At 64.0% G+C, this 56,145-nt stretch carries 54 protein-coding genes (2 of these 54 cut by a window edge); 36 read left to right on the plus strand and 18 right to left on the minus strand.

Annotated features, from left to right (window positions below; all coding sequences use genetic code 11):
• The 4 genes from rimO to OUZ30_RS07085 form a co-directional block, all read left to right on the plus strand.
• Nucleotides 1–87, plus strand: partial view of a 30S ribosomal protein S12 methylthiotransferase RimO gene (gene rimO, locus OUZ30_RS07070; protein ID WP_266181524.1) — the 3' end only. 1,233 nt of this gene lie to the left of the window's left edge; only the last 87 of its 1,320 coding nucleotides appear in the window; its start codon lies beyond the left edge, outside the window; its stop codon occupies nt 85–87.
• Between the two features lie 22 nt (nt 88–109).
• Nucleotides 110–913: a DUF3025 domain-containing protein gene (locus tag OUZ30_RS07075; RefSeq protein WP_266181525.1), complete on the plus strand. Its 804-nt coding sequence runs from the start codon at nt 110–112 to the stop codon at nt 911–913.
• A 140-nt stretch (nt 914–1,053) separates the two neighbouring features.
• Nucleotides 1,054–2,043, plus strand: a complete 990-nt coding sequence (phnD, locus tag OUZ30_RS07080) for a phosphate/phosphite/phosphonate ABC transporter substrate-binding protein (protein ID WP_266181526.1) — start codon at nt 1,054–1,056, stop codon at nt 2,041–2,043.
• A 103-nt stretch (nt 2,044–2,146) separates the two neighbouring features.
• Nucleotides 2,147–2,668, plus strand: coding sequence for a hypothetical protein (locus tag OUZ30_RS07085; RefSeq protein WP_266181527.1), 522 nt, complete (start codon nt 2,147–2,149; stop codon nt 2,666–2,668).
• On the opposite strand, the gene greB is transcribed toward OUZ30_RS07085, so the two are convergent.
• Together greB and OUZ30_RS07095 are read right to left on the minus strand one after the other, a co-directional pair.
• Nucleotides 2,662–3,159 (minus strand): transcription elongation factor GreB, encoded by a 498-nt coding sequence (gene greB, locus OUZ30_RS07090; protein WP_266181528.1) that lies wholly within the window; start codon nt 3,157–3,159, stop codon nt 2,662–2,664. The two genes, OUZ30_RS07085 and greB, sit on opposite strands and share 7 nt — an antisense overlap.
• Nucleotides 3,156–4,415, minus strand: a complete 1,260-nt coding sequence (locus tag OUZ30_RS07095) for a tetratricopeptide repeat protein (RefSeq protein ID WP_266181529.1) — start codon at nt 4,413–4,415, stop codon at nt 3,156–3,158. Before OUZ30_RS07095 ends, greB begins: the two co-directional genes overlap by 4 nt.
• A gap of 274 nt (nt 4,416–4,689) precedes the next feature.
• On the opposite strand from OUZ30_RS07095, the gene OUZ30_RS07100 reads away from it, so the two are divergent.
• Nucleotides 4,690–6,183 carry a transglycosylase SLT domain-containing protein gene (locus OUZ30_RS07100; RefSeq protein ID WP_266181530.1) on the plus strand — a complete coding sequence of 498 codons (1,494 nt, stop codon included), beginning with the start codon at nt 4,690–4,692 and terminating at the stop codon, nt 6,181–6,183.
• 89 nt (nt 6,184–6,272) lie between these two features.
• Here OUZ30_RS07100 and OUZ30_RS07105 read toward each other — a convergent pair whose 3' ends face one another.
• On the minus strand, nt 6,273–6,707 hold the full coding sequence (locus tag OUZ30_RS07105) for a hypothetical protein (RefSeq protein ID WP_266148610.1): 435 nt from the start codon (nt 6,705–6,707) through the stop codon (nt 6,273–6,275).
• Nucleotides 6,708–6,854: 147 nt separating this feature from the next.
• Nucleotides 6,855–7,700 carry an archaetidylserine decarboxylase gene (asd, locus tag OUZ30_RS07110; RefSeq protein ID WP_266181531.1) on the minus strand — a complete coding sequence of 282 codons (846 nt, stop codon included), beginning with the start codon at nt 7,698–7,700 and terminating at the stop codon, nt 6,855–6,857.
• Between the two features lie 887 nt (nt 7,701–8,587).
• Between asd and prmB the strand changes: the two genes are divergently transcribed.
• The 9 genes from prmB to OUZ30_RS07155 all read left to right on the plus strand — a co-directional run bounded on the left by prmB (nt 8,588) and on the right by OUZ30_RS07155 (nt 17,778).
• Nucleotides 8,588–9,514 carry a 50S ribosomal protein L3 N(5)-glutamine methyltransferase gene (gene prmB, locus OUZ30_RS07115; RefSeq protein ID WP_266181532.1) on the plus strand — a complete coding sequence of 309 codons (927 nt, stop codon included), beginning with the start codon at nt 8,588–8,590 and terminating at the stop codon, nt 9,512–9,514.
• 9 nt (nt 9,515–9,523) lie between these two features.
• Nucleotides 9,524–10,090 carry a GNAT family N-acetyltransferase gene (locus OUZ30_RS07120; RefSeq protein WP_266181533.1) on the plus strand — a complete coding sequence of 189 codons (567 nt, stop codon included), beginning with the start codon at nt 9,524–9,526 and terminating at the stop codon, nt 10,088–10,090.
• 35 nt (nt 10,091–10,125) lie between these two features.
• Entirely contained in the window at nt 10,126–11,214 is a 1,089-nt protein-coding gene (aroC, locus tag OUZ30_RS07125) for a chorismate synthase (protein ID WP_266181535.1), read from the plus strand.
• A 59-nt stretch (nt 11,215–11,273) separates the two neighbouring features.
• Nucleotides 11,274–12,293, plus strand: a complete 1,020-nt coding sequence (locus OUZ30_RS07130; protein WP_266181536.1) for a 2-hydroxyacid dehydrogenase — start codon at nt 11,274–11,276, stop codon at nt 12,291–12,293.
• Between the two features lie 120 nt (nt 12,294–12,413).
• Nucleotides 12,414–13,442, plus strand: a complete 1,029-nt coding sequence (locus OUZ30_RS07135; RefSeq protein WP_266181537.1) for an aspartate-semialdehyde dehydrogenase — start codon at nt 12,414–12,416, stop codon at nt 13,440–13,442.
• The gene (locus tag OUZ30_RS07140) at nt 13,442–13,729 is read left to right on the plus strand and encodes a hypothetical protein (RefSeq protein ID WP_266181539.1); all 288 of its coding nucleotides are present in this window, start codon (nt 13,442–13,444) and stop codon (nt 13,727–13,729) included. Before OUZ30_RS07135 ends, OUZ30_RS07140 begins: the two co-directional genes overlap by 1 nt.
• Nucleotides 13,730–13,912: 183 nt before the next feature.
• Entirely contained in the window at nt 13,913–16,282 is a 2,370-nt protein-coding gene (locus OUZ30_RS07145; protein ID WP_266181540.1) for a motility hub landmark protein FimV, read from the plus strand.
• 108 nt (nt 16,283–16,390) lie between these two features.
• Nucleotides 16,391–17,158, plus strand: a complete 768-nt coding sequence (gene truA / locus OUZ30_RS07150; protein WP_266181541.1) for a tRNA pseudouridine(38-40) synthase TruA — start codon at nt 16,391–16,393, stop codon at nt 17,156–17,158.
• Complete coding sequence (locus tag OUZ30_RS07155) at nt 17,155–17,778, plus strand: phosphoribosylanthranilate isomerase (protein ID WP_266181542.1); 624 nt, start codon at nt 17,155–17,157, stop codon at nt 17,776–17,778. The genes truA and OUZ30_RS07155 overlap by 4 nt, the downstream gene beginning before the upstream one ends.
• A gap of 30 nt (nt 17,779–17,808) precedes the next feature.
• Here OUZ30_RS07155 and OUZ30_RS07160 read toward each other — a convergent pair whose 3' ends face one another.
• The gene (locus tag OUZ30_RS07160) at nt 17,809–18,699 is read right to left on the minus strand and encodes a LysR family transcriptional regulator (RefSeq protein WP_266181543.1); all 891 of its coding nucleotides are present in this window, start codon (nt 18,697–18,699) and stop codon (nt 17,809–17,811) included.
• Nucleotides 18,700–18,819: 120 nt separating this feature from the next.
• Here OUZ30_RS07160 and trpB point away from each other — a divergent pair, with 120 nt between their 5' ends.
• Genes trpB through accD form a run of 3 tightly spaced genes read left to right on the plus strand, consistent with a single transcriptional unit; the run spans nt 18,820 to nt 21,753 of the window.
• Nucleotides 18,820–20,031 (plus strand): tryptophan synthase subunit beta, encoded by a 1,212-nt coding sequence (gene trpB / locus OUZ30_RS07165; protein WP_266181544.1) that lies wholly within the window; start codon nt 18,820–18,822, stop codon nt 20,029–20,031.
• On the plus strand, nt 20,028–20,828 hold the full coding sequence (gene trpA / locus OUZ30_RS07170) for a tryptophan synthase subunit alpha (protein WP_266181545.1): 801 nt from the start codon (nt 20,028–20,030) through the stop codon (nt 20,826–20,828). Before trpB ends, trpA begins: the two co-directional genes overlap by 4 nt.
• A 52-nt stretch (nt 20,829–20,880) precedes the next feature.
• Nucleotides 20,881–21,753: an acetyl-CoA carboxylase, carboxyltransferase subunit beta gene (gene accD / locus OUZ30_RS07175; protein WP_266181546.1), complete on the plus strand. Its 873-nt coding sequence runs from the start codon at nt 20,881–20,883 to the stop codon at nt 21,751–21,753.
• 581 nt (nt 21,754–22,334) lie between these two features.
• Here the strand turns inward: accD and OUZ30_RS07180 are convergent.
• Nucleotides 22,335–22,907, minus strand: coding sequence for a phosphatase PAP2 family protein (locus OUZ30_RS07180; protein WP_266181548.1), 573 nt, complete (start codon nt 22,905–22,907; stop codon nt 22,335–22,337).
• Nucleotides 22,876–24,036: a glycosyltransferase family 4 protein gene (locus OUZ30_RS07185; protein ID WP_266181549.1), complete on the minus strand. Its 1,161-nt coding sequence runs from the start codon at nt 24,034–24,036 to the stop codon at nt 22,876–22,878. The genes OUZ30_RS07180 and OUZ30_RS07185 overlap by 32 nt, the downstream gene beginning before the upstream one ends.
• A gap of 166 nt (nt 24,037–24,202) precedes the next feature.
• Between OUZ30_RS07185 and OUZ30_RS07190 the strand changes: the two genes are divergently transcribed.
• Complete coding sequence (locus OUZ30_RS07190; RefSeq protein ID WP_266181550.1) at nt 24,203–24,637, plus strand: DUF4399 domain-containing protein; 435 nt, start codon at nt 24,203–24,205, stop codon at nt 24,635–24,637.
• A gap of 63 nt (nt 24,638–24,700) precedes the next feature.
• Here OUZ30_RS07190 and OUZ30_RS07195 read toward each other — a convergent pair whose 3' ends face one another.
• On the minus strand, nt 24,701–25,486 hold the full coding sequence (locus OUZ30_RS07195; protein ID WP_266181551.1) for a transporter: 786 nt from the start codon (nt 25,484–25,486) through the stop codon (nt 24,701–24,703).
• Between the two features lie 31 nt (nt 25,487–25,517).
• Here OUZ30_RS07195 and gltX point away from each other — a divergent pair, with 31 nt between their 5' ends.
• The 6 genes from gltX to OUZ30_RS07225 all read left to right on the plus strand — a co-directional run bounded on the left by gltX (nt 25,518) and on the right by OUZ30_RS07225 (nt 29,724).
• On the plus strand, nt 25,518–26,918 hold the full coding sequence (gltX, locus tag OUZ30_RS07200) for a glutamate--tRNA ligase (RefSeq protein ID WP_266181553.1): 1,401 nt from the start codon (nt 25,518–25,520) through the stop codon (nt 26,916–26,918).
• 208 nt (nt 26,919–27,126) lie between these two features.
• A complete protein-coding gene (locus tag OUZ30_RS07205; RefSeq protein WP_345781040.1) occupies nt 27,127–27,378 on the plus strand; it encodes a hypothetical protein in 252 nt (83 codons plus the stop codon).
• 26 nt (nt 27,379–27,404) lie between these two features.
• A complete protein-coding gene (locus OUZ30_RS07210; RefSeq protein ID WP_266181555.1) occupies nt 27,405–27,914 on the plus strand; it encodes a transcriptional repressor in 510 nt (169 codons plus the stop codon).
• A 109-nt stretch (nt 27,915–28,023) separates the two neighbouring features.
• Entirely contained in the window at nt 28,024–28,449 is a 426-nt protein-coding gene (locus OUZ30_RS07215; RefSeq protein WP_266181556.1) for a MerC domain-containing protein, read from the plus strand.
• Between the two features lie 60 nt (nt 28,450–28,509).
• Entirely contained in the window at nt 28,510–29,493 is a 984-nt protein-coding gene (locus OUZ30_RS07220) for a cation diffusion facilitator family transporter (protein ID WP_266181557.1), read from the plus strand.
• A 69-nt stretch (nt 29,494–29,562) separates the two neighbouring features.
• The gene (locus OUZ30_RS07225; protein WP_201316151.1) at nt 29,563–29,724 is read left to right on the plus strand and encodes a 30S ribosomal protein THX; all 162 of its coding nucleotides are present in this window, start codon (nt 29,563–29,565) and stop codon (nt 29,722–29,724) included.
• Nucleotides 29,725–29,800: 76 nt separating this feature from the next.
• Here the strand turns inward: OUZ30_RS07225 and hutI are convergent, their stop codons facing one another.
• Genes hutI through OUZ30_RS07240 form a run of 3 tightly spaced genes read right to left on the minus strand, consistent with a single transcriptional unit; the run spans nt 29,801 to nt 34,139 of the window.
• Nucleotides 29,801–31,036: an imidazolonepropionase gene (hutI, locus tag OUZ30_RS07230; RefSeq protein ID WP_266181558.1), complete on the minus strand. Its 1,236-nt coding sequence runs from the start codon at nt 31,034–31,036 to the stop codon at nt 29,801–29,803.
• 5 nt (nt 31,037–31,041) lie between these two features.
• Nucleotides 31,042–32,568, minus strand: coding sequence for a chloride channel protein (locus OUZ30_RS07235; protein ID WP_425601480.1), 1,527 nt, complete (start codon nt 32,566–32,568; stop codon nt 31,042–31,044).
• Nucleotides 32,565–34,139: a bifunctional GNAT family N-acetyltransferase/carbon-nitrogen hydrolase family protein gene (locus OUZ30_RS07240; RefSeq protein ID WP_266181559.1), complete on the minus strand. Its 1,575-nt coding sequence runs from the start codon at nt 34,137–34,139 to the stop codon at nt 32,565–32,567. The genes OUZ30_RS07235 and OUZ30_RS07240 overlap by 4 nt, the downstream gene beginning before the upstream one ends.
• An 82-nt stretch (nt 34,140–34,221) precedes the next feature.
• On the opposite strand from OUZ30_RS07240, the gene OUZ30_RS07245 reads away from it, so the two are divergent.
• Complete coding sequence (locus tag OUZ30_RS07245) at nt 34,222–35,595, plus strand: formimidoylglutamate deiminase (protein ID WP_266181560.1); 1,374 nt, start codon at nt 34,222–34,224, stop codon at nt 35,593–35,595.
• A gap of 133 nt (nt 35,596–35,728) precedes the next feature.
• Entirely contained in the window at nt 35,729–35,899 is a 171-nt protein-coding gene (locus OUZ30_RS07250) for a hypothetical protein (protein ID WP_266181562.1), read from the plus strand.
• Nucleotides 35,900–35,908: 9 nt separating this feature from the next.
• Here the strand turns inward: OUZ30_RS07250 and OUZ30_RS07255 are convergent, their stop codons facing one another.
• Complete coding sequence (locus OUZ30_RS07255; RefSeq protein WP_266181563.1) at nt 35,909–36,826, minus strand: LysR family transcriptional regulator; 918 nt, start codon at nt 36,824–36,826, stop codon at nt 35,909–35,911.
• 101 nt (nt 36,827–36,927) lie between these two features.
• Here OUZ30_RS07255 and OUZ30_RS07260 point away from each other — a divergent pair, with 101 nt between their 5' ends.
• The gene (locus OUZ30_RS07260) at nt 36,928–38,043 is read left to right on the plus strand and encodes an aldo/keto reductase (protein WP_266181564.1); all 1,116 of its coding nucleotides are present in this window, start codon (nt 36,928–36,930) and stop codon (nt 38,041–38,043) included.
• A 96-nt stretch (nt 38,044–38,139) separates the two neighbouring features.
• Here OUZ30_RS07260 and OUZ30_RS07265 read toward each other — a convergent pair whose 3' ends face one another.
• Nucleotides 38,140–38,628 (minus strand): Spy/CpxP family protein refolding chaperone, encoded by a 489-nt coding sequence (locus OUZ30_RS07265; RefSeq protein WP_266181565.1) that lies wholly within the window; start codon nt 38,626–38,628, stop codon nt 38,140–38,142.
• Nucleotides 38,629–38,778: 150 nt separating this feature from the next.
• Between OUZ30_RS07265 and OUZ30_RS07270 the strand changes: the two genes are divergently transcribed.
• The 5 genes from OUZ30_RS07270 (at nt 38,779) to OUZ30_RS07290 (ending at nt 46,061) form a co-directional block, all read left to right on the plus strand.
• Nucleotides 38,779–39,465: a response regulator transcription factor gene (locus OUZ30_RS07270; RefSeq protein ID WP_266181566.1), complete on the plus strand. Its 687-nt coding sequence runs from the start codon at nt 38,779–38,781 to the stop codon at nt 39,463–39,465.
• Nucleotides 39,462–40,832, plus strand: a complete 1,371-nt coding sequence (locus OUZ30_RS07275; RefSeq protein WP_266181567.1) for a HAMP domain-containing sensor histidine kinase — start codon at nt 39,462–39,464, stop codon at nt 40,830–40,832. Before OUZ30_RS07270 ends, OUZ30_RS07275 begins: the two co-directional genes overlap by 4 nt.
• An 88-nt stretch (nt 40,833–40,920) precedes the next feature.
• Entirely contained in the window at nt 40,921–41,907 is a 987-nt protein-coding gene (locus OUZ30_RS07280; protein ID WP_266181569.1) for a multidrug resistance efflux transporter family protein, read from the plus strand.
• A 66-nt stretch (nt 41,908–41,973) separates the two neighbouring features.
• A complete protein-coding gene (locus tag OUZ30_RS07285; protein WP_266181570.1) occupies nt 41,974–45,033 on the plus strand; it encodes a glycoside hydrolase domain-containing protein in 3,060 nt (1,019 codons plus the stop codon).
• Between the two features lie 20 nt (nt 45,034–45,053).
• Nucleotides 45,054–46,061, plus strand: coding sequence for an alpha/beta hydrolase (locus OUZ30_RS07290; RefSeq protein ID WP_266181571.1), 1,008 nt, complete (start codon nt 45,054–45,056; stop codon nt 46,059–46,061).
• 23 nt (nt 46,062–46,084) lie between these two features.
• Here the strand turns inward: OUZ30_RS07290 and OUZ30_RS07295 are convergent, their stop codons facing one another.
• Nucleotides 46,085–47,794: a sensor domain-containing diguanylate cyclase gene (locus OUZ30_RS07295; protein ID WP_266181572.1), complete on the minus strand. Its 1,710-nt coding sequence runs from the start codon at nt 47,792–47,794 to the stop codon at nt 46,085–46,087.
• A gap of 231 nt (nt 47,795–48,025) precedes the next feature.
• On the opposite strand from OUZ30_RS07295, the gene OUZ30_RS07300 reads away from it, so the two are divergent.
• Entirely contained in the window at nt 48,026–49,324 is a 1,299-nt protein-coding gene (locus OUZ30_RS07300) for an MFS transporter (protein WP_266181573.1), read from the plus strand.
• An 86-nt stretch (nt 49,325–49,410) separates the two neighbouring features.
• Here OUZ30_RS07300 and OUZ30_RS07305 read toward each other — a convergent pair whose 3' ends face one another.
• Entirely contained in the window at nt 49,411–50,685 is a 1,275-nt protein-coding gene (locus OUZ30_RS07305; protein WP_266181574.1) for an alkaline phosphatase family protein, read from the minus strand.
• A gap of 49 nt (nt 50,686–50,734) precedes the next feature.
• Between OUZ30_RS07305 and OUZ30_RS07310 the strand changes: the two genes are divergently transcribed.
• Nucleotides 50,735–51,076: a hypothetical protein gene (locus tag OUZ30_RS07310; protein WP_266181575.1), complete on the plus strand. Its 342-nt coding sequence runs from the start codon at nt 50,735–50,737 to the stop codon at nt 51,074–51,076.
• Nucleotides 51,077–51,097: 21 nt separating this feature from the next.
• Here the strand turns inward: OUZ30_RS07310 and OUZ30_RS07315 are convergent, their stop codons facing one another.
• From OUZ30_RS07315 to OUZ30_RS07325, 3 genes are all read right to left on the minus strand, one after another.
• Nucleotides 51,098–51,625 (minus strand): methylated-DNA--[protein]-cysteine S-methyltransferase, encoded by a 528-nt coding sequence (locus tag OUZ30_RS07315; RefSeq protein ID WP_425601481.1) that lies wholly within the window; start codon nt 51,623–51,625, stop codon nt 51,098–51,100.
• Nucleotides 51,625–53,127 carry a DNA-3-methyladenine glycosylase 2 family protein gene (locus tag OUZ30_RS07320; protein WP_266181576.1) on the minus strand — a complete coding sequence of 501 codons (1,503 nt, stop codon included), beginning with the start codon at nt 53,125–53,127 and terminating at the stop codon, nt 51,625–51,627. The genes OUZ30_RS07315 and OUZ30_RS07320 overlap by 1 nt, the downstream gene beginning before the upstream one ends.
• Nucleotides 53,128–53,202: 75 nt before the next feature.
• Nucleotides 53,203–53,580: a hypothetical protein gene (locus OUZ30_RS07325; protein WP_266181577.1), complete on the minus strand. Its 378-nt coding sequence runs from the start codon at nt 53,578–53,580 to the stop codon at nt 53,203–53,205.
• Nucleotides 53,581–54,014: 434 nt separating this feature from the next.
• On the opposite strand from OUZ30_RS07325, the gene hutU reads away from it, so the two are divergent.
• Both hutU and OUZ30_RS07335 read left to right on the plus strand, forming a co-directional pair.
• Complete coding sequence (hutU, locus tag OUZ30_RS07330) at nt 54,015–55,685, plus strand: urocanate hydratase (RefSeq protein ID WP_266181578.1); 1,671 nt, start codon at nt 54,015–54,017, stop codon at nt 55,683–55,685.
• Nucleotides 55,686–55,824: 139 nt separating this feature from the next.
• On the plus strand, nt 55,825–56,145 hold the 5' portion of the coding sequence (locus OUZ30_RS07335) for an MAPEG family protein (protein ID WP_266181579.1). 69 nt of this gene lie beyond the right edge of the window; 321 of the gene's 390 nt are visible here — the first part of the coding sequence; the start codon lies at nt 55,825–55,827; the stop codon falls past the right edge of the window.

Below are 56,145 nucleotides of genomic sequence, written 5' to 3' on the forward strand. Positions count from 1 at the left end.
GGCCAGTCGCTCAAGCCCGGTCAGTTCGTCGACGTGGTGGTGGAAGACGCCGACGAGCACGACCTGCACGCGCGCCTGGTCGGCTAAGCCTTGATGCGATGAGGGCGTGATGCGATACGTCGCGCCTGCTCGCGGAAGCATCGATCCCACGGCATTTATGCGCCTGCCGTTGGCGGACTGGCAGGCGCCCGCCGAATGGCTGCTGGGTGAGCACTGGCCGTCCATCGACGTGCTCAACGCCGCCCGTTCCGCCGCGATGCACGAACGCTTCGTGGCGCAGACGCTGAGCTTGCTCAATGATGGCCAGCATTACGAGCAACGCATTGCCACGCACGGCGAGATCGCCACGCGTGAATGCAACTGGCATGACCTGTTCAACGCCGTCATCTGGTTGCGTCATGCGGCGCTCAAGCGTGCACTCAACGCCCAGCAAGTCACTGAGATCGCCGAAATGGGAACCAAGCTGCGTTCGCGGCCGCAATACGCCATGACGCATTTTGATGAGGCCGGCGTGATCGTGGTCCTGCGCGATCGACGCTTGCTCAAGCTGTGGGACGCGCACGACTGGCACGGGTTGTTTTGGCGCGAACGTGCGGCATGGCTCGATGGTCGCGCCTCGGTCGAGGTCTTTGGCCACGCCTTGCTGGAGCACGCGCTGACGCCGGACAAGCTGCTGGTGGGCAAGGCCCTGGTGTTCCTCGGCGGAGCCGACGGTGGCAAGGCGGCTGCGGTCTGTGCGGACGCCATCGCCGCGGGGAAGCTGCTTCGCGACCCGCTGGAACTGCGGCCGTTGCCGCTTTCAGGCCTTCCGGGCTGGCATCCGGACAATGGCAACGAGGCCTTTCACCGGGCTGCTGCCTGCTACCAGCCGCGTCGTGCGGGACGTGAATACCCGCGGCCAGGCTGTCTTTAGCTCAAGAACTTACGAAATATAAAATTGCGGTGGCGCGGCGATCGCGCTACAACGCCACTAGCGGCAAAACCGCTTTGGAGCAGGCAATGGACATGGCTTGTCGGGCGCGCTCGGGGAAGGGATGGGGTGGATCATGCAGGATGAGCCTGCTGATCTGCCTGCTTGCTCTTGGCTGGCCGTTGCATGCCGAAGGTGGCGCCCCGATCAAGATGCCGGTCGCCATTCGGTTCGGCATCCTGCCGGTCGGCAATGCCGCTGAATCACGCGAGCAATGGCAGCCACTACTGCAGGATCTCGAAAAAAGACTGGGGCGTCCGGTCAATATCGTATCGGTCAGCAGCTATGCGGGACTGTCCGGCGCGATCAAGGATCAACGCGTGGACATTGCGTTTCTATCGGGCCGGTTGGCCACTGAAGCGATCGAGCATCAGCACATGAGCGTGATCGCCCAGTTCGTGCGCGGCGATGGCGGCAAAGGCGACGTTGCCATACTCGTCGTGCGTGCGGATGGTCCCATCAATGACCTCAAGGACCTGCTCGCCAGGCCGGGACACTGGCGTTACGCGCGCGGCGAGATGCTCTCCGTCGCGGGTTATGTCGCGCCGGAGGCTGAGGTGTTCGCTTCGCGGGGGCTCAACTCGGACACTTTTTTCGCTGGCGTGCGCGTGGGCAATCATCAAAATAATGCATTGGCCGTGGCCAATGGCGAAGTCGATGTTGCGACCAATGACAGTCCCGACCTCGACCTGTTCCGCCAGGATTTTCCCGATGAGGCTTCGCAACTGAAGGCGATCTGGCGATCGAGGCCGCTCCCTTCCGAGGTGCTGGTCGTCCGTGATGCGATGCCCGCACCCATTCGCAACGCATTGATCGGGTTCATGAGTGGCTACGGGCATTCCCCCGGTGCTGCAGGCGAGCGTGAACGCGCCAATCTCGCACGCATTCCGGCTTTGACGGGCTTCGCGCCGGCGGATAACAGGGTACTGCAACCTTTTGTCGATATGGAGTTCTTATTGATACGGGAACAGGCCCAGCATGGCCAATGGGTCAATGAACACGCGCGGGAAGCGCGCTTGACCCAGATCGACGCGGACTATCAGAAAGCCCTGCGCGATCTGCTACGGCACTGAGCCGGCATGTAGCTGGCGGGCGCTAAGGGATGATCCGAGGCGTTCAACGACGGTGTCGCACTTTCGGGTACGCCGGTCTGATTTCAATCTGATGGAGATATCGATGTCCGCTTTTGATCGTGTTCTACGCGCGTGCTGCCTGGGTTTGGTAGTGGTCGCGCTTGGCCTCAGTTCGGTGGCCCATGCGCAGATGGCGCCATCGGGCTTGCCCGATGCAGACAAGCAGCAAATCAAGAATTACACGTTAAATGAAGACATCTTCAACCGCCTGGTCGCCGCGACGAAAGAGGCTCGTGCCGAAGGTATTGCACCCAGGGGGGCGCCAGATCCGAGCAAGGTGCACAGCCTGGACGATCTTGCAGCGCAGGCGATGGCGGGGGATCAGCGCATTCCAGCACTGGTGAAGAAGTATGGTTTTACACCACGCGAGTTCATGCTCGCCAACATCGCGCTGACGAACGCCATCCTCGCCGTGCAGGCGCGCAGTGATCCAGCGCTGGCGAACAACCTCAATCCGGTGTGGGTCAATCCGGGCAATATCCGCTTCATCGACACCCATCAGGCCGAAGTTACGGCCTTGATGCAGGGTGGCGCTGACCACCCGGCCAATGGCCAGGCTCAGTAGTCCACCGCCACGATGACGAAGCGGGTCGGCCCGCCGGGCAGTTCCGCTTCAAATTCATCGTCGAGCCGTTTTTTCAGCGCGGCGCGTGCGAGCGGCGAATCGATGCTGATCCAGCCCAGTTTGGCGTCAGTCTCATCCGGGCCCACGATGCGATAGCGAAGGCTCTCGCCGGACGCGGCGTTTTCCAGTTCGATACTGGCGCCGAAGAACACCGCCTCGCGATTGGCCGGCGCGCCCTCGGCGACCTTGAGCGAAGGAATGCGCTTGCTCAGGTAGCGCACGCGCCGATCGATCTCCCCGAGTTGCTTCTTGCGGTAGGTGTACTCCGCATTCTCCGAGCGGTCGCCCTCGGCGGCGGCGGCCGCCAGCGCCTTCACCACTTCCGGGCGCAGCGTATGCCAGAGATGATCGAGCTCGGCCTTGAGTCTTTCGAAGCCTTCCCGCGTGATGATCGCGGTGGATGTGGGCGAGGGTGGGCGCCAGCGGCTCATGCGGATCTGGTGTGCTCGTGCAGTTGTTGCGACAACGCGTCAAACTCGCCGCGCAAGGGGTGATCTGGCCAGGTGGCCACCAGTCTACCAAGCAACACGGCCGCTTCGGCTTGCCGGTCCGGCATGGCGGTCAACAGGCGCGCTGCCAGCAATCCGTAGTGTGGGGCCTCGGGCGAACGCGGCCACCGCGCAAGAAAACCGCGAGACAGTCGCAGCGCAAGGCGATTCATGCCGGATCGCGCGGCGAGCTCCGCCAGCGGTCCCGCGGTGGTGGGATCATCCGGTACGAAGTGGCTATCTAGCTCCATGCATTCCTGCGCAATGCCCAGCGCGCGGCGTGATTCGCCATTCGCCATCAAGGCAGCGATCCAGATCTGGCCGTGCACCAGCAAGGCATCGCGCAAGCCTTCCTGGCGCAGCAGATCGCGGTAGGCCTGGTGCAGCGACGGTGGCGCACCGCGATGCTGCAGACGTGCCGCCAGCATGCCGAGCGCGGCGCGGCGGTCGCTGGATGCGATGGCCTGAACGTCATGCAGCAATTGCGCGTCCTCGTTCTGGCCGTTCTCCGCGGCCAGTGTTTCCGCTTCTGGCATCAGGCCGAAGCGTTCGTGGTGGGTGTGGATCATCGCGCCCATCAGGTGCAGGTTGAGGATGATCAGATAGGTATAGGCGAACGCGAACAGCGGCAGCGACAACAGTCGAGGCAACAAGCTTGTGGCTGCCGATGCACCCACGATCAAGGCGCCGGTCGCAAGATTCAGCCCCACCGGAATCAGATAGGCCGCGCCGAATCGGCGCATCACCTCCCACCAGGTCACCGGGCTCAAGGCCAATTCAATGCTGCCGTCGAAAGCCAGCGACATGTCGATGGCGGGCAGGGTGATGGCGAACAGGATCATCAGTGGCCACACCGCGGGCGGATAGAGCACGCCGCTGAGAACGCATAGCGCCACGGCGAACAGATGTACTGCCGTCAGGCCGCGTCCCGCTGCAGGATTCTCGTCGACACCGATATTCGTCGGATCGGCATAGCCGTTGGCCGTGTGCAGCATGCAGGTGGCCGCATAGCGCCAGGTGGCGGTCCACAAGGCAAACGTGGCGAACACGCCGATAAACGCCGGCAGGATCACCGCGTAATGCGCCAAGGCCAAGGCGGTGCACGTGGCCAGGCCCGCTCCGCGCAGTGGATAGCCGAAGCCCGCGATGAAGCGTTCAAAAAAAGGCGTGTCAGGCGAGACCGTAGCGACGCGGGTCATGGATGGCAGTCGCTCAACGCTCGCCCCCAAAGACGCTACATGGCACAACGGGCATGAGGCAGACGCTGGTGCATTCGTAGCGGCCGATCAAGGTGTCATGCATGGCGTTCCGTCCGGTGGTTGCGTGGTCATTGTAGCCAAGTGGACGCAGGGGCTCGGTGGCCTTCACGTTTTCGTCGCAGCGTTGGCTGTCGATGCAAATAGCGTCTGCGAGTTGAGTCATTGACCCCGTGCGCAGTAATGTCGGCCCTTCGATCCGACAGTGAAGTCGTCCATGTTCCCCCGTGCCTTCCCCCATACCCTGCGCCTGGCTCCCCTGGCCGGCGCCGTCTTGTTGCTTACTGCATGTGCCTCAACCGGCAAAGGCCCCACGCCGCAAGCCAATCAGCTCTACGCGCAGCTCGACCAGGCCAGCAAGGGTTATGAAACCGCCCTGGCGCAGGCGCGGCAGGGTAATGCGGCCGCAGCGCAGCAGACGCTGGATGCATCGCTCGATCAGCTGAAGGCTGCCGCCGCGCATTGCGACAAGACGCCTGGCTGCGATCCGCAGCGTTTCTTCTCGGCGTTTGATCGACTGCTCCGTTTGAAGGATGGCAATTTCTCCGTGGGCGACGACATGGACGCCATGAATGACGAAGCGCCGGAGGGAAGCGTCGCTGCCAAGTCGGGCGCGGCCAGCCTGCCCGAGGCACAACGCAGCGTCACCTTGCTGCGCGGACAGCCGCTTTCCCAGTTGATCGCGATGAACGGCCCGGTAAAAGCAGCGCTGGAAATGTGGCTGACCCAGTGGCGTCCCAACTTGATGGATGCCTATGTCAACTACCAGTTCCTGCGTCACCAGATGTGGCCGCCCTACGAGCGGGCGGATCTGCCGGAGGCGCTGCTGTTCGGCATTCTCGCCAAGGAATCGGGCGGCAAGGTGCACGCCGTGTCGCGCTCCGGCGCGGCGGGGCCGTTGCAGTTCATGTATGCGACGGGCATGCGTTTTGGGTTGGGCATGGAAGACGGATTCGACACCCGCTTCGATCCCGCCGAAGCGGCCCGTGCCAATGCCGATTACCTCAATGAGCAGCTCGGGGTGTTCAACAACAATCTTGAGCTGACCATTGCCGCGTATAACGGCGGCGAAGGTCGCATGAAACGCCTGGTCGGCGACGACACCTCGGTCAGCCTGTACGACCCGCGCATCTACAACCAGCTTTCGCAGGAGACGCGCGACTACGTGCCCTCCGTGCTCGCAGCGGCGTGGCTGTTCCTGCATCCGGAAAGTTACAACCTGCGCTTCCCCCGCGTGGACGGTGTCGCCGGCAGCGTCACGCTCAAGCGGCCGACGTCGCTGACCGAGTTGACGGTTTGCCTGGGCTCGGCCGGCGGCATGAGTGATGGATGGTTCCGCACCTTGCGCAACCTCAACCCGCGCCTGGATCCGCAGGTGGCGCAGCCTGCGGGCACGCGCGTCGTGGTTCCCAGGGTTCTGGAAAAGCCGTTCGAAGCGCGTTGCACCGATGGCCCCTGGCCGATCCTGGCCAATGACCTGCATACGGCCGTGCTGCCCGTCGTGCCGTCCACGCCGGCACCCCCGGCACCGGTGGCGCGATCGTCGAGCACAACCCGGACGCGCGGCTACGTGGTCAGGCGGGGCGATACCCTGACCAGCATCGTGAACAAGCTGGGTTGCTCCTCGATCGAGGAGGTGACCGATATCAACGACCTCAAGCATCACCAGCTCAAGCCGGGGCAGACCCTGAAGCTGCCGACCTGTCGATGAGCAGGCTTCGGCAAGCGTCATGATCTTGTTCGGACAAAGAAAAACGCCGCCCCTGGGGCGGCGTTTTTCGTTCCACGGAGCATGACCGGTCAGGCGGCGGCAGGTGCCTGCATCCACTTCTCGACGGTGTCGGCGCGGTGGTCTTCCTTCAACTCGCGTAGCACGCGCATCAGCTGGCGGTGATGCGGTTGCAGGTTGGGGTACGGCGTGTCCTTGGTCTCGTGATAGGCCGCGGCGAGCCACAGGGCGATACCACGCATGGCCACTTCCGGATTGTCGGAGCGGGCTCGCGCAAAGCCGATATCGGTGCCTTGGCCCCAGGGCAGGTAGCGTTCTTCTGGCGGCGTCCCATAGAGATGCGGAAAGTCGCTGCGTGCTGCCTGCCCAATTTCACGCAGCGCCATGGTGCCGAGTCGAGAGCGGCTGCGCTTGGGTAGTTCGTTGATGCTGTGCTCAATCTCGCGAAATTGCCGGCCCAGCTGCCGGCCGCGGTTCATCGCAATAAGTCGGGTCACGATGCGCACGGGCTGTCCTCGGTCTGACCACGGTTGGCGCGCACACGGCGCTGTCGAGCCGGGATGTTAATCGCGCTCACGATGGCATTGCGCCAAAAAGGTCACAAAACGACGCGGTGCGTCAGCATCCCGTCAAGATTTTGACGCGATGGCCGGTCAGCCCTGGAGCTGGACGCCCAGCCGCTGGCCTACCTTCACTGGCTCTTGCGACGCGAGTCCGTCGAGTTCCGCCATGCCTTCCGGGAACAGCAGGATCACCGTGGAGCCCATGTTGAAGCGGGCCATTTCGGCAAAGCGCTCCAGCGCAATCTTCTGGCCCGTGAATGACTTGCGTCGAATCGAGGAGGCATAGGGCGGGATCACCAGGCCGTCCCACACGGTGGCCACGCTGGACACCAGGACGGCCCCCACCATGACCACGACGAAGGGACCATGCTCACCCTCGAAGTGACAAACCAGTCGCTCGTTGCGCGCGAACAGGCGCGGAATCGCCTCCACCGCGAACGGTGCCACGCTGAAGATGCGGCCGGGCACGTGCACGGTTTCCTTCAGCGTGCCGGCAAGCGGCATGTGCACGCGGTGGTAGTCGCGCGGCGACAGATAGATGGTGGCAAATCGACCGTTGCGGTACGGCACGGCGCTGGCCTCGTCGCCCAGCAGTTCTGCCGCGGTGTACTCCTGGCCCTTGGCCTGGAAGATACGGCCGTCGACGACCTTGCCCAGTTGGCTGATCTTGCCGTCGGCCGGCGAGAGCAGGGCGGTCGGGCTGGCGTCCGCGCGACGCGCATCGGGCCGCAGCTTCCGCGTAAAGAACGCATTGAAGTGCTGGTAGGCCAGTGCATCGGGCTGCGCTGCCTCGGCCATATTGACCTGGTAATTGCGCACGACAGTGCTGATCAGGAAGTCCTTCCACGGCTTGAACGTCCAGCGCGTGGCCCAGTAGACCACCCGCGACAGGGCGCGATGGGGAAGGAGGTATTGCAGGAGTACGTTGAAGGTCATCCCGCAAGTATGAACGATGCGCGCAATTATTACGCCTCGGGCTCGCGTCTGCTCCTTCTCGCCGTTGGGGAGCAGGTTGGGATGAGGGGTGGGTGCTCGCGACTGCGCGACAACTGAGCGCTATCGCCAGGGTGCCGCTTACGCAGCGGGCGTTTCGATCGCCTGCCGGCGCTCGAGTCACTTTTCTTTTGCTGGCCCAAAAGAAAAGTAACCCAAAGAAAACGGCCTCTAGAGCTGGTAGCACTCCGTCAGATAGAAGCGTTGGAAGGTTCCCGTGACTAGGGAACTGACTGCCCACGGCGCGACACCGCGGCTACCCCGCAACGCGCCAAGGCGATGAGGACTTAAGGCAGGCTCGGCCGACGGTCGAGACGCTGGCGGTATCCCAATACTCAGATGGCCATCCGATCATCGACGCCTTAAGCCCTCTACGCCATGGCGCGTTGCGGTGTAGCCGCTGTGTGTCGGCCGTGGGCCGCCACTATTTCGGCTGGCCACGCCCGTCAGGCTCGTATCCCGCGCCATGCTATGAGCTCTTTAGGCCACTACTTTGGGTTACTTTTCTTTTGGGCCAGCAAAAGAAAAGTGACCCGGACCGCGGCAGCGGTTCGGAACGCCCGCTGCGTAAGCGGCACGCTGGCCACATCGCTCGATCAACGCGTGATGGCAAGCCCCGCCCCTCATCCCAGCCTTCTCCTCGAGGGGGACAAGGAGCAGAAGGGAGCGACTCCGCGATCGAGCAGGCCGTCGGAACGCCTGTGTTGCGTCAGTGGCGAACAGGCCGTGACCCGACAACCAAGCGCACCAGGCTAGGCCCGCACCGGGCCACAGCGGCCCCCGGCCCCGCACCGGCTATACTTTGCGACCCCCAAAGACCAATAACCGCCGTGACCCACGAACTCGCCTCCATCATCGACTTCATCCGTTACGGCGCCAGCCGCTTCTCGGCGGCCGGGCTCACTTTCGGTCATAGCCATGACAACCCCATCGACGAGGCCACCCATTTGGTGCTCGCCAGCCTGCACCTGCCGCCGGATATCCCGCCGGCCTATGGCGCGGGCAGGCTGACCACCGAAGAGCGCGAGCGCGTGCTGGCCTTGATCGAGCGTCGCGTCACCGAGCGTCTGCCGGTGGCTTACCTGGTCGGCGAAACCTGGTTCGCCGGCTTGAAGTTCAAGAGCGATCGCCGCGCCCTGGTGCCGCGTTCGCCGATCGCCGAGTTGATCGAGTCGGGCTTCGCGCCGTGGCTGGATCACCGTCATGTCGAGCGGGCGCTGGACTTGTGCACTGGCTCGGGCTGCATCGGCATTGCGATGGCCGAGTACAACCCGGATTGGCAGGTCGATATCGTCGACATCAGTGACGATGCGCTGTCGCTGGCGCGCGAGAACATCGTGTTCCAGCACGTCGAAGGTCGCGTCGAGGCCGTCAAGTCCGACCTGTTCAACGGGCTGAAGGGGCGCCGCTACGACCTTATTGTCTCCAATCCGCCTTATGTCACCGAAGACGAGTACGCGGCGCTGCCAGGTGAGTACAGCCATGAGCCCAAGCTTGGCCTGACCTCGGGTGACGATGGTTTGGATATCTGCGTGCGCATGCTCAACGAGGCGGCCGATTACCTCACTGAGGATGGTTTGCTGATTGTCGAAGTGGGCGAGAGCGAGCACGCGCTGGCGGCCTTGCTGCCGGAAGTCCCGTTCGTATGGATCGAATTCAAGGTGGGTGCGATGGGCGTGTTTGCGCTGGAGCGGCGCGATCTCATCGAGCATGCCGCAGCCATTCGTGAGGCGGCGGCCGCTCGCCAGGGCCGCTGATTCATTACGGTGGAACTGGGCACATCCCGTCTTCGCATCGACGCCTTGCACCTCGAAGACGCAGATGCCCTGTTTCGCTATCGCGCCGATCCGCAGGTGGCGCGTTACCAGGGCTGGCGGCCGGATTCGCTGGCGGACGCCCTGGGCTTCATCGGAATCCAGGTCGGCCTGGCTTCACCCTCGCCGGGATGCTGGTTCCAGCGCGCCATCCGGTTGCGCGATGACGGTTTGCTGATCGGTGATCTCGGCCTGCACCTTTCCGAGGGCCGCCAAGTCGAGTTCGGGATCAGTGTTTCGCCAGCGCACCAGGGGCAGGGCTATGCCCGCGAGGCCATGGCTGCCGTGCTCGCCTACGTGTTTGGCAGGTTGCATGCGCATCGCGTGCACGCGTCCGTCGACCCGCGCAATCTGGCTAGCATGGCGCTGTTGCGCGCACTGGGATTGCGCCAGGAGGCCCATTTTCGCGAGTGCTTGAGGATTCGCGGTGAGTGGGTGGACGATGTCGTGTTCGCCCTGCTGGCAAGCGAGTGGCAGGGCGCGCGGCCCGAAGGCGCATCCTCGAGCGCATCGCGCTAAGCTGTGCGGGTTTCCGTCCAGACGTCCAGAGCCTCGTGTCCAGCAATTCCTTCGGCAAACTCTTTACCGTCACCACCTTCGGCGAGAGCCACGGACCGGCCATTGGCTGCGTGATCGATGGTTGCCCGCCGGGCCTGGCCATTGCGCCTGAGGAATTCCGCGCCGATCTCGATCGTCGCGCCACCGGCAAGAGTCGGCATACCTCGCAGCGACGCGAAGCCGACGAGGTGGAAATCCTTTCCGGCGTGTTCGAGGGTCGCACGACCGGCACGCCGATCGCGCTGCTGATCCGCAACACCGATCAGCGCAGCAAGGACTACGGCGATATCGCCGAGACGTTCCGCCCCGGGCACGCCGATTACACCTATTGGCAGAAGTACGGCATCCGCGATCCGCGCGGTGGCGGGCGTTCATCCGCGCGCGAGACCACCATGCGCGTGGCCGCCGGCGTGATCGCGAAGAAGTGGCTGGCCGAGCGTCATGGCGTGCGTGTGCGCGGCTACATGGCGCAAATCGGCGAGATCACCCCGGGCACCTTCGATTGGGACGTGGTCGAGCAGAATGCCTTCTTCTGGCCTGATGCCCATGAGGTATCGGCGCTGGAGTCTTATATGGATGCCTTGCGCAAGTCCGGCGATTCGGTGGGCGCCCGCGTAAATGTGGTGGCTGAAGGCGTGCCACCAGGCTGGGGCGAACCGATCTACGGCAAGCTGGATGGTGACCTGGCCGCCGCGTTGATGTCGATCAATGCGGTGAAAGGCGTGGAGATCGGCGATGGCTTCGCGGTAGTCACGCAGCACGGCAGCCAGCATCGCGATGAAATGGCCTTGGACGGCTTTACGTCCAATCATGCTGGCGGCATCCTGGGTGGCATCAGCACCGGTCAGGCGGTGATCGCATCCATGGCGCTCAAGCCGACCTCCAGCATTCTCATTCCTGGGCGTAGCGTGAACCTGGCCGGCGAGCCGGTCGAGGTGGTTACCAAGGGGCGTCACGACCCTTGTGTCGGTATCCGCGCCACGCCGATTGCCGAGGCGATGGTGGCGCTGGTGCTGATGGATCACGCTCTGCGTCATCGCGCGCAATGTGGTGACGTGGGTGAGGTAAGTCCCCGCATCCCCTAAGTTACGTGGGCGTACGGCCTTGATGGCTCGCCCCATGCAGAGAGCTTGAAGTAACGCTGATGATCGCCAAACCGAAAGTCTGGGTCGCGCGCCCCCTGTTTCCCGATGTGCTGGCGCGTCTGGCCGAATATGTCGACGTGCAGGCCGAGGCAGTGGAGCGAAAGCACAGCGCAGCGGAACTGCGGGAGAAGCTGGCCCATGTCGATGGCGCCTTGATTGGGCTGTCGGATCGGATCGACGCTGCGGCGCTCGAGGGCAACCATCGGCTCAAGGTGGTGGCCAATCTTGGCGTCGGCTTCAACAACCTCGATCTCGATGCGATGACCAGGGCCGGCGTGCTCGGCTGCAACACGCCCGACGTGCTGACCGAGAGCGTGGCCGACTACGCCTGGGCCCTGATGCTGGCGGCGGCCCGTCGCGTGGGTGCGGCAGAACGCTGGCTGCGGGCAGGGCAGTGGGCGGGCAGTCAGATGCGCTTCGATGACTGGCTGGGCGTCGATGTGCACGGCCGGACACTGGGCATTCTTGGCATGGGTCGCATCGGCCGGGCCATTGCACGGCGGGCCGTCGGCTTCGACATGCGGGTGATCTATCACAACCGCTCGCGGCTGCCCGAGCCGGTCGAGCGCGAATACGGTGCCACCCTGGTGGCCAAGCCCGAACTGCTGCGCCAGGCGGACCACCTGGTACTGGTGCTACCTTTTACGGCCGCGAACCGGCACGCGATCGGCGCTGAGGAGCTGGCTCAGATGAAGCCTTCGGCGGTGCTGGTCAATATGGCGCGGGGTGGCATCGTGGATGATGCGGCGCTGGCGGCGGCCTTGCGTGATGGCAAGCTGGCGGCAGCCGGCCTGGATGTCTTCGAGGGCGAGCCAGTCGTGCATCCGGACCTGCTGGCGTTGGACAATGTGATACTGAGCCCGCATATCGCCAGCGCAAGCGAAGATACGCGCCGCTCCATGGCCCGGGTGGCGGCCGATAATGTCATCGCTGCCCTGGGTTACGGTGAGGCGGCCGGAAAGCCGCCGACGCCGCTCAACCCGGCGGTAATGAGCCACTGGGCAACACGTAAAGCGTGACGATATTCACGCCCGGGCGTGTCGCAGGTTGTTTTGCGCGCCGTCCCGGCTAGATTTCCGTTAATGCGGAGATCGGCGCCGTCGGGCGGTTTTCCGATTACTCCTACCTGATACCGGAATATGAGCAAGAAGAGCAGTTACAAGGTGGCAATGGTTGGCGCAACAGGCGCCGTGGGCGAGACCTTGCTGGCGATCCTGGCCGAGCGAGAATTTCCGATCAGCGAGCTGGTGCCGCTGGCCAGCGAGCGCTCGGCGGGTGAGAAGATCACCTTCGACGGCAAACCGGTCACGGTACGCAATCTTGCCGACTACGATTTCGACGGCGTCGATATCGCGTTCTTCTCGGCCGGCGGTTCGGTCAGTCGCGAGCATGCGCACCGCGCGGCGGCGGCGGGTGCGGTGGTCATCGATAACACGTCCGAATTCCGTTACCAGGACGATATCCCGCTGGTGGTGAGCGAGGTCAATCCGCACGCCATCGCCGAATACACCAATCGCGGCATCATCGCTAATCCAAACTGCTCCACCATGCAAATGCTGGTTGCGCTGGCGCCGATCCACCGTGCCGCCGGCATCGAGCGCATCAATGTGGCGACCTACCAGTCGGTGTCCGGCGCCGGTCGTAGCGGCATGGAAGAGCTGGGCAAGCAGACCGCGGCGATGCTCAGTTTCCAGGACGTCGAGCCCAAGAAGTTCTCCAAGCAGATCGCCTTCAACGTGATCCCGCACATCGATGACTTCCAGCCCAACGGCTACACCAAGGAAGAAATGAAGATGGTGTGGGAGACGCGAAAAATTCTCGAGGACGACACCATCCAGGTGAATCCGACAGCCGTGCGCGTGCCGGTGTTCTACGGCCATGCCGAAGCCGTGCACGTGGAAACGCGCGACAAGATCACCGCGGAACAGGCTCGTGCACTCCTGGAGCAGGCCGAAGGCGTCGTCGTGATGGACGAGCGCAAGGCTGGCGGTTATCCCACCCCGGTAAGCGACGCCGCGGGCAAAGATCCGGTTTTCGTGGGGCGCATTCGCGAAGATATTTCTCACGAGCGCGGGCTGGACCTGTGGATCGTCGCGGACAATATCCGCAAGGGCGCGGCGCTCAATGCCGTGCAGATCGCCGAGTTGTTGATCCAGGATTACCTGTAATGAAGGGCATGCTGTCCGGGTTGGTGTGGTGTGTGCTGGCGCTTGCTGCGCCAGTCCGGGCAGCAGATGTCCAGGCGGCAGGCCCGGTGAGGGACCCCAAGCAGGTGGATCGTGAGATCGCCACCCAGGCGGTCAAGGTCAAAGAGCTGCAAAATGGTGTCGAGCGGGAGGAATCGCGTACGCACCAAAACGATGCGAAACTGAAGCAGCAGGACCAGGCCATCGCCGACCTGCAACAACAACTCAGGTCACTCAAGGGTACGCCACAGGGGGGCGGTCATCTCTAAGTGGGCAGGGCGCATCCGGGGCGCCTTTCCAAGCAAGAACAAACCGTAGCAAGATGTCGTAAGCATTGGCCAGCGCTATTGTTGATTGGCCTGTACCTAACTAAAGTGACGCCTCGTTCCGGGTGCTACCGCCAAGCGGTAAGCCGATAAGAAACGTCACGGGGTCGTTCGGGGGAATACGCGATGAATCGTTCGTTGAAGCTGTCGATGCTAATGGCGCTTGCCTTGGGCAGCAGCCAGGCAATGGCACTGGAACTGGGCCAGATCCAGGTGAAATCGGCCCTGGGGCAGCCCTTGCTGGCCGAAATCCCGGTAAATCCCGAGAGTCCGGCCGAACTGCAGAATCTCACGGCGCGGCTTGCGTCAGCCCAGGATGCGGCTTCGGCCGGCGTCGCCGCCGGCCCGACCATTCCACTGGAATTTGCCGTGGTGAATGGTGCCAACGGCAAGAAGGTCATCCGCATCACCAGCAGTGCCCCAGTCAACGACCCCTATCTCGACCTGTTGGTCGAGGTGAACAACGGCGCGGGCAAGAGCCTGCGCGAGTTCACCATCCTGCTCGATCCGCCGAATTCGGCCGCCAGCGTGCCTGCTACGCATGCGCCGGTGCAGGCCAGCCCGAAGCCTTCGCGTCACGCCACGGCGTCGGCGCCGGCTGCTGCCAGCACCCAGAGCACGGCTGCCGCGGCGCCCGCGCCGGCTCCCGAAGCGAAGCCGGCCAAGCCAGCGCCCGCGCCTCGCGTTGCGGCCGGCGGCACCTTCGGTCCGGTCGAGAGTGGCCAGACACTGACCGCGATTGCGCATGAAACCGCACCGGATGGTGTCGACGTCAACCAGATGATGATGGCGCTCAAACAGGCCAATCCGGATGCCTTCTACCGCGACAATATCAATGCCCTGAAGACGGGAGCCGTGCTTCGCGTGCCGTCTCGCGAGGATGCGCAGGCCACGGCCCTGGCCGCTGCCATGGCCGAGGTTCGTCGCCAAAACGGCGACTGGCGCTCGGGCGCTGCACGCACGCCGACCACGGTGGCCGATGCTGGCACGCGCGCCAATGCGTCGTCGGCTCCCACGGCCACGGCACCTGCCGGTGATCACCTGGCGTTGGTCCCGGCCAAGGAGGGTGCCGATAGCGCCGCGGGTCGCGGCGGCAAAGGCGAGAAGGCCGAGAAGGGCATGGCTGCCCTGCATCAGGATCTGCTGCGCAGCCAGGAGTCGCTCACCACGCTGACCAAGCAGGGTGACGAGTTGAAGGCGCGCCTGAAAGACCTGGAAGACATCAACAGCAAGAACGAGCGCCTGCTCTCGCTCAAAGACAATGAAATCGCCGAGTTGCAGCACAAGCTAGCTGACGCTCGCAAGGCCGCGGGCACGCCTGCCGATGCGATGGTGGCCAAGCCGGCCGCTGCGTCGACGACGGTGACCGCTGCGCCGGTCAGTGCGCCCGCCAAGGCGGCCACCCCGGAGACCGTGGTCAAGGCCGACGCCTCCGCGGCGCAGCCGGCCGCTGCCACCAGCACGCACGCTGCCGCCACGATGGCCGCCGCCACGCCGGCCGCAAGCGCCAGCGCGCCGCAGGCCAGCATTGCACCGGTCGTCGCGAAGCCAGCGCCGGCCAAGCCGGTGGTGAAGCCTGCGGTCAAGCCGGCTCCAGTGGCTGAGCAGGATCCCTGGTACATGCAGACCTGGGCCTGGGGCGCCGGTGCGGTTGCGGTAGTTGGGCTCCTCCTCCTCGCTATGCGCGGGCGTAGCCGCAAGCCGGCCGCGGCTGGAGCAGCTGGCGCATCGTCGCTGGCCGATCACTTCGGCACCACGCCGCCACCAGGTCACGATGGCCCCGATCTGGATCAGGACGAACTGCTTGACCAGCTGGCCGAGCATCCGGACGACGTCGGCCTGCACCTTGAGCTGGTGAGCCTTTATTACGTTCGCCGCGACGTCGAACATTTTGAGGCTGCGGCTGAGGCCATGCATGCCCATATTGCCGATCCGCATCAACCGGAATGGCAGGACGTTGTGCACATGGGCGAGGACCTGGTGCCGGAGCACCCGCTGTTCGCCGCCGCTGCACCCATGTCCCCGCGCGGTGGGGACGAGCACGATGCCCTGCATCATTTCGACCTGGACAGCTACGTCAACGAGGGCAACGCGGATGCGCCGCCGCTGGCCCCGCAGCATGCGGCAAACCAGAAGGTCAGCGAGTATCACTTCGACTTTGACCTGACGCCGCGCCCGGCACATGGCGCCGTGAAGGCACCGGCGCATGAGTCGGAGGCCGTCATGGCAGGCAAGGACGTCGAGGAAGAGCTCGAGACACGCCATGCTTCGACCTGGGAGTTCACCGAGCCGGCAGACGACGTGCTGGCCGAGGAGTCGCATCATGAGCTGGGCCAGCTTAGCGACGACCCGGTCGACACCAAGCTCGACCTTGCCCGCGCTTACGTGGACATGGGCGACCCGGATGGTGCACAGGCCATGCTGGAGGAAGTGATGCACGAAGGCACCCAGATGCAGAAGGACGTGGCCAAGCGCCTGCTCGACAGCCTGCACTGAAGCCAGCGTCTGCGCTGACGTGACTCCCGCTCGGGCCGGCCATGCCGGCCCGAGTGCGTTTAGAGCCTGCTAACCTGTGCGCTTCCGTTTTTGCGTGTCTGGTTCTTCATGCGACTTGCCCTGGGTATCGAATATGACGGCACCGACTTCTCCGGCTGGCAGCGACTGAGCCACGGCGAAACCGTGCAGGGTGCGCTGGAGCGGGCGTTGTCGTTCGTCGCCGCCCAACCCATCGAGGTCACGTGTGCGGGGCGTACCGATGCCGGTGTGCATGGCCGTTGCCAGGTGGTGCATTTCGATACGGAAGTGCAGCGCGATCCTCGCAGCTGGGTGCTGGGCGGCTGCTCCAACCTGCCGTCCAGCGTGGCGGTGTTGTGGGCGCAACCGGTGGACCAGGCGTTCCACGCCCGTTTCTCTGCGCGTAGCCGTCGCTATCGCTACCGCATCCTCAATCGTCAGGTTCGCGGGGCGCTGGAAGCGCGCTATGTGACCTGGGAGCGCTTGCCCCTGGATGCCGCGCGCATGCATGACGCGGCCCAGGTATTGATGGGCGAGCACGATTTCAGCGCCTTTCGCGCCATTTCCTGCCAGGCGGCGCACGCGCGGCGCGAAGTACGGGCCATCAGTGTGCGGCGCGAAGACGAGCAGGTCATCATCGAGATCGAGGCCAATGCGTTCCTCCACCACATGGTGCGCAACATCGTCGGCTCGCTGCTGCCGATCGGGCGTGGCGAGCAGCCGGTGTCCTGGATGAGGGAGCTGTTGGCGGGTCGCAGCCGAGAGGTCGCCGGTCCTACCGCGCTGGCGTCGGGGCTGACCTTTATCGGCCCTCGCTATGAATCGCACTGGGGCTTGCCGGCCGAGGTGAGTCAATGACCCGCATCAAATGTTGCGGCATGACCCGTGTCGAGGACGCGCTGCTGGCGGCGCAGCTGGGTGCGGATGCGATCGGTGTGGTGTTCACTGCCCGCAGTCGCCGGCGGGTGTCGTTGGAGCGGGCGCGCGCGATCTGTCGGGCCTTGCCACCCTTCGTTTCGACCGTGGCGCTGTTCATGGACGACGATGCGGGACTCGTGCAGGAAGCGATCGACGTGGTGCAGCCTGATCTGCTGCAGTTCCACGGCAATGAGCGCGACGACTGGTGCGCGCAATTCGATCGGCGTTATCTGAAGGCCATTGCGATGGGTGAGGGCGCTGCCGCATTGCCGCGCTTGCGCGAATATCCCGGCGCTGCTGGTCTGCTGCTGGATGGGCATGGGCTCGGCGAGGCGGGCGGTAGTGGTAAGGCGTTCGACTGGACGCTGATGCCGAAGGATCTAGCGCAGCCGCTGATTCTGGCGGGCGGACTCACGCCCGCGAACGTAGCGGAAGCGGTCCGCATCGCCCGGCCCTGGGCGGTGGACGTGGCCAGCGGCATCGAGTCGACGCCCGGCATCAAGGACCCGCAGAAGATGGCGGACTTTGTGCGGGCGGTACGCGAGGCGAGCGCAGGCTGATCACGTCGACGGGAGTGGGCTGCTGAACCCCTACGACTGGGCCATGAACTCCCCCTGCAGCCAGGCGGCAAGCGCTTCGGCGCGCAGGGACGGCCCGCGCGAGGGCATCGCCAGCACCCATTGGCCCGGTGTTTCCTGAAACCCCCACGGCGCGATCAAACGCCCACTGGCCAGGTCATCAGCGACAAGCTGCGCCGGGGCGATGGCTGCGCCGCGGCCGCCCACGGCAGCTTCAATGAGGTGGTACAGGTGGGGATAGCCCTGTCCGACCCGTGGATCGCCAGCTAGGCCGGCACCTTGAAACCAGGTTTGCCACGCATTCGGGCGCGATAGCGTGTGCAGCAGTGGCAGGCCCAGTAGAGCCTCGGGTGCGTCCTGGGTAAGCGCGTGGTCCTGGGCGTATTGCGGACTCACCACCGGGCCGATCCGTTCGCGCGCCAGGGGCAGCACCTGCCAACCCGCTGGCCACGGTGGCTCGCCTGCGAGCAGAGCGGCATCCAATCCGTTCAGCGCCTCGTCGAACGATATCTCCTGCGGGCGCAGATGCAGGGCCAGCTCAGGCAGATCGGCCATCAGGCGTTCGAGCCGGGGAATCATCCAGCGCGCCAACAGGCTGACCGGGCAGCCGAGCACGAACGGCGCCTGCGAGGCGTCCTGACGCAAGCCGTCACACACCTCGCGCAGCTGGGCGAATACGGCCGTGCTCGTATCTCGCAGGCGTTGTCCCGGCGGTGTCAGTGCCAACCCTCGTCCCTGGCGCTGGAACAGGGCGATGCCCAGCTCGCTCTCCAGTGCGCGAATGTGTCGGCTGACCGCACCGTGGGTGACATGCAGTTCGGTCGCCGCGCGGTTAACACTTCCCAGTCGTGCCACTGCTTCAAAGGCGTGGAGCGCATTCAGGGAGGGCAGCGGACGGGGCATGGGATTAGTGAGTTTTTCTGACGTATGGCGGCCATCATATCGCTTTTGGCTGGACCGGCTTTGGGGTACGGTGGCAAACGCATGGCGGGAGCGTTCCGCCGCCGTTTCGCGAGTGGATTCATGAGCAAGATCACCGATTTCAGCGTTTACCCCGACGAGCACGGCCGCTTCGGCAATTACGGCGGCAGTTACGTCGCCGAAACCCTGATGGCGCCGCTGGCGGAACTGACCGAGGCCTATCTGCGCCTGCGCCAGGACCCGGAATTCCTGGCCGAGCTGGATCGCGACCTCAAGTACTACGTGGGCCGGCCCAGCCCGATCTACTACGCGGAGCGGTTGTCGCAGCAGGTGGGCGGCGCACGCATCCTGCTCAAGCGCGAAGACCTTAATCACACCGGCGCGCACAAGATCAACAACACCATCGGCCAGGCCCTGGTGGCCAAGCGCATGGGTAAGCCGCGCATCATTGCCGAGACCGGCGCAGGGCAGCACGGCGTGGCCAGTGCCACCGTGGCGGCGCGCTTCGGGCTGAAGTGCGTGGTCTACATGGGCGCGGTGGATATCGAACGGCAGAAGATCAACGTTTACCGCATGAAGCTGCTCGGCGCTGAGGTGGTGCCGGTCACGTCCGGCTCGAAGACGCTCAAGGACGCGCTCAACGAGGCGATGCGCGACTGGGTAACCAACGTGGCCGACACCTTCTACATCATCGGCACCGTGGCCGGTCCGCATCCGTATCCGCTGATGGTGCGCGACTTCAATGCCATCGTAGGCCGCGAAGCACGCGAGCAGATGCTGGAGCAGTTCGGTCGCCTGCCGGACGTGCTTACGGCATGCGTGGGCGGCGGCTCCAATGCGATTGGCCTGTTCCATGCGTTCCTCAACGATGCCGATGTGCGCGTCGTGGGCGCTGAGGCGGCGGGCGAGGGCATTGCAACCGGGCATCACGCTGCGTCGCTGGCGGCCGGCCGTCCAGGCGTGCTGCATGGCAACCGCACCTATGTGTTGTGCGATGACAACGGCCAGATCACCGAGACGCATTCGGTCTCGGCCGGTCTGGACTATCCCGGTGTCGGTCCCGAGCACGCCTTTCTCAAGGATGCCGGCCGCGCGGAATATGTCGGCGTCACTGATGACGAAGCGCTCGAGGCGTTCCACTTGCTGGCACGCACCGAAGGCATCCTGGCCGCGCTCGAATCCAGTCACGCCGTCGCGCAGGCGGTCAAGCTGGCGCGTGAGTATCCGAAGGACGGGCTGGTGCTGTGCAACCTCTCCGGCCGCGGCGACAAGGACGTTCACACGATTGCCGCGCGTGAAGGAGTGCAGGTATGAGTCGCATCGACCGCCGCTTCGCCCAGCTCAAGGCGGCTGGCCGCACCGGCCTGATTCCTTTTGTCACCGCCGGCGATCCGGCGCCGCAGCATGCTGTCGCGCTGATGCACGCCTTGGTCGAGGCGGGTGCTGACGTGATCGAGCTTGGCGTGCCGTTTTCCGATCCCATGGCCGATGGTCCGGTGATCCAGCACGCCAGCGAGCGCGCCATCGAGAAGGGCGTCGGCCTGGTCGATGTGCTGGGCTATGTGGCCGAGTTCCGGCGGCGTGATGCGCAAACGCCGGTGGTGCTGATGGGCTACCTCAACCCGATCGAGATCCACGGCTATGCCCGCTTCGCCGCCGAGGCAGTGCAGGCCGGTGTGGATGGCGTACTGGTAGTCGATTGCCCACTGGAAGAATCGGCCGTGCTGCAGCCGCTGCGCGATGCCGGCCTGCAGCAGATCCTGTTGGCGGCACCCACCACCGCACCCGGGCGTATGGTGCAGCTGTGCGGGTCGGCCCAGGGTTTCCTGTACTATGTCTCGTTCGCCGGCATCACAGGCGCAGCGCGATTGAGCACCCGTGACATCGCCGCGCGCGTGGCCGATATCCGGGCGAAGTCCAAGGCTCCGGTGGCTGTTGGCTTTGGTGTGCGCGATGCGCAGACAGCCAAGGCGATCGCCGGATTCGCGGATGCGGTGGTGATAGGCAGTGCGCTGGTGGAATGCCTGGCAGGCGCGGAGGACGTCAAAGACGTCACCGCGCGGGCGCGCGCCTTCCTTGCACCGATCCGCGCCGCGCTGGATGCGCATTGAGCACACGCTGCGTCTGACGCGGCGTCGCGTCATGAACGTTTGAGGTGTTGCGATGAACTGGCTGCAGAAAATCATGACTCCGCGTGCCCGCACGCAGGCTTCCTCCACCGCCGGCAAGGGCAAGGTGCCCGAGGGCGTGTGGGAGAAGTGCGGCGGTTGCGGCACCGTGCTGTATCGCCCGGAGCTGGAACGCAATCTGATGGTTTGCCCCAAGTGCGGCCATCACCACAATATCGATGCCCGCGCGCGTCTCGATTCCTTCCTCGACGCAGGATCGACGCAGGAATGGTGGGCGAGCATGGAGCCCAGCGACCCGCTGAAGTTCCGTGACTCCAAGAAGTACCGCGACCGCATCATCGCGGCGCAAAAGGCAACCGGCGAAAAAGACGCGCTGTTGGCCATGAGCGGTCGCCTCAAGGGTCGCCCGCTGATGGCTGTGGCGTTCGAGTTCGCCTACATGGGCGGTTCGATGGGCTCGGTGGTGGGTGAGAAGTTCACCCGCGCCGCCGAGCGCGCGCTGGCCGATCGCAGTGCCCTGGTGTGCTTCTCCGCCACCGGTGGCGCGCGCATGCAGGAGTCGCTGTTTTCGCTGATGCAGATGGCGAAGACGTCGGCGGCACTGGCGCGCATGCGCGATGCTGGCGTGCCGTATATCAGCGTACTCACGCATCCCACCACCGGCGGCGTATCGGCCAGCCTGGGCATGCTGGGTGACATCAATGTCGCTGAGCCGAAGGCGCTGATCGGCTTCGCCGGCCCGCGCGTGATCGAGCAGACCGTGCGCGAGACCTTGCCCGAAGGCTTCCAGCGTTCGGAGTTCCTGGTCGAGCATGGCGCGATCGATCTGATCGTCGATCGCCGCGAGATGCGCGACAAGCTGGCGGACTTGCTCGGTGTGCTGATGAAGGCGCCGCGCGTCGCCTGATCGCCGCACCACGAGCCTTCACCAAAAACAGCGTCTCGCCCTGCGAGGCGCTGTTTTCGTTTGTGCTCACTGAAGTTCTCCACAGCTTATGTGGATGCAGCCTGGGTAAGCCTGTGGAAAAGCCTGATTAGTGCCTTTGACGACAAGCACTTGCTACACCGTGATGAAGTTATGAGCAAATCAAGTGCGTGTGCGATGCACTTTTCCACAGGCACGGTGGACGCGGTCGGTGTAAGCCTGTGGAAAAGTGATGTTGGATGCTTTGCCATCAGACACTTGCTACGTCGTGACTACTATTTGCGCAGTTGCTGACACCACGTGCCGCCGAGTTTTCCACAGCGATTGTGGATGGTGATTGCGTAAGCCTGTGGACAAGCTCGAATGTGCCCTTTGCGAACAGGCACTTGTTACGCGGTGACGAAGTTTTGAGCAGCACGCGCGCGCGAGTCGGTGGCAAGGGCGTCGCGTGTTTTCCACAGCCGATGTGGATGCGGGTGGGCAAAGCCTGTGGATAGGTGTGCTATCTACTTGAGTTGAAAGCAACTGCGACGCACTGGCCACGAAATGCGCAACGCGGAGAATCACATCATCAGCGAGTGCAGCGGCAGCAACCATAGCGAGATGGCGCCGAGTGCGCTGCCAATGACCGTCGCAGCGAGCACATCGCTTGGATAGTGCAATCCAAGAATCACGCGCGATGCGCCCACCAGCGTGGTGAACGTCAGCAGCAACGGGGCCAGCACCGGATACCAGGCGAGTGCCACCACGGTGAAGCTCACCGCCTGCAAGGTGTGGCCAGACGGAAAGCTGAATTCATCCAGGGGTGGCACGTGTGCGATGACACCTGGGCAGGCGCGGAACGGACGTGGCCGGCGCGTGTAGCGTTTGAGCAGGCGATAGAGCAGCAAGGCAGCGAGTCCCGTTATCGCCATCTGCGCGGCGGCCAGCAAGCCGTGACGGCCGCCGACGAGGGCGAGCACCAGCATCAGCGAATACCAGAACACACCATCACCGAGTCGGCTGATGATGCCGAAGAACACCCCGACGGCGCGGCGCGTTCCCCAGCGATTGGCCGCCACGCACATGCGGCGGTCAATGGCCAGCCTGGGGCCGGCTGGCAACTCAGGCGTGTGCAACGGCGGCATGGCGTTCATGAGTGCGCTCCTGGGCCAGTTCACGCAACAGGTTTTCGAACTCGCCGATAACCGCATCCGGCGAGAGATTGGCGATGCTGGCGTGCGCCGCGCGCCCCATGTGGCGAATCAGGCTCGCGTTGCTGGCCAGGGTCGTAGCCGATTGGATAAAGGCCTTCTCGTTACCGACGTCGATGCGGTAACCGTTGTGGCCGCTGTGCAGATGTTCGCGCGCAGCGCCTTCCTCGTAGGCGACCACAGGCAGGCCGGAGGCGAGCGCTTCGAGGATGACATTGCCGAACGTCTCGCTGAGGCTGGGAAACGGAAACAGGTCCGCGCTGGCGTAATGGCGCGCGAGCATTTCACCGCGCTGCATGCCAGCAAAAATGAAATCCGGATTGGCTGCCTGCAGCGCCAAGCGCGCGGGACCATCGCCGACCCACACGTAGCGTGCGTTAGGCACGAGTTGCTGGACGGCGCGGAACGTACGCACGGCGAGGTCGAGGTTCTTCTCTGGCGCGATGCGTCCCACATACAGCACGACCGGTGTGTTGCCATCCACGCCCCAGCTACGGCGCAGCTCGACATCGCGGTAGCGCGGATGAAAGAGCTGGGTGTCGACCGCGCGGCGAAGCAGGCGAGCCGTGTCGACGCCGAGGGCGGCCAATTCCTTGGCCAACGCCTCCGTTGGTACCAAGGTAGCCGCCGCGCGGCGATGGAAGCGACGCAGATAATTCCTCACGAGCGGGGTAAGGAAGCCGACGCCGTAGTGGTCGGCGTAGGTGTCAAAGCGGGTATGGAAGCCGGTGGCGGTGGGAATGCCGAGCCGTTTGGCGGTACGCACGGCAGACCAGCCCAAGGGGCCTTCCGTGGCGACGTAGATCGCGTCGGGACGCAGGCGGGTCCAGCGCTCGCGCAGCGCGCTGCTCGCGGGGAGGCCAAAGCGCAGGCCTGGATAGCGGGGGAGGGAGGCGCCACGTACTTCGAGCGTGGTGATGCCGGGTTCGTCGTCGAAGGCTTGTTGTTGGCGTGGGCGGATCAGATCGACCGTGTGGCCTTGCGACGCCAATCCGGCGGCGAGGCTGTGCACGGTCAGTGCCACGCCGTTGATTTCGGGTGGATAAGTCTCGCTGACAATGCCGATGCGCACTTGAACATACCGTCTGCTGGCCCTGAGCAGGTTGCATCCATGGCGTTGCGGGGGCGTGGCGTACGTATGACGGCCGCGTGACGGCTGTTTCGGGCCGTGGCCGCGGGCGCTGAGGGCAGCTTTGGGCGAGTACACTCGGCGCACCTGTCACCGTGGAGATACGTCGATGAAACGCATCTTGCTTGCTCTGGCCCTGGCCACCCTGACTTGCAGTGCCTTCGCCGCGGATGCACCGGCGTTGCCGGTGACGAAGGCCCCCGCCGGTGCCGAGGTCTACATCGTCTCGCCGAAGGACGGCGCGACCGTCGGTCAGGAATTCACCGTGGTATTCGGCCTAAAGGGCATGGGCGTCGCGCCCGCTGGGGTGAAGAAGGAAGGCACCGGCCACCATCACTTGCTGGTCGATGTGACGGACATGCCGGCCGCCGGCCAGCCGATTCCGAAGGACGAGCACCACATGCACTTCGGCAACGGTCAGACTGAAACCACGCTCAAGCTAGCACCGGGCACGCACACGCTGCAGCTGGAGCTGGCGGACGAGAATCACATTCCGTTCGACCCGCCGCTGATATCGCAGAAGGTCACCGTGCATGTGAAGTAAGGCGTTGCGCGGGCGGCTTCGTCGAGGCGAGGCCGCTCCTTGGGTTGGTCGTTAATGCGGCTGTCACTGACCGAAGTACATGGCCACGCCGAGCCCCGCCTCCCACTCAGCGGCCCGACCGCCCAGTCGTCGGCGAAACCAGCTGTCGAACTGCAGTCGTGGCAGGGGCGAGAAAGTGATGCCGCTACCCGCCTGGCTGCCGAAGCGATGGTTCGCATCGCGCAACATCGCCACTTCGAGATAGAAACCGAACAGGTCGTTGACCTGGTAGTTGTAATCGGGGGCGAGCAGGTAATTGTCCTCGCCAGCGCTGCGTTGCCACTGCGCGAAGTAGCTCACGTCGGCCTTCTCGCCGAGCTTCTGGTCCACCACGAGACCCAGGGTGTAGACGCGTTGTTCGCTGCGAAAGTCGGGCGCGCCATCGTTGAACTCCACTGTGCCCAGCACGCCCCAATCCCACACCTTGCTGGACGTGGCCGGCGCCCATTTCAGGCCCAGGCTGGTGTCGCCATGACCGCTACTGACTTGCGCTGGACCCGCGCCCGTCTGTCGTAGGCTGTTGTAAGGCGATCCCCCCAGTTGCAGCTCCAGGCCCGATCCGACACCCAAGCGGAGCAAGGTGTCGAACGTGCTCAGGCGGCTGTTGATGCCTGCATCCTTGTTGAGGCTCCAGTCGGGCAGCCCCTGTTCATAGGCAAATTGGCCGGCGTGCATGGGATTGGTGGAAAAGCCCAGGCCGGGGCGATCGAAGCCAGGTTCATCGTCCGCGAACACGGGCGCGGCGCACGCAAGACCCAGCGCCAACAGGGCAGGAGTGCGGTGCCATCGGCCAGATCGGCTAAAATCCATCGCTTCGCTCCGCAAATTCCAAGAAAACCCCATGACCGTTCGCACGCGTTTTGCCCCCAGTCCCACCGGCTTCCTGCATATCGGCGGTGCACGCACTGCACTTTATTGCTGGCTGGAGGCGCGCCGCCGTGGTGGCGAATTCGTGCTGCGCATCGAGGATACCGATCGAGAGCGTTCCACGGAGGAGGCTGTCCAGGCCATTCTCGATGGCATGCATTGGTTGGGCCTGAATCATGATGAAGGTCCGATCTACCAGACCGCCCGCCTGGAGCGTTACAAGCAGGTTGCCGACGAGCTGCTTAAGGCCGGCAAGGCTTACTACGCCTATGAGAGCAAGGACGAGATCGAGGCGATGCGCAACGAGGCCATGGCCAAGGGCGAGAAACCCCGCTACAACGGCTATTACCGCGAGCGCAACGAGCCGTATCGCGACGATCCGAACCGCGTGATCCGCTTCAAGAACCCGACCGAAGGTTCAGTGGTGTTCGACGACAAGGTCAAGGGCCGTGTCGAGTGGAGCAACAGCGAGCTGGACGATCTGGTGATCTTCCGCTCCGACGGTTGGCCCACCTATAACTTCGCCGTGGTGGTCGACGATATCGACATGGGCATCACCGAGGTGATCCGTGGCGACGACCATGTGAACAACACGCCGCGCCAGATCAATATCTACCACGCGCTTGGCGCGCCGGTGCCGGAGTTCGCGCATCTACCCATGATTCTTGGCCCGGACGGCCAGAAGCTCAGCAAGCGCCACGGTGCGGTAAGCGTGATGCAGTACCGCGACGACGGCTTCCTGCCGCACGCGCTGCTCAACTACCTGGTGCGCCTGGGCTGGTCGCATGGCGATCAGGAGATCTTCTCGGCGGAGGAGATGGTCAGACTGTTCGACATCGGCGACGTCAACAAGGCCGCTTCGCGTTTCGACGTGACCAAGCTGTCCTGGCTCAACCAGCATTACCTGAAGTCAGAGGACCCGGCCGCGATCGCGCCGGAATTCGAGTGGCACCTCACCCAGGCGGGCATCGATTTCAGCCAGGGACCGAAGCCGTCCGAAGTGATCGTGGCGCTGCGCGACCGCGTGCAGACGCTGAAGGAAATGGCCGAGCGCGCGAAGATCTGGTACGGCCCGATCCTGGAATGGGACGACAAGGCCATCGCCAAGCATCTGCAGAACGACACCGCCACACCGGTGCTGGAGGCCGCCAAGGCGTTGCTGGCAGCTTGCGCATGGACGCCCGAAGCGATCCATCAGGTGATCGAGCAGGTCGCCGCCAAGCTGGAGCTGGGCATGGGCAAGATCGCCCAGCCGCTGCGCGTGGCGATGACGGGTACGCAGGTGTCGCCGTCGATCGAGCACACCGTGTATCTGGCGGGTCGCGAGGAAGCGCTCAAGCGCGTCGATGATGCCATCGCCAAGGCGAAGGGCTAAGTCGCAAGCCTGGCGTTTCACTCGCCATCACCTTCAATAGACCGTCATCCCGGCGGCGCACGGAAGCTCAAGGCGACTGGCTCGTCCGCACCCTGAGCGTCGTTAATGCAACGGGTGCAAGCCGGGCGCCGACGCTTCATCATCGCCACTATCGTAGTGATTCGACGGGGTCGACGTGGAGCAGTGGCTGGAAAAGGCAATCCAAGGCGTGGATCCCGACAGTCCCGATGCCTTCCTGCACATCTTCCTGAACCTGATGGCCGTGATGCCCTGGGCGGCGCTGTTCTGGTGGAGCGTGATCTTTGTCGTGGTCGGGGCCTTGCTGGGCTGGTGGCGTGGACGCGTGGTGGAAGGCATCGTCTGGGCCGTGGTGCTGGGGCCGCTCGGCTGGATCGTGGTGCTGGGGCGTCCCCGCCCCAAGCCGCGGCCTGAGCCGCCGCCGCTGCCGCGCAGGCGCTAACGGAGGTTCTTGCGCGGGAGTGTATGATGGCTACCGAGGTGAATTCTTTGAGTCATATCGCTTCCGACAAGCTGCACACGCACCATCACCATGATCACGACGACGCCCAGAGCTTCGTGCGTGCGGTGGAGCATGCCAGCGAGGCGCGCGGTCTGCGGCTGACGCCGTTGCGCAAGGAAGTGCTGGAATTGGTGGCTGCTGCCGGCAAGCCGGTGAAGGCCTACGATCTGCTCGATCAGCTGCGTGAGCGCCATGGCAATGCGGCGCCGCCGACGGTGTACCGCGCCCTCGACTTCCTGCTCGAACACGGCTTCATCCACAAGCTGGAATCGATCAACGCCTTCGTCTCCTGCCATCATCCGGCGGAGGCGCATCAAGTGCCGTTCCTGATCTGCGACAACTGCTCCAGCGCCCAGGAAGTCTGCGACGAGCGCGTGGCCGAGCTGATCGAAGCCCAGGCCAAGGCGTTCGGCTTCCGGCCGCAAGCGCAGACACTGGAAGTGCACGGTCTCTGCAAGAACTGCCGCAAGGGCTAAGGCAGCGCGGCCTCCGGTCGGCGCTTCGCTTGCGTTCGCTACGTTATAATGTAACATGTCTTGCCTGGGGTGGCCCAGGTCGACTCGCGGTGGGCTTCGGTCTTATCCGATGAATACCAGGCAAGAAAAAAAATCCCGCTGGTGGTTCATGGCCGACCGGATTGGTGCAACGGCATCCTTCCTGTGTGCCATCCACTGCGCAGCCTTGCCGTTCGTACTGGCGGTGTTGCCCCTGCTCGGCTTGAGCTTTCTCGCCGATCACCGTTTCGAGCGTGGCTTTGTCCTGTTCGCCTGCCTGCTTGCGCTGGTCAGCCTGATCAGCGGCTATCGGCGCCATCGTCGTCAACGACCGCTGCTGCTGGCGTTGCCCGGCCTGGCGTTGCTGATTACCGGTGTCACGTTTGCCGAGGGTTATTCGATCGCGCTGCATAGCGTGCTGGTGACTTGCGGCGGTTTGCTGGTGGCCTCCGCGCATTTCATCAATCTGCGCACGCATCGCGCTACGCACGTACATGGCCCGCAGTGTGCGCATTGAAAACGTCGGCCAAAGCGGCCGTGATTGTGTAACGGGGGCCGTGCTTTCTAGCATTCGCGTATGAATACGGCTCACGTGCGGACGCACGACCATCACCACCACGATCATGAGCACGGGCATCACGGTCACGCACATGGCGCGACGCATGACCATGGCAGCGTGAGCGGGCGCGAGCGCAAGTTGATCGTCGCCTTCGTGCTCACCACGCTGATGATGGTGATCGAGGTCGTGGGCGGCTTCTGGTCCGGTTCGCTTGCCTTGCTGGCCGACGCTGGCCACATGCTGATCGACTCGCTGGCGTTGCTGCTGGCCGTGGTGGGCGCGTGGTTTGCCCGGCGGCCAGCCGATGCGCGGCGCACGTACGGCTATGGGCGCCTGGAAGTGCTCGCTGGTTTCGTCAACGCGCTCACGCAGTTTGTGCTGGTCGCCTTCATCGCTTTCGAGGCCATCGGGCGCTTGTTCCATCCAGCGGAAATCCTCTCCGGCATGATGCTGGGGGTGGCGAGCGCCGGCCTGGTCGTGAACCTGCTGGTGTTGCGTACGCTGCATGGCCATGCGCATGACGACGTCAACCTGGCCGGCGCCACGCTGCACGTGCTGGGTGATCTGCTCGGCTCGGTGGCGGCGGTAGTCGCTGCCCTGCTGGTGCGCTGGATGCATTGGAACTGGGCCGATCCGGTGCTTTCGTTGCTGGTGTCGTTGTTGATCCTCAACAGCGCGTGGCGCCTGCTGCGCCGATCCGCGCACATCCTGCTCGAAGGCGTGCCCGAAGGCATGAATACTGGTGATGTGGCCGATGCGCTGCGGGGGGCGGATGCATCGATCCGCGACATTCACCATCTACATGTGTGGCAGCTGGCCACCGGCTCGCGCATGGCCACCCTGCATGCGGAGCTGCATGAAAGCGGCAGCAGTGCGGTCGCGATCAGTGCGATCAACCAGGTATTGGCCGAGCGTTTCGGTATTCAGCACGTCACGGTGCAGATTGACTCGGAACCATGTCCTGAACACCAGCGCGACTGCGTGGGTCACGGCAAGCGCTGACGCTTGCGATTTGGGCGGTCACTGATAGGATGGATGACTGTTCACCCTAACGAATCAAGGAGTTTCCCTATGGGCAAGGGCGATCGCAAGACCCGTCGTGGCAAGACTTACCGTGGCAGCTATGGCAACTCCCGCGCGCATTCGCTGCAGCCGGCCGTTGCTGGCGCCAAGGCGACCGTGACCAAGCCGGCCGCCGCCAAGAAGGCTGCTCCCAAGAAGAAGTCGGCATAAGCCGTACTCGCTTCAAAAAAACCCCCGCGCTTGCGGGGGTTTTTTTATGGCCGATGTTGCAGGCGACATCACTGGCTCACGGCTCGGGCGACAGCAGTTCACCGCCAAGGAAAATTTCCCGCAGCACGTTGCTGCCGCCGATCCAGTAGCAGAGTTCGGCTGGTGCGCGCACATTCCAGAGGGCGAGATCGGCCCGCTGGCCCACGGCCAATGTGCCGCGATCGGAAAGGCCCAGCGCGCGGGCGGCATTCACGGTGACGCCACGCAATGCTTCTTCCGGGGTCAGGCGGAACAGCGTGCATGCCATGCTGGCGGCGAGACGCAGCGACAGCAGGGGCGAGGTGCCTGGATTGCAATCGGTGGCCACGGCCATGGCGACGCCGTGTTCGCGCAAGCCGGTGATCGGAGGGAGCTTGGTTTCGCGCAAGGCGTAGTAAGCACCGGGCAGGAGTACGGCAACCGTGCCAGCGCTGGCCATCGCGCGAATACCGTGCTCGCTGAGGTGCTCAAGATGATCGGCGGAGAGTCCGTTGAAGGACGCGACCAGCGCAGCCCCGTCGAGATCGGACAACTGCTCGGCGTGCAGCTTGACTGGCAGGCCCAGTTGCGCGGCACGCTCGAAGACGCGGTGCGTTTCGTTGGGCGTGAAGCCGATGTTTTCGCAAAACGCGTCAACCGCATCGACCAGCCCTTCGCCAGCAAGCGTGGGCAACATGACATCGCAAACCAGGTCGACATAGGTATCACGATCGTCGCGAAACTCCGGCGGCAGCGCATGCAGGCCGAGAAAGGTCGTGCGCACGGTGATGTCCAACGCCTTGCCGAGGCGGCGTGCGACCCGCAGCATGCGACGTTCGGTGTCCAGATCCAATCCGTAGCCGGATTTGATCTCCATCGTGGTGACGCCGTCGGCGAGCAGGGCATGCGCGCGCGGTAGCGCCTGCGCGAACAATTCATCCTCGCTGGCTTCCCGGGTGGCCTTGACGGTGGAGACGATGCCACCGCCGGCGCGCGCGATCTGCTCGTAGCTGGCGCCATTGAGGCGCAGATCGAATTCGTGCGCGCGGTTGCCGCCAAATACGAGGTGGCTGTGGCAGTCGATCAGTCCTGGCGTGACAAGCGCGCCGTCCAGGTAGTCCACGCGCGTGGCCAGCGCTTCGGCATCGCCAGGCAACTCACGCTGTGGCCCGACCCAGGCAATGCGTCCCTGGTGTAGCGCGATCGCGCCATGCTCGATCAGTCCATAGGGCGCTTCGCCGGCAAACGTGGCCAGCGTGGCATCGAGCAGTAGGTGGTCCCAGCGTGTGGTCATGTGCGTCAGCGCTGCTGTGGGGACGACGAAGTGTCATCCGGGTGATCGTCGGAAGGCGGAATCGGCGTAGCCGGGTCTTCAACCATGGGTTTGCTGGCGTGCTCTTTCATCGCCATGTCGCTGGCGGAAATATCGCCTTCGGCAAGGTCATCGCGCTGCGCCTCTGCATTACGCCGCGCCAGCTCACGCTCATAGCCCTCGATCAGCTTGTCGGCCAGCGCGCGGTACACCGGCTTATGCGAAAAGATGGAAGACGCAGCTCGCGCAATCAGGCAGGTCGCCATGATCGGCAAGACCATTTGCTGGTTCGCGGTGAGTTCCATGGAGATCACGGTGGCCGTCAGCGGTGCCTGGGTGACGCCGGAGAGATAGGCCGCCATGCCAAGCAAGGCCATGGCGGAGACATCCACGCCGGGCAGGATCGTGCTGAGGTTCTGGCCCAGGCCCGCGCCCACCGCCAGGGCTGGCGAGAAGATGCCACCGGGAATGCCCGCCCAGTACGAGGCGATATTGCCGAGGAACTTCAGCGCCCCAAAGCTCGTCACCGTCTCGGCATGACCCTCGAGGATTTCTTTCGCCTGGGCATAACCCGTGCCATAGAGGCCGGTATGGGTGAGTTGGCTGAGCAGTACCAGGGCGAGGCCGCATGCGGCGGCAAACACCACCGGCTGGCGTGCGCGCAGGCGCCCCACCATGCCGCGGAAACCGTGGTCGCTGGGCTGGATAAGCCGGGCGAACAATCCACCCACCAGGCCGCAAACGATGCCGGCAGCCAGCACGGCCCACCATGCTTCGCCCAACGGCAGGCCGATATCGAAATGGCCGAAGTAAGCGTAGTTGCCAAGAATGCCCAGCGAGACGACGCCCGAGACAATCACGGCCGTCAGCAAGGTGCCGCTCATGCGGTGCTCGAATTCGCCGCTCATCTCTTCGATGGCGAACACCACACCGGCCAGCGGCGTGTTGAATGCCGCGGCGAGGCCGGCGGCGGAGCCCGCCAGGATGAAGCGACCTGCCGCCGCAGGCTCATCGAAGCCGAAGCGACGACCCAGCGAATAGAGCAGACCCGCACCGACATGTACGGTAGGGCCTTCGCGTCCCACCGAGGCGCCACCGGCCAGAGCCGCGAGGGTCAGCGCCATCTTGCCGATGGCCACGCGCAGCGACAGCAGGATGTGGCGAAAGTCTTCGTCTTCCACCTTGAGGGCGGCGATGGCCTGGGGAATACCCGAGCCGCGCGTGGGTTTCAACGCGCCCTGGGTGAGCCAGGCGAGCAGGGCGAACGTGGCCGGCGTAATCAGGAACGCCCAGAAGCGGTTGTGCGTCACCACGCCACGGAACAAGCCGTAGGCATAGTCGGCCGCCTGCGCAAAGCCCACTGCGGCCAGGCCCACCAGCACGGCGCCGCTCCAGAAAAGCACGCGGCGACGCCATTGCAGGGGCGAGAACAGCTCCGAATCGGTCAGGCGCTTGAGTCGCGCCGTGTTGGCTTGCGATGGTGCGTGCGCGCGGCCGTCTTCGGTGCCGCTCACTTCTTCACCTCGGACTTGCGCGTCCAACGCGTTTCATAGAGATCGAAGCGACGATCCTTGAGGTTCTGCACCGCGCCGGCATTGCGGGCGCGGGCAAGACTGCCCAGATGGAGATCGGCGAACAGCACGGTTTCGATATTCGGCGTGGAGTCCGCGGCAATGCCATCGCGCGCAAAAGGAAAATCACTGGGCGTCAGGATGCAGCTCTGGCCGTACTGGATGTCGAAATTGTTGACCCCCGGCAGGTTGCCGACGTTGCCTGAAAGCACCACGTAGCACTGGTTTTCGATGGCCCGCGCCTGCGAGCAATAGCGCACGCGCAGATAACCTTCGCGCACATCGGTGCAGAACGGTACGAACAGGATCAGGGCGCCCTGATCGACCAGGTGGCGCGCGACTTCGGGGAACTCCGCGTCGTAGCAGATCATCACACCGATCGGGCCGCAGTCGGTGGGGATGGTCGCCGCGCTGTCGCCGCCGGTGATATTCCACACTGTGCGTTCGCTCGGCGTCGGATGGATCTTTTCCTGTTCGTGGATCGAGCCGTCGCGCAGGCATACATAGCAGACATTGTGGATGTCGCCATTGGCCTGCTCGGTCGGGTGCGAGCCGGCGATGATGTTGATGTTGTAGTTCACGGCCAGGTGGCTGAAGAGCTGCTTCACCTGCGGCGTGTAATGGCTGAGCTTGCGAATCGACTCGACCGGCGACAGTTCCTCGTTCTCGATCGACAGCAGCTGCAGCGTGATCAATTCGGGGAAGGTGACGAAATCCGCGTTGTAGTCGGCCGCGATATCAGTGAAGTATTCGACTTGCGTCGCGAATTCCTCAAAGGAGCGGATGCGCCGCTGCAGGTACTGCACCGAGGCGACGCGCACCAGATCGGGCAGTCGCTGGGTCGACGGAATCGACGGAATATCCGGCTGGTTGAGCAGCTCCGGATTGCGCCAGACCATATGTGCGGCGTAACCCAGCGATTCGTAATCGGACGGCACATAGCCGCGCAGCAGGCCGATCACCTCGAAGTCGTTGCTGCGTTGGAAGCTCAGCGTGAGGTCACGGCGCTTGCCTTCCATCACGGCCTGCACGTAGGCGTCGGCACTGCCATAACGATGGAGGTTGCGCGCGAGGCCCGGGATACGTCCGCCGAATACGATGCCGCGCAGTTTCAGATCGGTGCATAGCCGCTTGCGCGCCTGATACAGGCGCTGGCCGATGCGCATGTTGCGGTAGTCGGGGTGGACCACCACTTCCATCCCGTACAGCCAGTTGCCGTCGGCCTTGTGGCGCGAACCCATGCCGCCACCGGTGATCTGCATCCATGTATGCGGCGCGAGCGCGGTGGCTTCGTCGATACGGAAAGTGGCGCAATAGCCGACGATCTTCCCTTCGTACTCGACCACGAACTGCCCTTCGGGGAAATGTGTCTGCTGGGAGCGCAGCATTTCCGCCGAATGGCCCCATTCAGCCGTGTAGACACGTGCGGTGAGCTCGACCAGTCCAGGTACATCGGCGGGCCGGGCCTGGCGGACCAGTAGCTTCGGAGCGTCTTCTCGGATCTTCTTGGCCATTGGCGCATTATGCCGCAGCGGACTGAACGACGCGGCCGGGCAGGGCGGTTAAACTCGCCGGGATATCCCAAGGAGCAGGCACATGGGCGCCACTATTCCGACCAACTACGTCGCAGATCGACTCTGGACTGCACAGGGCTGGACCAGCGATGCCGGGCTCGCGGTCGATGATCGCGGTTACCTCGTCAGCGCCAGCGCCAGCACCGGCGCGGTGGAACGTCTGGGACACTGGGTGCTGCCGGGCATGCCCAACCTGCATTCGCACGCATTCCAACGCGCGATGGCAGGGCTGGCCGAGCGCAAGGGCAAGAGTGATGACAGTTTCTGGACCTGGCGCGAAACCATGTACGCGTTCGCCGCCGCCATTGGTCCGGAGGAACTCAAGGCCATCGCCGCACAGCTCTACGTGGAAATGCTCAAGAACGGCTACACGCAGGTCTGCGAGTTTCATTACCTGCATCATCAGCCGGACGGCACGCCCTACGCGCAACCTGAGGCCATGTCGCTGGCGTTGATCGAGGCGGCGCACGAAGCGGGGATCACGCTGACCTTGCTGCCGGTGTTGTACATGAGCGGTGGTTTCGATGGCCGTCCACTGACGCCGCGTCAGCGTCGTTTTGGTCACGACGTACCGTCCTACCTGCGCCTGTTGGAAACGTTGCGAGCCCATGAGAACGAGAAGCTGCGTATAGGTATTGCGCTGCACTCGTTGCGCGCCGTGCCGGAGGATGCGCTGCGCAACGTGCTCGCGAGCGATGCTGCGCGGGATTGTCCCATTCACATCCATATCGCCGAGCAGATCGGTGAGGTCCAGGATTGCCTTGCTACACGCGGCGCCCGCCCAGTGGAATGGTTGCTCGACCACGCCGACGTCAACGCGCGATGGACGTTGGTGCATGCCACGCATTTGAGCGCGCAGGAAACCTCGCGGCTGGCGCGCAGCGGCGCGGTGGCTGGCCTGTGTCCCACTACCGAAGCGAACTTGGGGGATGGTCTATTCCCACTTGCCGACTATCTGGACGCGCAGGGGACGCTCGGCATCGGTTCGGACTCGCATATCTCGGTGTCGCCCGTGGAAGAATTGCGCTGGCTCGAATACGGTCAACGCCTGTCGACATGCCATCGCAATATCGCAGCGCGCCATCAGGGCGATAGCGTCGGCGAAACCTTGTGGCGTGCCGCGCTCCGTGGTGGCGCGCTGGCGGCGGGCCTGCCGATTGGCGAACTGCGCGAGGGTGCGCGTGCCGATCTAGTCGTGCTGGATGATCGCGCGCCACTGCTGGCGGCGCGCGATGAGCGCTCCGTCATCGACAGTTTCCTGTTTGCCGGCAACGCGCCGCTGGTGCGTGACGTGATGGTGGGCGGGGAATGGGTCATGCGTCACTTCATGCACCGCGACGAGGAGCGCATCGCCGCGCGTTATCGCTCCACCATGGAGCGGTTGGCGCAGCGCTGACGCGCAAGCTTCATGTCAGGCTGAATGGTGGCTGCGAAATGCATGAACCGCAGCCATCATGTTCGGGTGGTTTCGTCATCGACTCGATGAGGCCGGCGTTCTCCGTGGCTAACACCCACCAAGGAGAACACCCATGCGTCGACTCATGCTGATCAGTCTTGGCCTCGCCGTCATGTTCAGCGCGAGCCTCTCACTCACTGGGTGCGTGGTGGTGGCCCCAAGGCCACATTACGCGGCGCGCGTCTGGGTGCCGGCCTACTACGCACCAGACAGTGTTTATGTTTCCGGGCACTGGCGCGGTTGATGGTGTCGCTCAGGCGCCCGCCGCTATATGTCTGCGCAAGTGTTCGATGAATACTCGCAACTTGGGCGGCACCTGTAGGCGACTGGGGTAATACAGATAAAAACCATCGAAGGGCGGTAGCCAGTCGTCCAGCACAGTTTCCAACTGGCCTGCAGCGATGGCTGCTCGCACGGATGGTTCCACCATATGCGTCAACGCCAATCCGTCGATGGCGGCGCGTATCGCCATGGCGGGCTCGTTGGTGGTCAGCGGACCGTCCACATCGATCTCGAACCATTGGCCCATGGAAGGGCCGGTGGGGTGCGCAAATTCCCAGCGATAGATTGCACCGCTGTTGAAGCGGAAGCGCACGCAATCATGCGCAGCCAGGTCGCGCGGATGCAGCGGTTTGCCGTGTTGCCGGAAGTAGGACGGCGAGCCCGCTACCACTGCGCGTTGCGGACCGCCCAACGGTATCGCCACCACGTCACGCGCGAGGCGTTCGCCGAGCCGGATGCCCGCATCGAAGCCCTCGGCGATCAGATCGGTCAACCGATTCTCGACGTGGATGTCGAGTTTCAGTTCAGGCCATGCGCGCATGAAGTCCGCCAGCATCGGCGCGATCAAGTGATCGAGCACCATTTGCGACACGGCGATGCGCAACGTGCCGATCGGCCGGTCGCCGTGCTGGCGCAGCGCCTCGATGGCGGCATCGATTTCGCCCAGGGCGGGGGATATGCGCTCCAGAAACGCGCGGCCGGCCTCGGTCAGCCCGACGCGACGCGTCGTTCGATGCAGCAGGCGCACGCCGACATGGGTTTCCAGTTGGCGTAGCGTCTGGCTGAGTGCTGAGGCGGTGACCTCCATCTCGGTCGCGGCGCGGGTAAAGCTTCCATGGCGGGCGATCAGCCGGAAGGCGCGCAGGGCGGTTGTATCATCGAGACGCATTAGTTAGCCATGCTTAATAAAGCATCTACAAAATGCCGATTTTTCCCCGCAATGGCAAGGCGCAGACTGCTCCCATTCGATCCATCCAACGGGAGTTCGCCATGTCGCTCGACACGTACTACACCCTGGGCCGCTCCGGCTTGCGCGTCAGCCGCCTCGCCCTTGGCACCATGACCTTCGGTGACAACTGGGGCTGGGGAGCGGCTGAAGACACCGCCCGCGCCATGTTCGACCGCTACCTAGGGGCGGGCGGCAACTTTATAGATACCGCCGATCTCTACACCGACGGTGCCAGCGAGGAACTGCTGGGACGCTTCATGGCCGAGACGGGGACGCGCGATCGCGTCGTGCTCAGCACCAAGTTCAGCTACAACGGACAGCCGGGCAACCCGAATGCGGGCGGCAACGGTCGCAAGCACATCCTGCGCGCGGTGGACGACTCCCTGCGTCGCCTGCGCACCGATTACATCGATCTCTACCTGTTGCATACCTGGGATCAACTGACTCCGGCCGAGGAAGTGGTGCGCACGCTCGACGACCTCGTGCGTGCCGGCAAGATCCGCTACGCCGGTCTTTCGGATGTACCGGCCTGGTATGCCGCGCGGGCGCAGACCTTCGTCGAGGCGCATGCGCTGACGCCGCTGGTGAACCTGCAGCTGGAGTACTCGCTGATCGAGCGGCATATCGAACACGAGTTCGTGCCGATGGCCGCCGAGTTGGGCATCGGCATCACGGCCTGGAGTCCCTTGGGCATGGGTCTGCTGTCAGGCAAGTACAAGGTCAGCGAGGCCGGCGGCCGTGGCGAGGGACGCCTGGCCAAGATTTCAGGAGCGCCGGGTTTCGATCGCTTTACCGAGCGCAACTGGCGCATCGTTGCCGCATTGGAGGAGGTGGCTGCGGCCATGGACAGGCCGATGGCCCAGGTGGCGCTCAACTGGGTGGCGACACAGCCGGGCGTGGCGTCAGTCATCGTAGGCGCTACCAAGCTGGCGCAGCTGGACGACAACCTCGCGGCCTTGTCGTTCGAGATTCCAATCGAGTTGCGCGCCCGTCTGGATGCCGCCAGTGCACTGGAGCCGACCTTCCCCTATTGGTTCTTCGGCGATGTGCAGCAGTCACGTCTTCATGGCGGCGTTGCCGTGGGCAGCAAGCCGGCGGGTTATGCGCCGCCGGTGTACGTGCCTGCTCAGCCACAAGGCAGCTTCAAGGCGGACTGAGCCAAAGAAAACGGCGCCAGCATGCAGACTGGCGCCGTTGGTGTTGCCGGCGTGAGGAGCGCCGTGATCTTGTTATGACGTCGTCCGAATCACTCTTTACTGGGCTGAGCTGGAGCCGCTCACCGGGTGCTGGGCCTTGAACTGCTGCCACTGCTGGCGGCGAGCCTGGTTCTGCGCCTTGATCGAGGCGAGCTGGCTCTGCTGTGCCGGCGTCAGGATCGAATAGATCTGCGCACGGACGGCAGCACGCTGCTGCACGCGAGCCTGCATGGCAGCGCCTTCGGCCTGGGCGAGGCTGGCGGCGGCGGCCTGATAGCCGGTGGCGTTCGGCGCCATCGCCTCAAAGGCCTGACGCTGCTGCTGCAAGGCCTGGCGCTGCGGTTTGTTCTGGGCGAATGCCGTCTGCATGACCTGCTTGATGCTGGCCTTCTGGGCGTCGCTCAGGTTGAGCTTGCTGTAAGCCTCGAAGCCGCCATGATGGCCGTGACCACCATGAAAACCGCCATCCTGAGCGGCAGCAATGGCGAACGGGGCGAGGGCCATGGCCGATGCCAGCACCAGGGCGACAGTAACGTTCTTGCGCATGGGGAATTCCTTGGTCGTTGGGGTGGACTTGCTGGTGTCCATTTGACGACAACGCTATGTGTATGTTCTTTGCCGAAAGGTAAAGAAGGGTAAAGCCGGTAGAGTTAGTGCAATGGCGCGGTTTGAATGGCGCCGGAGCTACCTAACGCCATGTCCAGAATCCTCATTGTTGACGACGATCGCGCCCTTTGCAGCCTGCTGGCCGAGTACCTGCAGCGCGAAGGCTTTGTCGTGGACGTCGCCCATGACAGCGAGGCCGGACTGGCGCAGTTGCACAACCAATCCACGCGGCCCGATCTGCTGATACTCGATGTGATGATGCCCGGCCGCGACGGCTTGGAAACGCTGCGCGAGCTGCGCCTGAAACACCGCTTGCCGGTCATCATGCTGTCCGCACGAGGCGAACCGGTGGATCGTGTGATCGGCCTGGAACTGGGTGCGGACGATTACCTGACCAAGCCCTGCCTGCCGCGCGAGTTGCTGGCTCGCGTGCGTGCGCAGCTACGCCGCAATACGCCCGCGGCGGCAGGCACGCTGCAGATCGGTGCGCTGAGATTGGAGCCGAGTGAGCGTCGCGCATATGTGGGAGAGCAGGAGCTGTCGCTAACCGGCGCCGAATTCATGCTGCTGCTGGCGCTCGCGCAACGAGCGGGTGAACTGGTGGACAAGGCCACGCTGACGCGCATGGCGCTGGGGCGCGAACTGGAACGTTTCGATCGCAGCATCGATGTGCATGTGAGCCGATTGCGCCACAAACTTACCGAAGCTTCTGCCCAGTCACCGCGCATCGAATCGGTGCGTGGCGCTGGCTACAGCCTGATCGCGGGGGGCGCGTGAGTCCGTTCAAGAGTTCGCTGTACTGGCGTCTGCTGATAAGTTTTTGCGCCGCCAATCTGCTGGCGTTGGGGATTGGTGGATTCCTCACCACGCGGTTCATCGCCTACAGCACGGCGGTGGAAATCAACTGGGCCGCCCTGGGGCAGAGTGCCGACCAGGCTTATGCGGGCGGCGGTTCCGCTGCGCTCGCCGATTGGTCGGCGCAGCAGCGCCGCGAAGGCATCGATGCCACCTTGTTTGAGCAGGGCAAGGCATTGGTGCCGATGCGCCTGCCGTCATCGATACAGGGGTCGTTACCGACCTGGCTTGATGAAAAGCGGGATATCGTCCTGCAACCCTGGCCGAATCTTTATGTCGCCGTGCAGCAGGTGCATGGTGCAGACGGTCAGACGCGTCAATTGGTAGCGTTGAGTCGTGTGCATTCAAGGCTGCGCCCGCAGACGCGCCAGACCATTTTCCTTGCCATCCAGGGCGTGCTGTCTCTGCTGTTCATTTGCATGGTGGGTTGGTGGGTGGCGCGCAATGTGGCGCGTCCGGTGGAGGCGATCCGACAGGCGACGCGGCGCATGGCATCCGGTGAACTGTCGGCACGCGTGGGGCGCGACCAGGGTCATGCGCATGATGAACTTGCGCAACTGGCGCGTGATTTCGACGCCATGGCCGAACGCATCGAAGCCCTCGTGGCGCATGACCGAAGCGTGTTGCAGGACTTGTCGCACGAACTGCGCTCACCTCTGGCGCGCCTGCACCTGATCCTCGACCTGGCCCGCCGCAGTACGGATGCCAATGAAGCGGCGCGCTATTTCCAGCAGGCTGAAGAGGAGATCAGCCGGCTGGACAGCATGACCGGGGAAATGCTTGCGCTCTCCCGCCTCGAGGGAGGCATTCCCGGCGTCAATCGCGAACCGGTCGACCTGGTGGATTTGCTGAGTGAATGCATCCGACGCGCCGAGTTGGAGGCGCAGGCTCGCCATATCACCCTGACCTTGCAAGCGGCCGATGCCGTGGTCGTCTCCGGCAGCGAACTGCTGCTGGAGCGCGCGCTGGACAACGTGATCGCCAATGCCATCAAGTTCAGCCCGGTGGGTGGCGGGGTGGAGTTTTCCGTGCAAACCGGCAAGGACGAGGTGGAGCTCTCCATTCGCGACCATGGCCCAGGCGTACCGGCAGGCGAGCTCGAGTCGCTATTTCGTCCATTGTTTCGCGGCAGCAATGCCGTTCGCGTAGATGGCCATGGCCTGGGCTTGGCCATCGTTCAACGCGTGGTGCGCGCGCATGGCGGTGACATTCACGCCGACAACGCCGAGGGCGGTGGGCTGGTCGTGCATCTGCGTCTGCCGTTGACCAGACAGTCAGGGCAGGCGTAGGCCGAGGCTATTGACCTGGTCGATCGCGTTATCGCTACGAAAGTCGTCCGGTATTTGCCAAACTCGACTCTTTGGCAGAGTGAGATCAATGCGTTCGAATGCTCTCTCCGCGGTGGGCCTGGCGCTGTGCGCGGCGCTGTTCTTCACCATGACCTATGTGCTCAACCGCAGTCTGGTAGCGGGCGGTGGCCATTGGGCGTGGGCGGTGATCCTGCGTTATCTCATCACCTTGCCCTTGCTGGCCTTGATCCTGCCTTGGCAGGGCGGCCTGGGGGAATTGCCCACCGAGCTGCGGCGGTATCCGTGCACCTGGTTGTTGTGGAGTGCCGTCGGCTTTGTGTTGTTCGGCCTGCCGCTCACCTGGGCGGCCCATAGCGGACCTTCATGGTTGATCGCGGGCAGTTTCCAGACCACGGTGCTGGCGGGGCCGTTGTTGTCGCCTTTTATTTATCGCGATGAAAGGCGGCGGCTGCCCTGGCGCAGTGTTGCCATTGGCGTGCTGATCGTCAGCGGCGTGTTTGCGCTTCAATGGGGGCACGCACAGGGACATTTGCGAACCGGTGACTGGATCGCCATGGGCGCCGTGGTGTTCTCCGCTTTCGCCTATCCGCTGGGCAATCGGATGTTGCTATTGCACCTGGAGCAGAGTCGCACACGCCTGGGTGCGACGCAGCGCGTATTCGGCATGACCTTGTGCAGCTGGCCGCTGTGGTGGCTGCTGGCGTTGGTGGCGTGGTTGACGATCGGGCCGCCCAGCTTGCGTGAAGTATGGCTGGCGGGCGGCGTGGCGCTTTCTTCCGGCGTGATCGCTACGGTCTTGTTTTTCCGCGCCACCGACATGGTACGCAGCGAGCCGACCTCGCTGGCTGCGGTGGAAGCGATGCAAGCGGCGGAGTTGCTGTTCGCCACGGTGATGGGTGCAAGCTTTCTTGGCGAGGCGTGGCCGCACGGTTTCTCTGCAGCCGGTGCACTGATGATCATCGTCGGCATCGGCTTGTTTGGCTGGGTCAGCGGGCGCTCGGCGGCGGGGCACGATGAGGTCGTGCGCACGCTACGCACCGATCGCGGCGCCTGACCCGGACCTTTGGACCTTGCCTCGGCCGGCAGGCTCGGGTTACACCCTCTGTTCCGGTGGCTGTGCGTGCATTCTGTGCTAGAGGACGTTGCCGGCTTCTTTTCGCAATCTGGGGCGGTAATGGGTTATCGGCGTGGTGCATGGATCATGGCGGGCGTGTTGCTGGGTGCAACGTCCTGGGTAAACGCGGCAGCGCCTGTGATGCCGCCATCGTTGCGTTGGGACGCATCGACGCTGGGCAATCATCGGTATCTGGTGCAAGTGGATGCGCCGGCTGCAGCGGTGCATGTGGTGATCCCCTGGCGTCGCCGCGACGCACACCCCGAACAGGTGGCCGTCATCGTCACCGCTCCGAGCGGCCAGCCGGTAAGCAATGTGCTGCGTGGAAACATCGACCGAGCCAGCGGCGAGCTGGTGTTTCAGGCGGCGCAGGCCGGTGTGTACGCGATCTATTACCAGCCCTACATCAGCCAAGGTCGCAGCAACTATCCCACGGTGACCTATGCGACGCCGAAGGATGGCGCCGAGGCTGCCTGGTCACACAACGTCGGTAGCGGCGCACAGGCCTGGGGCAAGCTGCCGCAAGCACGCGTGCTGCGTTACGAAGCCGTGGACGATTTCGATGCCTACACCGGGATGGAGCGAGCGGCCACGCCGGAGGAACGGCAGGCGCTACTGACAGCGCATCCGTCCGAGTCTTTGCTGTTGTTCCCGGAAACGCGGGCCAACCCGGTGCGCATGTTCGACGCCATTCCAGAAAGCTGGGCGCAGCGCGGACCGGGCGGCGCGTTGAGCGAGAAGGCGCTGCGCGGCGAATACCTGAGCTTTCAGATCGGCGCATGGGCTGCGCGCGACAACGTCGACAACCTGCGCGTCGAGTTCAGTGACCTGGTCGGCGCGGAAGGTGCGCGCATCCCCGCCAGTGCATTCACCAGTTTCAACCTCGGCGGTGTGGATGTCACCGGCAAGCCATTCTCGTTGCACGTCGACGTCCCACGGGGCCGAGTGCAGCCCTTGTGGATGGGGCTCGATGTGCCGGTTTCCGCCAAGCCGGGCGTATACCGTGGCGAAGTCACCATCGCGGCCGATGGCATGGCGGCGCAAAAAGTGCCGCTGCTGATCACGGTGGGCGAGGGCCAGGCGGTCGCGCATGGCGATGACGACCCATTCAAACTCACCCGCCTGCGCTGGCTCAATTCCACCTTGGCCCAGGACGATGCGCTGGTAAAGCCGTTCACTGCAATCAGCGTGAAAGGGTCGACGCTGGGCATGCTCGGGCGCGAGGTGAAACTGGCGGCCAGTGGCTTGCCGGCGCAGATCACCAGCGCCTTCGACGAGCGCATGACCGGCTTTGCGAAACAACCGACGGCGCTGCTGGCAGCTCCCATGCGCCTGGTGGTGCAGGACGGTACGGGCGAGTATGCGCTGGACGCATCCGGGGTACCCACGGTGCAGCGTGATGGCCCCGGCAAGGTGCACTGGCAGGTAGCGGGGAGTGCGGGGCCGCTGCAGGGTGAAGTGAAGGCCAGCCTTGAGGCGGATGGCACGCTGATCTATGCGATTGCCCTGACCGCGAAACAGGCCACCACGCTGCGTGATATCCGGCTGGAGATGCCGCTGAATCGCGACGTGGCCAAGTATCAGCTAGGCCTTGGCCGCCAGGGCGATCGCGCGCCTGCCGAGTTCGACTGGCAATGGAACGTACAGAACAACCAGGATGGCGCATGGATTGGCACGGTGAATGCCGGCCTGGCCTTCCATCTGCGCGACGAACACTACCTGCGCCCGCTCAATACCAATTTCTACCACCAGCAGCCGTTGCGCATGCCGGTGTCGTGGGACAACCACGGACAAGGCGGCATCCGCTTGCGCAGCCAGCCTAAGGCGTACCTGGCCGAGGCGTTCAGTGGTCCGCGCACGATGCAGGCGGGCGAGACCTTGCGCTACGACATCGTCCTGCGCGTGACACCGTTCAAGACGATCAACCCGGCCGAGCATTTCTCTGAACGATTCTTCCACAAGTACGGCGATCTCGATGCGATCAAGGGCGATGGTGCCAACGTGGTGAACATCCATCACGCCACGCCGATCAATCCCTGGATCAACTACCCGTTCCTCGAAGCCTCGGCAATGCGCGCATATGTCGATGCGGCTCACCAGCGCGGCATGCGCGTGAAGATCTACGACACCGTGCGCGAGCTTTCCGACCGCGCGCCCGAAGTTCCCATGCTGGAAAGCCTGGGCCATGAAGTGATCAGCGCGGGCAAGGGCGGCGGCTTCTCCTGGCTGCAGGAGCATCTGGACGGCGACTACATCGCGGCGTGGCACGTGCCGGAGAATCGCGATGCGGCGGTGATCAATGCGGGGCAGAGCCGTTGGCACAACTACTACATTGAGGGGCTGGACTGGCTTGCCCGCAATGTGGGCATCGATGGCTTGTACCTCGACGATGTCGCCTATGACCGCACCACCATGAAGCGCGTGCGCAAAGTGTTGGAAGCACACCGCCCCCATCCGCTGATCGACCTGCATTCGGCGAGCCAGTACAACCCGCGCGACGGCTATATCAACAGCGCGCTGCTCTACATGGAGCTGTTTCCGTACATCGACCGGCTGTGGTTCGGCGAGGAGTTCGACTACGAGAAGACCTCGCCCGCGTATTGGCTCACCGAGATCTCGGGCATTCCGTATGGCCTGATGGGCGAGATGCTGCAGAATGACGGCAACCCGTGGCGCGGCATGCTGTTCGGCATGACCAATCGGCTGGGCTGGTCGCCAGGCAGTGATCCCCGCGGGCTGTGGAAGCTGTGGGACGACGTGGGTATCACGCAGGCGGACATGATCGGCTGGTGGGTGCACGACACGCCGGTGAAAACGAATCGCGACGACGTGCTGGCGACCAGTTATGTGCGCAAGGGCGAGAAGACGCTGATCGCCCTGGCTTCGTGGGCGCCTGAAAAAACCGAAGTGAAGCTCAACATCGACTGGCGTGCGCTGGGTCTTTCGGCCAGCAAGGTCAACCTGGTGGCCCCAGCCGTCGACGGCTTCCAGCCGCAGGCGACGTTCAAGCCGGGTGATGCGATTCCCGTCGAGCCCGGCAAGGGCTGGCTGCTGGTCATCGAATGATGCGCATCGGGATAAAACGGATGGGGTGCGCGCGTTCGCTCAGCTGGGTGGTTGCGCTGGTGCTGTTCTGGGCCACGGCTGCGAGCGCTGATGGTGCCGACGCGGCACCGGCATCCGCGAAGTCGGCGCCACCTGTCACCCGACTCGTGTTGGATGCGCCCGCGTTCGCGCCAGAAACGATCAAGGTGTCCGTCTATCTGCCGCCGGGCTATGAGGCGACGTCGTCGGCAAGCATCCACTACCCAGTGCTGTATGCGAACGACGGCCAGGACATGGCCGCGGTCGGTTTGCAGGAGACGCTGGACAAGCTGTATGCCGAGCATGCGATGCAGCCCGTCATCGTGATCGCGATCGACATGCTTGCCGACCGTGCGTCCGGTTACGGCCTGTCCGATCGCGGGGAGAAGCGAAGCCTGGTCGGTGATTCGCGTATCGGGCCGATCGGTCGTCGCGCCTACGAGTACTCCGATTGGGTCGCGACACAGTTGGTGCCCTATGTCGATGCGCATTACCGCACGCAGCGATCGGTACGCGGTCGAACCGCGCTGGGCTGGTCGCTGGGTGGCCTCAATGCGTTCAACCTGGGCTGGCAGTATCCCGACGTGTTCGGGCGTGTCGGAGCGTTCTCGCCATCGTTCTGGCTGGCGGGCGACCGCAGCAGCGCGCAGGCGGTCGAATCATCGCGTCTGGCGCAAGCCATGGTGAACGGCTCGACGCCGCATCGAGACTTGCGGTTCTGGTTCTCGGTGGGCGCGCGCGAGGAAACCAATGACCGCAATGGCAACGGCATCATCGATGCGGTCGAGGACGTACAGGATCTAATTGGCGGCTATCGTGCGCCCGACGGCTCGCACCTGCGCGGGCTGCGCGATCTTGGCTACGCGGTTGACATGGACTACGCCAGCCACCCATCGCGTGGTGCGGCCGTCGCTTTTTATCTGCTCCCCGATGGCGAACACAACCAGGCCACCTGGAAGCGCATGTTGCCGGTCTTCCTGACGTGGGCCTATGGCACCGGCCAGCCTTGACTGAGCCAGCAAGACCGCGCGGCTCAGGTGCCCGTGGCGGCGAGCGGTGAGTGCGCAACGATGCGATTGCGACCGTCGCTCTTGGCGCGATACAGCGCCGCATCGGCGCGTGCAAGCAGTTCGTCGGCGGTATCAGTGGGGCCGTCGAGACTGGCCGCACCGAGGCTCACCGTCGTCTGCAGCGTGCTGCCGCGGGAATGGACGTGCAATGTCTCGATACTCTTGCGGATGCGCTCGCCGATGGCCATGGCGTTGTCGCGGCTGGCACCGGGCAGGCCGACGATGAATTCCTCGCCGCCGTAGCGACCCAGCCAGTCGACCGGACGGAGCTCTTCTGCGATCGCCACGACCACGGCGCGCAGGCAGGCATCGCCCACCGGATGCCCGAAACGGTCGTTGATGGATTTGAAGTGGTCCATGTCCAGGAACAACAGCGCAAACGGTTCCTTCTGCAAGCGCGCCTCGTTGATGGCGGCGTTGAGGCGGCGGACCAGGGCACGGCGATTGAGCACGCCGGTGAGCGCATCATGGTCGGCGAGGTGATGCGCCATGTCGCGCTCGCGCCGCGCGCGCAGCGAGGCATCCGCCAAACCAATGGTGACGACGATGCTGGCGAACGCCATGGTGAACGGGTAGCCGTATTCGAGCCAGCGCGGCTGATCGAGGTTCAGCAGGATCTGGCTCAGGCGCAGCAAGGTAAACATCACCTGGGGCATCCAGGCGATCAGGAAGAAGCGGGCCTGACGGCCGTGACGCGACACTGCCAGCACGACCGTGCTCAAGGTCCAGAGCTCGGTGAGCATGAACCACACGTTGAAGCTGCTGGCCAGCAGGTGCGTGCGTACGGCAAACGGCAGGCATAGCAGCAGTGCGGCGAGCAGGAACGGCCAGCGCATCCAGCCCAGGATCTTCGCGGCCGTGGGGGTGATCTGCCGCAGTTCGCAGAATTCCAGGATGAACGAGACCAGCAGCGGCGTGCTCAGGGCCGCGAACAGCCAGGGTGCATGGGTACCCAGTGGCACCAGCAACTTGCCGCCAGGCAGCTCGTAGATCTCGCCGCTGCTGAGCATCTGGAACATCAGCTGGAACGTGGTATAGCCGATGAAATACACCAGCACGCGGTCGCGCAGCACCATCCACAGGCACAGCGCCGCCAGGATCATGGTGACCTGCACGCTGGCAAACATGGTGGTCAGGCGGACGTGATTGAGATCCTCGGACTGGTAGCCGGCCAGGTCCGTCAATGCGGGTTTGATCTGCCGCGTGAAGCTGTCGGCAGCGATCTGCACGTAGATCGGTTGTCCTGCATGCAGATCATGCGGCAGCTCCAGCGCCAGGCGATGGCGCGAGAAGCGGGAGTTAACCTCGGTTTGCGCAAACCAAAGTTCACGCGGCTGGTAGTCGGGGGGTGCGTAAACCGTAATACGTATGTACGTCGCACCGGTGAAACTCAGCACCGGCGACGTGTCGCCCTTCCAGTCCGCGTTCGTGTCCAGGCGATACCAACGTTCGGTTTCGACGGCATTGGGGGTATACGCCGAGCGGGTCGGCACGAAATACGCATCCATCGCGCCATGCACGACTTGCGCGGGCTCGACGACGCGCGTTGTCGCTGGCAGCGCCAATATCTGCAGTGTGCTTCCGGGCTGCGCCGCAGGTGCCGCATGCGCCACCAGCACATAGAGCGCGGCGAACAGGCATGCAACGAAAACTACGATGGGTCCGCGATACATGAATCCCCCCATTGTCCGGCCCCCCGTTGCCGGTACCCCGAGTGCATCCGATCGATCGGCTGATACCTCGTTGTGCACTATGTATCACGTTCCCCGGCCGCTTGGAGGCTACCGGTGAAAAAATTGGCGCGTAAGAAAATGCAGTGCGAACAGACGTTTGAGCGACCCTCGATCACGGCGGCGGCAAGTTCTATGCTTGCCACTTCAAGACGTGGGCAAGGCGATTGCAGCATGGCAAGTCAGGGCGAAGTGGAAACGGTGCCTCACTCAGGACATCGGCCGGCGCCGCCGGAGCTTGAGCCGGCACCGTTCATTCGCCACGGCACGCCGATCTTCAGGCAGACCAACCTGGCTTTGTTCGCCGCGGGCCTGGCGACGTTCGGGCTGCTGTATTGCACCCAGCCGCTGATGCCGGAATTCAGCAAGGACTACGGCGTGAGTGCGGCCACGGCGTCGCTGTCCTTGTCGCTGACCACCGGGGTGCTGGCGTTTGCCATGCTGTTTGCCGGCGGCGTGTCCGATGCCTGGGGGCGCAAGTCGGTGATGGCGGCATCGCTGCTGTCGTCGGCCGTGCTGGTGCTGCTGACCGCCCTGGTGCCGGACTGGCGCATGCTGCTGATCCTGCGCACGCTGCTCGGCCTGACCCTGAGTGGCTTGCCCGCGGTGGCGATGACCTATCTCAGCGAAGAGATGCATCCGGAGTCGATTGGCCTGGGCATGGGCTTGTACATCAGCGGCAATGCCATCGGTGGCATGGGCGGACGCCTGGTCGCTGGCGTGATGGCCGATTTCTTCAGTTGGCGCGTCGGCGTCGCCACCGTCGGCACGATCGGACTGATTGCGGGCCTGGTGTTCTGGCGCAGTTTGCCGCCGTCACGACACCATGTGCGGCAGCCGCTGCATCTGGGTGCTTTGTTTGGGCGCTTCAGGCTGGCGTTTCGTGACGCCGGCTTGCCGTGGCTGTTTGCCGAGGGCTTTCTGCTGCTGGGCGCGTTCGTCACGATCTACAACTACATCGGCTATCGCTTATTGGCAGCACCTTACGGACTGAGCCAGGCCGTGGTAGGCACGATTTTCAGCGTCTATCTCATAGGCACGTTCAGCTCGGCATGGATGGGTCATCTGGCCGGGCGGCTGGGGCGGCGCAAAGTGTTGTGGACGGCGTTCGCGCTGATGCTGTTGGGCGTGGGCCTGACCATGACGCGTCCGCTCATCTTGATTGTCGTGGGTATCGTGGCGCTGACGTTTGGCTTCTTCGGCGGGCACTCCATCGCGAGCAGTTGGGTGGGGCGTCGTGCCGGCAACGCCAAGGCCCAGGCGTCGTCGATGTATTTGTTTTCGTACTACATGGGCTCCAGCCTGGCAGGAGCGAGTGGCGGCCTGTTTTATGCGTCGCATGGCTGGAATGGCGTGGCGCTGTTCGTGGCTGCCCTGGTGATGGCAGGGCTGCTGATCGCCTGGCGCCTGTATTACCTACCGCCATTGCCCGGCCCACCGTCCCCGGGCACCGAGCCGCCGCTGCCGCAATAAGGGGGTCGAAGGAGACCGACGCAAGCTGCTTGCCGGAACGCTGGCGACTCCGCTGCCTGGCGGAGCCGCGAGGGATGGGGAAGCGCTTACTGCGCTTCCGGCCTGAGCATGTCCTTCATGGACTGGTAATCACCGTCGTTTGCGACGGCGGGCAGGCCAAGCAGGTGCGTCATCAGCGGATAGACGTCCACGTTCGGGAACGCGGCGACGGTCGCGCCTTCGCGGAAGGCCGGGCCATGCGCGACAAACACGGCCTGCATCAACGGCGACGCATTGTCGTAGCCATGCTCGCCCAGGCTGAGCTTGCCTTTCTTCTTCGCGATGAAGTCCGTGGTGGTGATGCGCCAGCCCACATCGGCCAGGCACAGCAACTGGGGCACGCGTGGGTTGCTGCCATAGGCGAGACGCGCGGGCACACGTGACTTGTCCCAACACGTCATGTGCCGCTGCGGCTTTTCCAACTGCGCTTCGATCTTCGCGAAATCATGGCCTGGCGTGGGATTCAGGCCTGCAAGCACGCCCAGGCTGATGACATCCACACGCGTGAGCGGGATGAGCTTGTCGAGCAGGATGCTGTTCTGCGCCGGCACGGAAGCCATGCCGTGGTCGGCCAGCACGATCATGTTCACGCGGTTGAACAGGCCGCGTTGCTTCATGCCCTGCACCAGGCGGGCGAGTGCGGCATCGGTTTCACGTAGCGCCTGGTCCACTTGTGGCGTGTCCGGGCCGAACGTGTGGCCGGCGTGATCGACTGCATCGAAGTAGAGCGTGAGAAAACCGGGGCGCTGCTCGGCGGGGAGGTCGAGCCAAGCCAGCACCTGATCCACGCGCTGGTCCGGCGTCACATTGCCGTCGTAGGGTTTCCACAAGTCCGGGTGCCGGCCATGAATATCCGCTTCGGAGCCAGGCCAGAACATGATCGCGCTCTTCAGGCCATGCTCGCTTGCGGTTTCCCATATCGGCGTCGCCTGGTCCCACCAGCGGCCGTTGCTTACCGCACCGCGGTCACTGAGCGAGAACTTGCCAAGCACAGGATCGACCATCGTGTTGTTGACGATGCCGTGGTGATCGGGTCGCAGGCCGGTCACGATCGTATAGTGATTCGGGAACGTCAGTGAAGGAAACGAGGGCTGCATGCCGGCGGCACGCACACCGCCGTTGGCAAGCTCGTTCAGCGCGGGGCTGAGACCACGCTCGATATAGTCGGCGCGATAGCCATCAATGGAAATCAGCAGCAGGGGCGTGCCCGCTGGTTTCGTCGTGCTGGCGGTAGGCGCTCGAGACGCCGGTGTGGGTTGATTGGCGCAACCCGCACTGAACGCGATCAGCGAGCAGAGCAGCAGGCGAAACAGGAATTTCATGCGACGGTCCGTACGATGGAATCAAACCCTCGTATCATCGCCTAGTCATATGACCATTACACGATCTTTCTACCGTTTTACCACGCTTTTTCTGCTCGGTTCGCTCGCTTGGGCCGCCGTGGCCTCTGCACAACCGGCGCACACAGGCGAGACGGATGCGCCGTCACCTCAGGGTGCCGTCAACGCAGGCCATCATCGGCCACCGGCGACATCGGCCAAGCCGCAAGGCCCTCGCGCGCCGGTGGTAACGACGCGATCGGAAAACAGGGCGGCAAGCGTGTGGGGTGAACAGGGTGACAAAGAACGCGACGATCACTATCAGCCGACCCAGCGCAATCTGATCGGGCAATATCAGAATGCCGTGACGCCGCCGGTGGATGAGGGCCGCTAGCCGTTTTGCACGCAGGTCGAGTCAACGTGCTTGCAGGGCAGAGCCAAACAAATCGCCGTGGGCGACACCGCTCTCCAATGCCAATAGATAACGTTTCGTCGGCAAGCCTCCACCGAAGCCGGTAAGGCTGCCGTCACTACCGATAACGCGGTGGCAGGGCAGCACGATCGGTAATGGGTTGCGGCCGTTCGCTGCGCCGACCGCGCGCATGGCCAGCGGCTGATAGATGCGCTGCGCCAGCTGACCGTAACTGATCGTGGTGCCATAAGGGATACGCGCCAGCTCGTGCCACACCTTCAACTGGAACGATGTGCCTCGCGGATGCAGGGGCAGCTCAAACTGCTGGCGTTCGCCCGCGAAATATTCCTGCAACTGTCGCCGGACCAGCGTGAATGGTTCGGCCGCGCGCCGCCAGTGTGCTTGCGGCGCCCTCTGATGACGGCCGCTTTCGAACCAGATCTCGCGCAGTCCGTCATCGTCGGCCACGAGTCGCAGGATGCCGACCGGGCTTAGGAATTCGTCGTACCAAATGGGTTCGTGGGATGACATCAGCTTGCTCGCTTCTTCGGCGCGGCGCTGGCCGCATCGCTTGCGCTGCGCCACAAATGCATCACTGCGTAAGCCCGCCATGGACGCCACGCTTCCGCCAGAGCGCTGAGCGCCTTCGTACTGAGTTCCGGCGCATTGCCTGCGGCAGCGCGGCGAAGGATCAGGTCCGCTGCGGGGAATGCGTCAGGGTGGCTCAGTGCACGCATCGCCATGTAGTGCGCCGTCCACTCGCCGATACCCGGCAATGCCACCCAACGCTCGACGAACGTATCGAGTGGCTGTTCGCTGCGAAAATCGATGCGGCCATCCAACAGCGCCTGGGCCACGCCGCGAACCGTTGCCGCACGCGCGGTAGTCAGGCCGCACTCGCGCAGATCGACATCCGCCAATGCTTCCGGGTTCGGAAATAGTCGCTCCAATCCGGGCATCGGCGACGTCGCGAGCGGCATGCCGTAGCGCTTCACGAGTCGCGTGGCGAGTGTACGTGCGGCGGCCACACTGACTTGCTGGCCAAGAATCGCACGCACGGCAATTTCGAAACCGTCCCAGCCACCCGGCAGGCGCAGGCCGGGACGCTTGCGTAGCAACGGCGCGAGCACGGCACTTTGTTTCAGCGTGTCGCTTATCGATCCAGGGTTCGCATCCAGATCGAACATACGGCGTAGTTTCGTGACGACGCCCAGCATTTGCGCCGGCTGCGGGCAATGCAGCTGCAGTTGAAGCGCATGCTCACCGCTCGGCCACGCGCTCAGGCGGAGCCATCCCGGTGCATCGGCGGGACCGAATACGCGTGCGTAACTGTGCTCGTCCACTAGCTCCACGCCCGGCAACGCGCGCCCGCGCAGAAATGCGAGTATCGCGTCGAAGTCGTAGGGCGGACGGTAGCCGAGCCGTAGCGTGATTGCGTCGCCGTTCACCGCACCTGGGTGGCGCCGAAGTTCTCGTGGCTGCATGCGGTTTGCCTGCAGGAACGCAGCATTGAAACGGCGTTGGCTACGGAAGCCGGACGCCAGCGCAACCTCGGTGACAGGCAGCGCCGTTTCCGTCAGCAGCTGTTTCGCGAACAGCAGGCGACGCGTCGTGTGCACACTGATCGGCGGTGCGCCAAGGCGCTCCACGAATAGGCGTCGCAACTGCCTTGAACCGAGGCCGACGCGTGCGGCCATCGCTTCCATCGACAAGTCATCCAGCGCGCCGTTCTCCATCAGCTTCAGCGTCCGCGCTATCACATGGTCCCCGCGTTGCCACGCGTCATTGCCGGGCGCAAGTTCCGGGCGGCAACGCAGGCAGGGGCGAAAGCCAGCCGCTTCGGCCGCTGCCGCACTGCCGTAATAGCGCACGTTTTGCGGTTTCGGCGATGGCGCAGGGCATACCGGGCGGCAATAAATACGCGTGCTCGTGACGGCCGTGAAGAACAGGCCGTCGAAGCGCGCATCGCGGCTCAGGCGAGCCTGTTCACAGGCTCGCTCATCGGGAAGTTGCGGGTCATGGATCGGCGACATGCGCGCAGGCTAGCACTGATCGGGCAACTCAACTCGCCGTTTTCGGACATCAATGATCGTGTGGTTTTCGGTCCGTCATTTGATGGGTGCCATCAGGTGCTGATACGGCGTGCCGGCCCACATGACGTACGGCGCGCTCGCATCCGGGTCCGCACTCTTCGGGTAGTTGTCGTAGAACAACTCCGCGCCCACGATCATGACGTGCGCCCCAGTCTTGATCCAGTGATTGCCAGCCGTGGGTTTTGTCGCGTACGGATCGGTGTTGCTCGCATCGGTACCGCCCGCCAGCATGTAGATGAAGCCGACCTTGCCGCTCGGCGGCGGCTTGTGCGACATGTAGGCATTTGCCCAGTCCAGCGCGTTTTTATCCATGCACATCGCGTCCGGCCCTGGCGTTTCAGGGTTGTCCGGCATGCACGTGAAGCCGTTCGTGCCCTGGCGCAGCGTACGCATGTTGCCTTTCGCATCCGACACCACGATCGTGGCGTTTTTCGCGATGCCCGGTGGCGCCGCTCGCGTGGCACTCGCGATCAAGGCCTCGTCGGTCGGGAGGGCCTTGTCCGCAGCCTATGCGCCGGCGCTGACGCCCAACATGGCCGTGGCGACGATGACAGGTCCGATCAGGTATTTCGCGCTCATGGACGTGTTCTCCGATGCGGATTCACGACGGCCCCGCTTGGATCCCCTTGCCCAGCCTGGGTGCGGAGTAAATGCCAATCAATCAGCCAGATGGCAGAGCGCCTTGAGACAGCGGGCGCCAGCGCGGACGTTACGGGCGATCGCGCGCGAATGGGGCCGCCATGGAGGCGCTTTTGCCGCAGTGCGGTTTGCGGGTGCCGGCCAGCCCCGCCACAATCGGCCTTTCCCACCGATCGTGACCTTCGTCCATGAACGCTCCCACCCGCATCGACACCACCCGTACCGTGCGTGCACCGCGCGGCACCGAGCTGAGCTGCAAGAGCTGGCTCACCGAGGCACCGTTCCGCATGTTGCAGAACAATCTCGATCCCGAAGTAGCAGAAAATCCGGCGGAACTCGTCGTCTACGGCGGCATTGGCCGCGCCGCGCGCAATTGGGAAAGTTTCGACGCGATTTTGCGTGCACTGCGTGAATTACGCGATGACGAAACGCTGTTGATCCAGTCCGGCAAGCCGGTCGGCGTGTTTCCGACGCATGTCGATGCGCCGCGCGTCTTGCTTGCGAATTCCAACCTTGTTCCGGCCTGGGCGAACTGGGAGCATTTCAACGAGCTCGATAAAAAGGGCTTGATGATGTACGGCCAGATGACGGCCGGCTCGTGGATCTATATCGGTTCGCAGGGCATCGTGCAGGGCACGTACGAGACGTTCGTCGAGATGGGGCGCCAGCATTACGGTGGCAGCCTCAAGGGCAAATGGATTCTTACCGCCGGTCTAGGTGGCATGGGCGGCGCGCAGCCGCTTGCCGCGACGCTGGCTGGCGCGTGCTCGCTGAACATCGAATGCCAGCAGAAGAGCATCGATTTCCGCCTGAAGACCCGTTATGTCGACGAGCAGGCGAACGATCTGGATGACGCGCTCGCACGCATCGCGAAATACACCGCTGCCGGCGAAGCGAAGTCGATTGCGTTGCTCGGCAATGCGGCGGATGTATTGCCCGAACTCGTGCGCCGTGGCGTTCGCCCGGATGCCGTGACCGATCAGACCAGCGCGCACGATCCGGTGAATGGCTATTTGCCGAGCGATTGGACCGTGGAGCAGTGGTTCGAGCGCCGCAAGAGCGATCCGGCCGGCACCGCCAAGGCGGCCAAGCAGTCCATGCGCAAGCATGTGGAAGCCATGCTCGCGTTCCACGAGCAAGGCATTCCGACGTTCGATTACGGCAACAACATCCGACAGATGGCAAAGGACGAGGGGCTCAGCAACGCGTTTGCGTTCCCGGGCTTTGTTCCCGCCTTCGTGCGTCCGCTGTTCTGTCGCGGTGTGGGCCCGTTCCGCTGGGTGGCGCTGTCGGGCGATCCGGAAGACATCTACAAGACCGACCAGAAGGTCAAGGAGCTGATCCCCGACGATCCGCACCTGCATCGCTGGCTGGACATGGCGAAGGAGCGCATCAGCTTTCAGGGCCTGCCGGCGCGTATCTGCTGGGTGGGCCTGGGCCTGCGCCACAAGCTTGGCCTCGCGTTCAACGAGATGGTGCGCAACGGTGAGTTGAAGGCGCCAGTGGTGATTGGCCGTGACCATCTCGATTCCGGTTCCGTCGCCAGCCCGAATCGCGAAACTGAAGCGATGCGTGATGGCTCCGACGCGGTCAGCGACTGGCCGTTGCTCAACGCCATGCTCAACGTGGCGGGTGGCGCCACGTGGGTGTCGCTGCATCACGGCGGTGGTGTTGGCATGGGTTACTCCCAACATTCCGGCGTCGTGATCGTGTGCGACGGTAGCGAGGCTGCCGACAAGCGCATCGCCCGCGTGCTGTGGAACGATCCGGGCACCGGCGTCATGCGTCATGCCGATGCCGGGTACGAGATCGCGATCGAGTGTGCGAAGGAACAGGGCTTGAAGCTGCCCATGCTCTGAGCTTTGTCGCGTGCCGCGCCAGACGGCGCGGTACGCGACTGCTTCCCCTTGCCCCGCCCAGCCCGCCGCCGAAGCGAGTCTTGGCGCTGCCCATCCAGGGGCGCATGATGGCGCCACATCCAATGGGGGGAGTGGCGACATGCCGGTCGAACTGAAGATGCTTGGGTGGTCGATTCTGCTTGGGGTGATTTATATCCTGATCGCGGCGACGCTCGCTTCGCCGCAGCGTGGAATGGCCTGGGTTGCAAGTAACCGAGAAGGCGAATCGAAGCCGCTGTCGGGAGCTGCCGGCCGTTCGGACCGGGCCAGCAAGAATTTCCTGGAAACATTTGTATTCTTTGCGGCGGCTGTATTAGCCGTCGTCGCGGCGCAGCGCACGAATGCGTCGACCGCGCTTGGCGCGCAGCTGTTCTTTTGGGCGCGTGTGGTGTATCTGCCGGTTTATCTGATCGGCATTCCG

The sequence above is a fragment of the Dyella humicola genome, from assembly GCF_026283945.1.
In the GTDB taxonomy this organism is placed as follows: Bacteria; Pseudomonadota; Gammaproteobacteria; order Xanthomonadales; family Rhodanobacteraceae; genus Dyella; species Dyella humicola.

Excerpts from the sequence above, each read along its gene's own strand:
- OUZ30_RS07075 (WP_266181525.1), top strand. The coding sequence starts at position 110 with ATGCGATACGTCGCGCCTGCTCGCGGAAGCATCGATCCCACGGCATTT.
- phnD (WP_266181526.1), top strand. The coding sequence starts at position 1,054 with ATGAGCCTGCTGATCTGCCTGCTTGCTCTTGGCTGGCCGTTGCATGCC.
- OUZ30_RS07085 (WP_266181527.1), top strand. The coding sequence starts at position 2,147 with ATGTCCGCTTTTGATCGTGTTCTACGCGCGTGCTGCCTGGGTTTGGTA.
- greB (WP_266181528.1), bottom strand. The coding sequence starts at position 3,159 with ATGAGCCGCTGGCGCCCACCCTCGCCCACATCCACCGCGATCATCACG.
- OUZ30_RS07095 (WP_266181529.1), bottom strand. The coding sequence starts at position 4,415 with ATGACCCGCGTCGCTACGGTCTCGCCTGACACGCCTTTTTTTGAACGC.
- OUZ30_RS07100 (WP_266181530.1), top strand. The coding sequence starts at position 4,690 with ATGTTCCCCCGTGCCTTCCCCCATACCCTGCGCCTGGCTCCCCTGGCC.
- asd (WP_266181531.1), bottom strand. The coding sequence starts at position 7,700 with ATGACCTTCAACGTACTCCTGCAATACCTCCTTCCCCATCGCGCCCTG.
- OUZ30_RS07130 (WP_266181536.1), top strand. The coding sequence starts at position 11,274 with ATGATCGCCAAACCGAAAGTCTGGGTCGCGCGCCCCCTGTTTCCCGAT.
- OUZ30_RS07135 (WP_266181537.1), top strand. The coding sequence starts at position 12,414 with ATGAGCAAGAAGAGCAGTTACAAGGTGGCAATGGTTGGCGCAACAGGC.
- OUZ30_RS07140 (WP_266181539.1), top strand. The coding sequence starts at position 13,442 with ATGAAGGGCATGCTGTCCGGGTTGGTGTGGTGTGTGCTGGCGCTTGCT.
- OUZ30_RS07145 (WP_266181540.1), top strand. The coding sequence starts at position 13,913 with ATGAATCGTTCGTTGAAGCTGTCGATGCTAATGGCGCTTGCCTTGGGC.
- truA (WP_266181541.1), top strand. The coding sequence starts at position 16,391 with ATGCGACTTGCCCTGGGTATCGAATATGACGGCACCGACTTCTCCGGC.
- OUZ30_RS07155 (WP_266181542.1), top strand. The coding sequence starts at position 17,155 with ATGACCCGCATCAAATGTTGCGGCATGACCCGTGTCGAGGACGCGCTG.
- OUZ30_RS07160 (WP_266181543.1), bottom strand. The coding sequence starts at position 18,699 with ATGCCCCGTCCGCTGCCCTCCCTGAATGCGCTCCACGCCTTTGAAGCA.
- trpB (WP_266181544.1), top strand. The coding sequence starts at position 18,820 with ATGAGCAAGATCACCGATTTCAGCGTTTACCCCGACGAGCACGGCCGC.
- trpA (WP_266181545.1), top strand. The coding sequence starts at position 20,028 with ATGAGTCGCATCGACCGCCGCTTCGCCCAGCTCAAGGCGGCTGGCCGC.
- accD (WP_266181546.1), top strand. The coding sequence starts at position 20,881 with ATGAACTGGCTGCAGAAAATCATGACTCCGCGTGCCCGCACGCAGGCT.
- OUZ30_RS07180 (WP_266181548.1), bottom strand. The coding sequence starts at position 22,907 with ATGAACGCCATGCCGCCGTTGCACACGCCTGAGTTGCCAGCCGGCCCC.
- OUZ30_RS07190 (WP_266181550.1), top strand. The coding sequence starts at position 24,203 with ATGAAACGCATCTTGCTTGCTCTGGCCCTGGCCACCCTGACTTGCAGT.
- OUZ30_RS07195 (WP_266181551.1), bottom strand. The coding sequence starts at position 25,486 with ATGGATTTTAGCCGATCTGGCCGATGGCACCGCACTCCTGCCCTGTTG.
- gltX (WP_266181553.1), top strand. The coding sequence starts at position 25,518 with ATGACCGTTCGCACGCGTTTTGCCCCCAGTCCCACCGGCTTCCTGCAT.
- OUZ30_RS07210 (WP_266181555.1), top strand. The coding sequence starts at position 27,405 with ATGGCTACCGAGGTGAATTCTTTGAGTCATATCGCTTCCGACAAGCTG.
- OUZ30_RS07215 (WP_266181556.1), top strand. The coding sequence starts at position 28,024 with ATGAATACCAGGCAAGAAAAAAAATCCCGCTGGTGGTTCATGGCCGAC.
- OUZ30_RS07220 (WP_266181557.1), top strand. The coding sequence starts at position 28,510 with ATGAATACGGCTCACGTGCGGACGCACGACCATCACCACCACGATCAT.
- OUZ30_RS07225 (WP_201316151.1), top strand. The coding sequence starts at position 29,563 with ATGGGCAAGGGCGATCGCAAGACCCGTCGTGGCAAGACTTACCGTGGC.
- hutI (WP_266181558.1), bottom strand. The coding sequence starts at position 31,036 with ATGACCACACGCTGGGACCACCTACTGCTCGATGCCACGCTGGCCACG.
- OUZ30_RS07240 (WP_266181559.1), bottom strand. The coding sequence starts at position 34,139 with ATGGCCAAGAAGATCCGAGAAGACGCTCCGAAGCTACTGGTCCGCCAG.
- OUZ30_RS07245 (WP_266181560.1), top strand. The coding sequence starts at position 34,222 with ATGGGCGCCACTATTCCGACCAACTACGTCGCAGATCGACTCTGGACT.
- OUZ30_RS07250 (WP_266181562.1), top strand. The coding sequence starts at position 35,729 with ATGCGTCGACTCATGCTGATCAGTCTTGGCCTCGCCGTCATGTTCAGC.
- OUZ30_RS07255 (WP_266181563.1), bottom strand. The coding sequence starts at position 36,826 with ATGCGTCTCGATGATACAACCGCCCTGCGCGCCTTCCGGCTGATCGCC.
- OUZ30_RS07260 (WP_266181564.1), top strand. The coding sequence starts at position 36,928 with ATGTCGCTCGACACGTACTACACCCTGGGCCGCTCCGGCTTGCGCGTC.
- OUZ30_RS07265 (WP_266181565.1), bottom strand. The coding sequence starts at position 38,628 with ATGCGCAAGAACGTTACTGTCGCCCTGGTGCTGGCATCGGCCATGGCC.
- OUZ30_RS07270 (WP_266181566.1), top strand. The coding sequence starts at position 38,779 with ATGTCCAGAATCCTCATTGTTGACGACGATCGCGCCCTTTGCAGCCTG.
- OUZ30_RS07280 (WP_266181569.1), top strand. The coding sequence starts at position 40,921 with ATGCGTTCGAATGCTCTCTCCGCGGTGGGCCTGGCGCTGTGCGCGGCG.
- OUZ30_RS07290 (WP_266181571.1), top strand. The coding sequence starts at position 45,054 with ATGGGGTGCGCGCGTTCGCTCAGCTGGGTGGTTGCGCTGGTGCTGTTC.
- OUZ30_RS07295 (WP_266181572.1), bottom strand. The coding sequence starts at position 47,794 with ATGTATCGCGGACCCATCGTAGTTTTCGTTGCATGCCTGTTCGCCGCG.
- OUZ30_RS07300 (WP_266181573.1), top strand. The coding sequence starts at position 48,026 with ATGGCAAGTCAGGGCGAAGTGGAAACGGTGCCTCACTCAGGACATCGG.
- OUZ30_RS07305 (WP_266181574.1), bottom strand. The coding sequence starts at position 50,685 with ATGAAATTCCTGTTTCGCCTGCTGCTCTGCTCGCTGATCGCGTTCAGT.
- OUZ30_RS07310 (WP_266181575.1), top strand. The coding sequence starts at position 50,735 with ATGACCATTACACGATCTTTCTACCGTTTTACCACGCTTTTTCTGCTC.
- OUZ30_RS07315 (WP_425601481.1), bottom strand. The coding sequence starts at position 51,625 with ATGTCATCCCACGAACCCATTTGGTACGACGAATTCCTAAGCCCGGTC.
- OUZ30_RS07320 (WP_266181576.1), bottom strand. The coding sequence starts at position 53,127 with ATGTCGCCGATCCATGACCCGCAACTTCCCGATGAGCGAGCCTGTGAA.
- OUZ30_RS07325 (WP_266181577.1), bottom strand. The coding sequence starts at position 53,580 with ATGCGTACGCTGCGCCAGGGCACGAACGGCTTCACGTGCATGCCGGAC.
- hutU (WP_266181578.1), top strand. The coding sequence starts at position 54,015 with ATGAACGCTCCCACCCGCATCGACACCACCCGTACCGTGCGTGCACCG.